The sequence below is a fragment of the Lacticaseibacillus jixianensis genome, assembly GCF_003946485.1.
Taxonomy (GTDB): domain Bacteria; phylum Bacillota; class Bacilli; order Lactobacillales; family Lactobacillaceae; genus Lacticaseibacillus; species Lacticaseibacillus jixianensis.
The window spans coordinates 1-55,568 of record NZ_RHOJ01000015.1 but is presented as its reverse complement, the minus strand read 5'-3'; the positions used below and the strand labels follow the sequence as shown (position 1 = coordinate 55,568).

At 59.7% G+C, this 55,568-nt stretch carries 60 protein-coding genes and 2 tRNA genes (1 of these 62 running past the window's edge); 16 read left to right on the top strand and 46 right to left on the bottom strand.

The window, feature by feature from the left end; genetic code table 11:
* Together EKM85_RS07470 and EKM85_RS07465 are read right to left on the bottom strand one after the other, a co-directional pair.
* A protein-coding gene (locus EKM85_RS07470; RefSeq protein WP_125585648.1) for a hypothetical protein crosses the window boundary here: on the bottom strand, positions 1-756 show its 5' portion. Its footprint begins 744 nt before the window's first position; 756 of the gene's 1,500 nt are visible here — the first part of the coding sequence; it begins with the start codon at positions 754-756; its stop codon lies beyond the left edge, outside the window.
* A 2-nt stretch (positions 757-758) separates the two neighbouring features.
* Positions 759-1,391: a DUF1054 family protein gene (locus EKM85_RS07465; protein WP_125585647.1), complete on the bottom strand. Its 633-nt coding sequence runs from the start codon at positions 1,389-1,391 to the stop codon at positions 759-761.
* Positions 1,392-1,458: 67 nt separating this feature from the next.
* Between EKM85_RS07465 and EKM85_RS07460 the strand changes: the two genes are divergently transcribed.
* From EKM85_RS07460 to EKM85_RS07440, 5 genes are all read left to right on the top strand, one after another.
* The gene (locus tag EKM85_RS07460; protein ID WP_125585646.1) at positions 1,459-1,908 is read left to right on the top strand and encodes a YueI family protein; all 450 of its coding nucleotides are present in this window, start codon (positions 1,459-1,461) and stop codon (positions 1,906-1,908) included.
* 105 nt (positions 1,909-2,013) lie between these two features.
* Positions 2,014-2,961 (top strand): TMEM175 family protein, encoded by a 948-nt coding sequence (locus tag EKM85_RS07455; protein WP_164510707.1) that lies wholly within the window; start codon positions 2,014-2,016, stop codon positions 2,959-2,961.
* 109 nt (positions 2,962-3,070) lie between these two features.
* A complete protein-coding gene (locus EKM85_RS07450; protein ID WP_125585644.1) occupies positions 3,071-4,342 on the top strand; it encodes a replication-associated recombination protein A in 1,272 nt (423 codons plus the stop codon).
* 813 nt (positions 4,343-5,155) lie between these two features.
* Positions 5,156-5,434 (top strand): hypothetical protein, encoded by a 279-nt coding sequence (locus EKM85_RS07445; RefSeq protein ID WP_125585643.1) that lies wholly within the window; start codon positions 5,156-5,158, stop codon positions 5,432-5,434.
* Between the two features lie 78 nt (positions 5,435-5,512).
* Positions 5,513-6,010, top strand: coding sequence for a universal stress protein (locus EKM85_RS07440; RefSeq protein ID WP_125585642.1), 498 nt, complete (start codon positions 5,513-5,515; stop codon positions 6,008-6,010).
* A 48-nt stretch (positions 6,011-6,058) separates the two neighbouring features.
* Here the strand turns inward: EKM85_RS07440 and EKM85_RS07435 are convergent, their stop codons facing one another.
* The 32 genes from EKM85_RS07435 to EKM85_RS07280 all read right to left on the bottom strand — a co-directional run bounded on the left by EKM85_RS07435 (position 6,059) and on the right by EKM85_RS07280 (position 34,989).
* Positions 6,059-6,937 carry a helix-turn-helix domain-containing protein gene (locus EKM85_RS07435; protein ID WP_125585641.1) on the bottom strand — a complete coding sequence of 293 codons (879 nt, stop codon included), beginning with the start codon at positions 6,935-6,937 and terminating at the stop codon, positions 6,059-6,061.
* Positions 6,938-7,205: 268 nt separating this feature from the next.
* On the bottom strand, positions 7,206-8,177 hold the full coding sequence (locus tag EKM85_RS07430; RefSeq protein WP_225418954.1) for a DUF2785 domain-containing protein: 972 nt from the start codon (positions 8,175-8,177) through the stop codon (positions 7,206-7,208).
* Between the two features lie 12 nt (positions 8,178-8,189).
* Positions 8,190-8,570 carry a DUF1694 domain-containing protein gene (locus tag EKM85_RS07425; protein ID WP_125585640.1) on the bottom strand — a complete coding sequence of 127 codons (381 nt, stop codon included), beginning with the start codon at positions 8,568-8,570 and terminating at the stop codon, positions 8,190-8,192.
* A gap of 547 nt (positions 8,571-9,117) precedes the next feature.
* Positions 9,118-10,554 (bottom strand): Fe-S cluster assembly protein SufB, encoded by a 1,437-nt coding sequence (sufB, locus tag EKM85_RS07420; protein ID WP_125585639.1) that lies wholly within the window; start codon positions 10,552-10,554, stop codon positions 9,118-9,120.
* Positions 10,547-10,990, bottom strand: a complete 444-nt coding sequence (gene sufU, locus EKM85_RS07415) for a Fe-S cluster assembly sulfur transfer protein SufU (RefSeq protein WP_125585638.1) — start codon at positions 10,988-10,990, stop codon at positions 10,547-10,549. The genes sufB and sufU overlap by 8 nt, the downstream gene beginning before the upstream one ends.
* Positions 10,977-12,173 (bottom strand): aminotransferase class V-fold PLP-dependent enzyme, encoded by a 1,197-nt coding sequence (locus EKM85_RS07410; protein ID WP_125585637.1) that lies wholly within the window; start codon positions 12,171-12,173, stop codon positions 10,977-10,979. Before EKM85_RS07410 ends, sufU begins: the two co-directional genes overlap by 14 nt.
* Complete coding sequence (locus EKM85_RS07405) at positions 12,163-13,188, bottom strand: SufD family Fe-S cluster assembly protein (RefSeq protein WP_125585636.1); 1,026 nt, start codon at positions 13,186-13,188, stop codon at positions 12,163-12,165. The genes EKM85_RS07410 and EKM85_RS07405 overlap by 11 nt, the downstream gene beginning before the upstream one ends.
* On the bottom strand, positions 13,181-13,948 hold the full coding sequence (sufC, locus tag EKM85_RS07400) for a Fe-S cluster assembly ATPase SufC (protein WP_125585635.1): 768 nt from the start codon (positions 13,946-13,948) through the stop codon (positions 13,181-13,183). The genes EKM85_RS07405 and sufC overlap by 8 nt, the downstream gene beginning before the upstream one ends.
* A 611-nt stretch (positions 13,949-14,559) precedes the next feature.
* Entirely contained in the window at positions 14,560-15,612 is a 1,053-nt protein-coding gene (locus EKM85_RS07395) for a SepM family pheromone-processing serine protease (protein WP_164510706.1), read from the bottom strand.
* A 287-nt stretch (positions 15,613-15,899) separates the two neighbouring features.
* Positions 15,900-16,589, bottom strand: a complete 690-nt coding sequence (locus EKM85_RS07390) for a methionine ABC transporter permease (RefSeq protein ID WP_125585633.1) — start codon at positions 16,587-16,589, stop codon at positions 15,900-15,902.
* Complete coding sequence (locus tag EKM85_RS07385) at positions 16,586-17,692, bottom strand: methionine ABC transporter ATP-binding protein (protein WP_125585632.1); 1,107 nt, start codon at positions 17,690-17,692, stop codon at positions 16,586-16,588. Before EKM85_RS07385 ends, EKM85_RS07390 begins: the two co-directional genes overlap by 4 nt.
* Positions 17,693-17,720: 28 nt before the next feature.
* Positions 17,721-18,545, bottom strand: a complete 825-nt coding sequence (locus EKM85_RS07380) for a MetQ/NlpA family ABC transporter substrate-binding protein (protein WP_125585631.1) — start codon at positions 18,543-18,545, stop codon at positions 17,721-17,723.
* A gap of 379 nt (positions 18,546-18,924) precedes the next feature.
* A complete protein-coding gene (locus tag EKM85_RS07375; protein ID WP_125585630.1) occupies positions 18,925-20,139 on the bottom strand; it encodes an FtsW/RodA/SpoVE family cell cycle protein in 1,215 nt (404 codons plus the stop codon).
* A 168-nt stretch (positions 20,140-20,307) separates the two neighbouring features.
* Positions 20,308-20,535, bottom strand: a complete 228-nt coding sequence (locus EKM85_RS07370) for a DUF2969 family protein (protein ID WP_125585629.1) — start codon at positions 20,533-20,535, stop codon at positions 20,308-20,310.
* A 9-nt stretch (positions 20,536-20,544) separates the two neighbouring features.
* Positions 20,545-20,814, bottom strand: coding sequence for a membrane protein insertion efficiency factor YidD (gene yidD, locus EKM85_RS07365; protein WP_379882671.1), 270 nt, complete (start codon positions 20,812-20,814; stop codon positions 20,545-20,547).
* A gap of 24 nt (positions 20,815-20,838) precedes the next feature.
* A complete protein-coding gene (locus EKM85_RS07360) occupies positions 20,839-21,009 on the bottom strand; it encodes a DNA-directed RNA polymerase subunit beta (protein ID WP_125585627.1) in 171 nt (56 codons plus the stop codon).
* A 16-nt stretch (positions 21,010-21,025) separates the two neighbouring features.
* Complete coding sequence (mreB, locus tag EKM85_RS07355; RefSeq protein WP_125585626.1) at positions 21,026-22,015, bottom strand: rod shape-determining protein; 990 nt, start codon at positions 22,013-22,015, stop codon at positions 21,026-21,028.
* Positions 22,016-22,072: 57 nt separating this feature from the next.
* Complete coding sequence (locus EKM85_RS07350) at positions 22,073-22,303, bottom strand: DUF1146 family protein (protein WP_125585625.1); 231 nt, start codon at positions 22,301-22,303, stop codon at positions 22,073-22,075.
* Positions 22,304-22,449: 146 nt separating this feature from the next.
* Positions 22,450-22,890 carry a F0F1 ATP synthase subunit epsilon gene (locus EKM85_RS07345; protein ID WP_379882673.1) on the bottom strand — a complete coding sequence of 147 codons (441 nt, stop codon included), beginning with the start codon at positions 22,888-22,890 and terminating at the stop codon, positions 22,450-22,452.
* 12 nt (positions 22,891-22,902) lie between these two features.
* Positions 22,903-24,366: a F0F1 ATP synthase subunit beta gene (gene atpD, locus EKM85_RS07340; protein ID WP_125585623.1), complete on the bottom strand. Its 1,464-nt coding sequence runs from the start codon at positions 24,364-24,366 to the stop codon at positions 22,903-22,905.
* Between the two features lie 24 nt (positions 24,367-24,390).
* Complete coding sequence (locus EKM85_RS07335; protein ID WP_125585622.1) at positions 24,391-25,323, bottom strand: F0F1 ATP synthase subunit gamma; 933 nt, start codon at positions 25,321-25,323, stop codon at positions 24,391-24,393.
* Positions 25,324-25,334: 11 nt separating this feature from the next.
* The gene (atpA, locus tag EKM85_RS07330) at positions 25,335-26,849 is read right to left on the bottom strand and encodes a F0F1 ATP synthase subunit alpha (protein WP_125585621.1); all 1,515 of its coding nucleotides are present in this window, start codon (positions 26,847-26,849) and stop codon (positions 25,335-25,337) included.
* A gap of 18 nt (positions 26,850-26,867) precedes the next feature.
* Positions 26,868-27,413: an ATP synthase F1 subunit delta gene (gene atpH / locus EKM85_RS07325; RefSeq protein ID WP_125585620.1), complete on the bottom strand. Its 546-nt coding sequence runs from the start codon at positions 27,411-27,413 to the stop codon at positions 26,868-26,870.
* Positions 27,400-27,891 carry a F0F1 ATP synthase subunit B gene (gene atpF, locus EKM85_RS07320; RefSeq protein WP_125585619.1) on the bottom strand — a complete coding sequence of 164 codons (492 nt, stop codon included), beginning with the start codon at positions 27,889-27,891 and terminating at the stop codon, positions 27,400-27,402. Before atpF ends, atpH begins: the two co-directional genes overlap by 14 nt.
* A 35-nt stretch (positions 27,892-27,926) precedes the next feature.
* A complete protein-coding gene (gene atpE / locus EKM85_RS07315; protein WP_125585618.1) occupies positions 27,927-28,139 on the bottom strand; it encodes a F0F1 ATP synthase subunit C in 213 nt (70 codons plus the stop codon).
* Positions 28,140-28,153: 14 nt separating this feature from the next.
* The gene (gene atpB / locus EKM85_RS07310; protein WP_125585617.1) at positions 28,154-28,876 is read right to left on the bottom strand and encodes a F0F1 ATP synthase subunit A; all 723 of its coding nucleotides are present in this window, start codon (positions 28,874-28,876) and stop codon (positions 28,154-28,156) included.
* A 397-nt stretch (positions 28,877-29,273) separates the two neighbouring features.
* Positions 29,274-29,903: a uracil phosphoribosyltransferase gene (gene upp, locus EKM85_RS07305; protein ID WP_125585616.1), complete on the bottom strand. Its 630-nt coding sequence runs from the start codon at positions 29,901-29,903 to the stop codon at positions 29,274-29,276.
* 117 nt (positions 29,904-30,020) lie between these two features.
* A complete protein-coding gene (gene glyA, locus EKM85_RS07300; protein ID WP_125585615.1) occupies positions 30,021-31,253 on the bottom strand; it encodes a serine hydroxymethyltransferase in 1,233 nt (410 codons plus the stop codon).
* Between the two features lie 169 nt (positions 31,254-31,422).
* Complete coding sequence (locus EKM85_RS07295) at positions 31,423-32,439, bottom strand: L-threonylcarbamoyladenylate synthase (RefSeq protein WP_125585614.1); 1,017 nt, start codon at positions 32,437-32,439, stop codon at positions 31,423-31,425.
* A gap of 29 nt (positions 32,440-32,468) precedes the next feature.
* Positions 32,469-33,299, bottom strand: coding sequence for a peptide chain release factor N(5)-glutamine methyltransferase (gene prmC / locus EKM85_RS07290; protein WP_125585613.1), 831 nt, complete (start codon positions 33,297-33,299; stop codon positions 32,469-32,471).
* Entirely contained in the window at positions 33,292-34,371 is a 1,080-nt protein-coding gene (gene prfA, locus EKM85_RS07285; RefSeq protein ID WP_125585612.1) for a peptide chain release factor 1, read from the bottom strand. The genes prmC and prfA overlap by 8 nt, the downstream gene beginning before the upstream one ends.
* Positions 34,372-34,407: 36 nt before the next feature.
* Positions 34,408-34,989: a thymidine kinase gene (locus tag EKM85_RS07280; protein WP_125585611.1), complete on the bottom strand. Its 582-nt coding sequence runs from the start codon at positions 34,987-34,989 to the stop codon at positions 34,408-34,410.
* Positions 34,990-35,136: 147 nt separating this feature from the next.
* Between EKM85_RS07280 and EKM85_RS07275 the strand changes: the two genes are divergently transcribed.
* Complete coding sequence (locus tag EKM85_RS07275) at positions 35,137-36,495, top strand: Mur ligase family protein (RefSeq protein WP_125585610.1); 1,359 nt, start codon at positions 35,137-35,139, stop codon at positions 36,493-36,495.
* Between the two features lie 266 nt (positions 36,496-36,761).
* On the opposite strand, the gene manA is transcribed toward EKM85_RS07275, so the two are convergent.
* The 7 genes from manA to EKM85_RS07240 all read right to left on the bottom strand — a co-directional run bounded on the left by manA (position 36,762) and on the right by EKM85_RS07240 (position 45,946).
* Positions 36,762-37,733 carry a mannose-6-phosphate isomerase, class I gene (manA, locus tag EKM85_RS07270; protein WP_125585609.1) on the bottom strand — a complete coding sequence of 324 codons (972 nt, stop codon included), beginning with the start codon at positions 37,731-37,733 and terminating at the stop codon, positions 36,762-36,764.
* A gap of 1,007 nt (positions 37,734-38,740) precedes the next feature.
* Complete coding sequence (locus tag EKM85_RS07265; protein WP_125585608.1) at positions 38,741-39,721, bottom strand: serine hydrolase domain-containing protein; 981 nt, start codon at positions 39,719-39,721, stop codon at positions 38,741-38,743.
* A gap of 65 nt (positions 39,722-39,786) precedes the next feature.
* Positions 39,787-40,632 (bottom strand): VOC family protein, encoded by an 846-nt coding sequence (locus tag EKM85_RS07260; protein ID WP_225418955.1) that lies wholly within the window; start codon positions 40,630-40,632, stop codon positions 39,787-39,789.
* Between the two features lie 189 nt (positions 40,633-40,821).
* Entirely contained in the window at positions 40,822-42,702 is a 1,881-nt protein-coding gene (locus EKM85_RS07255; protein WP_164510704.1) for an ABC transporter ATP-binding protein, read from the bottom strand.
* Positions 42,702-44,432: an ABC transporter ATP-binding protein gene (locus EKM85_RS07250; RefSeq protein ID WP_125585605.1), complete on the bottom strand. Its 1,731-nt coding sequence runs from the start codon at positions 44,430-44,432 to the stop codon at positions 42,702-42,704. Before EKM85_RS07250 ends, EKM85_RS07255 begins: the two co-directional genes overlap by 1 nt.
* Positions 44,425-45,084 carry a TetR/AcrR family transcriptional regulator gene (locus tag EKM85_RS07245; RefSeq protein ID WP_125585604.1) on the bottom strand — a complete coding sequence of 220 codons (660 nt, stop codon included), beginning with the start codon at positions 45,082-45,084 and terminating at the stop codon, positions 44,425-44,427. Before EKM85_RS07245 ends, EKM85_RS07250 begins: the two co-directional genes overlap by 8 nt.
* A 154-nt stretch (positions 45,085-45,238) precedes the next feature.
* Positions 45,239-45,946: a histidine phosphatase family protein gene (locus EKM85_RS07240; RefSeq protein WP_125585603.1), complete on the bottom strand. Its 708-nt coding sequence runs from the start codon at positions 45,944-45,946 to the stop codon at positions 45,239-45,241.
* A gap of 89 nt (positions 45,947-46,035) precedes the next feature.
* Between EKM85_RS07240 and EKM85_RS07235 the strand changes: the two genes are divergently transcribed.
* Both EKM85_RS07235 and EKM85_RS07230 read left to right on the top strand, forming a co-directional pair.
* On the top strand, positions 46,036-46,356 hold the full coding sequence (locus EKM85_RS07235) for a hypothetical protein (protein ID WP_125585602.1): 321 nt from the start codon (positions 46,036-46,038) through the stop codon (positions 46,354-46,356).
* A complete protein-coding gene (locus tag EKM85_RS07230; protein WP_125585601.1) occupies positions 46,349-46,531 on the top strand; it encodes a hypothetical protein in 183 nt (60 codons plus the stop codon). Before EKM85_RS07235 ends, EKM85_RS07230 begins: the two co-directional genes overlap by 8 nt.
* 34 nt (positions 46,532-46,565) lie before the next feature.
* On the opposite strand, the gene EKM85_RS07225 is transcribed toward EKM85_RS07230, so the two are convergent.
* The gene (locus EKM85_RS07225) at positions 46,566-46,763 is read right to left on the bottom strand and encodes a hypothetical protein (protein ID WP_125585600.1); all 198 of its coding nucleotides are present in this window, start codon (positions 46,761-46,763) and stop codon (positions 46,566-46,568) included.
* 93 nt (positions 46,764-46,856) lie between these two features.
* Between EKM85_RS07225 and EKM85_RS07220 the strand changes: the two genes are divergently transcribed.
* The gene (locus EKM85_RS07220) at positions 46,857-47,189 is read left to right on the top strand and encodes an ASCH domain-containing protein (RefSeq protein ID WP_125585599.1); all 333 of its coding nucleotides are present in this window, start codon (positions 46,857-46,859) and stop codon (positions 47,187-47,189) included.
* A 181-nt stretch (positions 47,190-47,370) separates the two neighbouring features.
* On the opposite strand, the gene EKM85_RS07215 is transcribed toward EKM85_RS07220, so the two are convergent.
* The 3 genes from EKM85_RS07215 to EKM85_RS07205 form a co-directional block, all read right to left on the bottom strand.
* Positions 47,371-48,450: an FAD:protein FMN transferase gene (locus tag EKM85_RS07215; RefSeq protein WP_125585598.1), complete on the bottom strand. Its 1,080-nt coding sequence runs from the start codon at positions 48,448-48,450 to the stop codon at positions 47,371-47,373.
* Positions 48,451-48,645: 195 nt separating this feature from the next.
* Positions 48,646-48,716, bottom strand: a tRNA-Gln gene (locus EKM85_RS07210).
* 356 nt (positions 48,717-49,072) lie between these two features.
* Positions 49,073-49,143: transfer RNA gene (locus EKM85_RS07205), tRNA-Gln, on the bottom strand.
* Between the two features lie 159 nt (positions 49,144-49,302).
* Between EKM85_RS07205 and EKM85_RS07200 the strand changes: the two genes are divergently transcribed.
* The 4 genes from EKM85_RS07200 to EKM85_RS07185 all read left to right on the top strand — a co-directional run bounded on the left by EKM85_RS07200 (position 49,303) and on the right by EKM85_RS07185 (position 51,955).
* Positions 49,303-50,736: a C69 family dipeptidase gene (locus EKM85_RS07200; protein ID WP_125585597.1), complete on the top strand. Its 1,434-nt coding sequence runs from the start codon at positions 49,303-49,305 to the stop codon at positions 50,734-50,736.
* 85 nt (positions 50,737-50,821) lie between these two features.
* Entirely contained in the window at positions 50,822-50,995 is a 174-nt protein-coding gene (locus tag EKM85_RS07195; RefSeq protein ID WP_125585596.1) for an AAA family ATPase, read from the top strand.
* Between the two features lie 83 nt (positions 50,996-51,078).
* Positions 51,079-51,312: a P-loop NTPase family protein gene (locus tag EKM85_RS07190; protein WP_125585595.1), complete on the top strand. Its 234-nt coding sequence runs from the start codon at positions 51,079-51,081 to the stop codon at positions 51,310-51,312.
* The gene (locus EKM85_RS07185) at positions 51,305-51,955 is read left to right on the top strand and encodes a TMEM175 family protein (RefSeq protein ID WP_125585594.1); all 651 of its coding nucleotides are present in this window, start codon (positions 51,305-51,307) and stop codon (positions 51,953-51,955) included. The genes EKM85_RS07190 and EKM85_RS07185 overlap by 8 nt, the downstream gene beginning before the upstream one ends.
* 337 nt (positions 51,956-52,292) lie before the next feature.
* On the opposite strand, the gene EKM85_RS07180 is transcribed toward EKM85_RS07185, so the two are convergent.
* Positions 52,293-52,598, bottom strand: coding sequence for a hypothetical protein (locus EKM85_RS07180; protein WP_125585593.1), 306 nt, complete (start codon positions 52,596-52,598; stop codon positions 52,293-52,295).
* 630 nt (positions 52,599-53,228) lie between these two features.
* Here EKM85_RS07180 and EKM85_RS07175 point away from each other — a divergent pair.
* From EKM85_RS07175 to EKM85_RS07165, 3 genes are all read left to right on the top strand, one after another.
* Positions 53,229-54,413, top strand: coding sequence for an RNA-guided endonuclease InsQ/TnpB family protein (locus EKM85_RS07175; protein ID WP_125585592.1), 1,185 nt, complete (start codon positions 53,229-53,231; stop codon positions 54,411-54,413).
* Positions 54,414-54,574: 161 nt separating this feature from the next.
* Positions 54,575-55,102, top strand: a complete 528-nt coding sequence (locus EKM85_RS07170; protein WP_225418953.1) for a hypothetical protein — start codon at positions 54,575-54,577, stop codon at positions 55,100-55,102.
* A 39-nt stretch (positions 55,103-55,141) separates the two neighbouring features.
* Entirely contained in the window at positions 55,142-55,492 is a 351-nt protein-coding gene (locus EKM85_RS07165) for a hypothetical protein (RefSeq protein ID WP_125585591.1), read from the top strand.
* Positions 55,493-55,568 lie beyond the last annotated feature (76 nt).

Here is a 55,568-nt window from a genome sequence, read left to right as displayed (position 1 = left end):
CATAAAGGCCTGGAAGCTCGGGGCAACCCAGCGGGCGCTTTGCTCATCCAGGTCGGCCGGCGCCACAAACGCCGCGTCAAGGATGGCCGTGAGCACGGCCTTGGACCAAGTCTTTGGCGTCTTGCGGTAATCATTGTAGGCCTGCTCGGTCAGGGTCAGGGCAAAGCGCGCCATGACCACCTCATCGACGGGCTGGGGCACCTGAGCCCATTCCGGGCTGGCCCGGAATTCGTGCACCCACTCCCGCATGTAGTCGGTGATGTCGTCAAGCGTGCGCTCCTGCCAGTACGCGAGCCCCGGCCGATCGTACGGCGACTCCCCTTCGTAGTAGTAGTCATCGTCGTCTGCATCGACGGGGTCATCCGCCCACTCGCCGTTCGGGTCGTCCTCGGTGCTGGTGATGGCAGCCAGCATGTCAAACATCGCCGCCATCTGATTCACGTTGTCCTTGGTCGCCCCGCGCTTGGCGAGGTCGAGGACCAGCAAACTGCTGACAATGAAGAGGTCCTCAAACGCCTGGGCCTGCGCCTTCGTGTTGGCGTTTTCCCACACGTCTTCAAGGGTCTGCTCCACCGCCTTGGCCGTCCACTGCTGAGGGGTCACCTGCTGGTGCCGGGTGGCCTGCAGCATGCCAAACAGGTCGATCAGCTTCGCAATGGCCCCGGCCGTGAGCACGCGGGTCAGATCGCGATAATCTGCGCTGCGGTAGAACGGCTGCACTTCTGGCCGCTGGGAGGTGGGAACTGTTTGTGCCATGATCAATCACCTCTGGAAAATGAGTTGGCTGACTGCGCCGCCACTAGCCGCTTCAGCACCGGGGCCAGCCGCACCGTCCGCTCCTGAAGGTCGGCCCACAGTTCGTCTGGCGCAGCGAAAAGCGGATCGGAGCGCAGGTAGGTCTTCCCCACCAGAAATTCGCCGGCCTTGGTGGTGCGATAACGCCGACTGACGCGATCAAAATTGCCCAGCGTCAGCGGCAGCACTTCTTTTCTGGTGTGGTCGGCGGCGAGCTCCATGTCGGTGGGCAGCAGCATCATCTGCGGCCGCAGCGAGTCAAACGGCACGCGGACGCTCGCCGCCTTGGCTTCCTGGAGCAGCGCGACCCACAGAAACAGGCGGTCGTCCCACAGCCCCAGCTCGAGGTGCGGCATCATCTTGTAGCCGCGCTGGCTGGTGGAAAGCGCCAGCCAGGTGTCCGGCGGCGGATTTTTGTGGCGGCGCAGGTGCTTAGCCACGTGCAGGTAAAGCTTTGGCACCCCGGCCTCCTCGAGCAGGTCGGCGAGCTCCCCGCCGGCCTGGTCAAACTTGGGATCCAGCACGCGGCGGATCAGCCCCAGGCGGCCGGCCAGCGTCGGGTCGTCGAACACAGTAAAGTCCTGATCGGTGAACATCGCGCACCTCCTTCTGCTATACTTAATTTTGAACACGCGCTGCAAGCGCCACCAAGGAGGAACAGACGTGGCTGACGACGACATGCAACAACACCTTAATAATAGCATTTATGGGCCGCCGCAGACGAACCCAGATGAGCGCCGCCAGTATCTCGGCTCCCTGCGCGAGCGCGTGGCGGTGCGCGTGAAGAACCAGGACGTCGAAGAACCCGCAGCCTTGGCGGCGGTGAAAGCCGCCCTGGCCAAGCACCAGGGCCAAACCGACTACAAGCTGCTGATCAATGGCAAGCTTGACCCGCAGATGACGGCGCCGTTCATGCAGGCGGCAGGCAGTGCCAACGTGGCCTTCACCCTGGTCAACGACGCCACGGCGAACCTCACGCCGCAGGGCTCAGGGATCCTGCTGGTCGCCAAGGCCGCGATCAACGTCAAAGACATCGACGTTCCGCAGGCAAACGCACCAGCCGCTGCGCAGCCGGCAAAAAAGCGCGGCCTGTTCGGGCGGCTTTTTCAATAATGCGTGCTGACCTCACTGCAGTTTGGGTGAGGTTTTTGCATGCGCGGTTGCATTGCCTGGCGATCAATCATAGAATACGGGCAACACTGCAAAGGAGCTAGTCACATGGAAAAACTCAAAAGCCGCCTGGACGCCTTCGCCGACGCGATCATGGCCGTGATCATCACCATCATGGTCTTAGACATTGCGCCGATCATGAAGGACAGTTGGCCGCGCTACCTGGCGATGGGCAAGCACATCGGCATCTACCTGATCACCTTCGTGTTTATTTTTAATATGTGGTACCAGCACAGCACCGCGTTCGCCGAGATCGCCACGATGACGTACCGGATCCTGGTGTGGGAAGTGCTGTTCCTCGCGGTGCTGTCGCTCATGCCGCTGTTCACCAGCATGATGGCCGAAAACACGACGCGGATCACCGTGATGCTGTACGGGCTCATGCAGGCCGTGATCAACTTCATCTTCCGCCTCCTGGCCAAGGCCATCATTCACCAGCAGTACACGGCAAAAGCGGACATGCAGCAGGTCTACCAGAAGATCTACGGCAACGCGAATCATCCCCTGGCCATCCTGTCCGTGATCGCCATTGTCGTGGCCTACTTCCTGCCGCACCTCGCCGTGCTGTTCTACCTCGCCTACCCGATCCTCAACTTCCTGCTCAATGCGGACGCCCGCCAGCAGATGTTCGACGCTGAGGCGCTGCCTGACGACCAGCAAAAAGACCTGGCCGCCCTGCCCGCCTCCGCCTACGTCGACTGGCGCAAGGCCGCCCGCCAGATCCTGGCGAAGGGTGAGGACCCAGTTGCCCCCGCTGCCGGCGAACCGCAGGCCGATGAGCAGCCGGGGCCGGCCGCACCGCAAAACGCCGCACCAATGCTGCCAGAAAAGTGGGCCGACTGGCTCGACCAGAACGTCGACGCGCGGCGCCGCCAGGTCCTTGTCAAGCGCTACGAGCAGGCCAATAGCGCCCAGCAGCAGCGCATGGCGCAGTGGTTTGACCAGCGCCGCAAGGGCCGTCCGCACGGCCACACCTCGCATCACGACCACCACTGATTAATAACTCGGCTGCCCGACTGTGGCGGCCGTTTTTTTCTTCTCCCCATAATTTGGTTTCGCGCTTTGGGACTGCTAAACTTAAAAGTTAAAGAAAGAAGGTGCCCTGATGCAGCAACCACTCGCATACCGCATGCGCCCACGGAACTTGGACGAAGTCGTCGGCCAGCAGCACCTGGTCGGCGAGGGCCAGATCATCCGCCGCATGGTCGTGGCCAAGCGGCTGAGCTCGATGATCCTCTACGGCCCGCCCGGCACCGGCAAGACCAGCATTGCCTCGGCGATCGCCGGTGCGACCAAGTACGCCTTTCGCATGCTGAACGCCGCGACCGACACCAAAAAGGACCTGCAGATCGTCGCCGAGGAAGCCAAGATGAGCGGCACCGTGATCCTGCTGCTGGACGAGATCCACCGCCTCGACAAGACCAAGCAGGATTTTCTCCTGCCGCTGCTCGAATCCGGCCGCATCGTCATGATCGGGGCGACCACCGAGAACCCCTACATGAGCATCCAGCCCGCCATTCGCAGCCGGACGCAGATTTTCCAGGTTCACCCCCTCACCCCTGAGGACATCGGTCAAGCCATCGACCGCGCGCTGAAGGACGAGGAACGGGGCCTGGGCAAGTACCCGGTCAAGTTAGATGAAAAGGCGCGGGCGTACCTGACGACGGCCACCAACGGCGACCTGCGCGCGGCGCTGAACGCGCTGGAGCTCGCCACCCTATCCACCCCGGAAAAGGCCGGCGCGATCCACCTCACCGAAGCGGTCATGCACCAGTCCCTCCAGCAGCGCGCACTGGATGGCGACGCAGACGGCGACGCGCACTACGACCTGATCTCCGCCTTTCAAAAAGCGATCCGCGGCTCTGACGTCGACGCCGCCCTGCACTACCTCGCCCGCCTGATCGTCATCGGTGATCTGCCCAGCATCCTGCGCCGCCTGTTGGTGATTGCTTACGAAGACGTCGGCCTCGCCAACCCGCAAACCGCCTCGCGCACCCTGACTGCGATCCAGTCCGCCGAGCGGCTCGGTCTGCCGGAAGGCCGCATTCCCTTGGCCAACGCCGTGATCGACCTGTGCCTGGCGCCCAAGTCGAACTCCGCCATCAGCGCCATCGACGCCGCCATTGCCGACGTCCAGGCGGGCAAGGCGGGCCCGATCCCTGACGACCTGCGCGACGCTCACTACAAGGGCGCCAAAGCCCTGGGCCACGGGGTCGGCTACAAGCTGCCGCACAACTACCCCGGCGGCTGGGTCCAGCAGACCTACATGCCGGCGAACCTGAAGCACACGCATTACTACACGCCCAAGGCCACCGGCAAGTACGAGCAGGCGCTCGGCCAGCAGCTGACGCGGCTGCGCCACCTGGAGCAGCAGTAGGACGTGAAATCGGTGTCAATGCTTATCTGGCAAGCATTACAGCGGTTTTTGCCGGCCGTTTTCTTGCATGTTTTGGCCGGCAGTGCTAGAGTAAAAGTATGGAAGTACCTAAGGTGTTCGCGGTCCCCATCTATTAGTTGACCGAACAGTCTCAATACCTTGGGACCAGAAGTGGCAGGTGCCGTGCTGTTCTCTCACTGAACAGCTAACGTGCTTGTCGTCCGGGCCCACTTGCTTAAATGCGGGTTTCAACAATTCGGGTACTCGACGGCACCATTAGCCTTTCACAAAAGTCTTCGGACTTTGGCCGACACAAATGTCGGTCTTTTTTTGTTTCAAGGTGCAGAGAGCTCGCGCACTTAGCGGGATGGGTAGCCGCTCCGCATGTCAGCCTGTACGCCATAAATGGCTACAGGCTATGCATAGCCTGAGGCATTGCCGGCGATTTTTGCCGGCGAGGCCTCAGGCGTAGCTGACCACTCCCGCGTTGCGAGCTCGCCGCCCGATTAGGCAAGGTGCGTAGGGTTCGCGCACTTAGCGGGACAGCTAGCCTAGCTCAAGGCATTGTCAGCGAACTTTGCCGACGAGGCCTTGAGGGTAGCTAGATGCTCCCGCGTTGATCAGCCTGTGCGAGCGAAGCGAGTTACAGGGTGACATGCGTTAGCTGCGAACCCGGAGCCCGATTAGGTGCAGAGAGGTCGCGCACTTAGGGGGACACCCGCTGTTATCCACCTGCCTTCCACCCCGGTTTTTCCACCACCAAGCCTTCGGGTATGCTACGATAAACTCAACTCAATCCAAAGGAGACTAGTCATGTTTCGACTCATCTTTATCCTTTTCGCCTTGGTCTTATTCGCACTTGCTGCCTACGTGGCCGCACACCGCCGCGCGAACTTTCTTGGCATCACCCAGCTCACTGAAGCGGCGCAGAAAGAGCTGACCCGCTTTGCGGCGCTGTTCGTGATCGCCGGCGTGCTGGCGCTGCTCGCCGCGTTCTTCCTGACCAGCTGGCTGGAGGCCCTGGCGCTCATCGTCGGCGCGCTTTCAGCCGGGGTCCTCGGGTTGCGGGTACCAGCCTACCTGAATCACTAGCCCTTGGATGATTGGTAAGATTGAAATCGTTTCACTTTGGTCCGCCATTCGGCTACAATGAAAGTAGAGGTGATGGGCATGTTACAACAATACAAGCACATTCTAGTTGCGATCGATGGCTCTTACGAATCGGAACTCGCTTTTCAAAAAGCGGTCGCGGTGGCCAAGCGCAATCAGGCGGAATTATTCCTGATCCACACCGTCGACACCCGCGCGTTCAACAACGTCTCTAGCTTCGACTCCGCGATGGTCCAGCAAGTCGCCGACACCGCCAAGGAAACCATGGACGGCTACCTTGACCAGGCCCACAAAGCGGGACTGGATAAGGTCTCCTACTCCATCGAGTACGGCGCGCCCAAGACGATCATCGCCCGCGACATCCCGAAGCAGAAAAACATCGACTTGATCATGATCGGCGCGACCGGGCTTAATGCGGTCGAGCGGCTCCTCATCGGCAGCGTGACCGAGTACGTCACCCGCAACGCTAAGTGCGACGTGCTCGTCGTGCGGACGGACCTCAACAACCAGCCGGCGTTGTCTTCAACCAAGAAGCCGAACCCGAAACCAGCAAAATAGGCACCACCTAATAACGCCCCGCGGGATCCCGCGGGGCGTTGCTTGTGGTTAGGCTGAAACAGAATCGGCAGTGCCTGGATCCTCAAGCTCGGCGATCAGCTTCGGCCGGTGCGTGACCTGGGCCAACGCCAGCGCGATCGCGCGCTGGGCACCGGCCTGGTCATCCCCCAGCTTGGCCAGCGTCTGCGCCTTGAGCGTGTATAGCTCGGGCAGCCGGAACAGACTGTCGTTGCGGACCGCCAGCTCGATCCCCGTTTGCAGGTGGCCAAGGGCCTGGCGGTACTCGCCGATCTCAAAGTAGATCCGGCCAATGTGCCAGTACATGGTCAGTTCAACGTCTTGGTAGCGGCTTTCGTTCAGCGGCACTTCCTTCAGCAGCTTCACGGTCTCGTCAATGTAGACCCGGGCACGGTCGGTCGTGCCCTTTTCGGCGTACGCCAGACCGAGGCCCAGGGTCGCCATGATGCCGGCGACGTCGCGGTAGCTGATCGGGCTGCCGTTGAGCACGCGGCCGAAATCGTAAATGGCCTCGTCAACGTCTTTGTGCTCAAACAACTCGACCATGCCAGCGTAATAATAGTAGCGCTTCTCGTCTTCTTCACGGGTCAGCTTGCCCTGCTTGATCTTGGCCAGCAGAGGCGCCGCTTCTTGGTAGTCGCCGTGGCGAATCTTGCCCTCGACGGCGCTGAGGGCCTGCTGAATGTGGTCCTGGTTTTCCACCACGACATCGTCGAGCGTCACGCCCAGGCGATTCACGATGCGGATCAGGATGTTCATACTTGGGACTTTGTTGTGCTTCTCGATCAGACTGATGGTGGCCTGTGTGCAGATGCCTTCCGCCAGCTCCGCTTGACTTAACCCGCGCAGTTTGCGAAAATGCCGGACGTTTTCCCCCTTGATGCGTAATGCCGGCTGCAGCTTATTCATGTCTCCACTCCCTTTTGAGTTACCAGTGAGCGGCCCACGCCGCTCCCGCAATGACCCAATTATACTTGATATTATGATTTTTGACTACTTTTCACTGTTTGTGACGATTAACACTTTCAAATGTATCTAATGTAATGATTAAAACAGTCTGAATAAGTTCTAAACATACATATTATAATAATAACGGCGGCCCAGCTAAAAGTGCGCTAGGTCGCCGTTAATCATCAAATATTTACTAATGAGAGAGTACTTATTATCACTAATTTTATTAGTACGCGTCGATGATTTGTTTCAAATAATCGACGACCACTTTCGGTAAATCACCGCGCATGAGCAGCGCTTCCAGCAAACGTGAACGATTGTACCAGCGCGTCCAAAACGCGAGGTCCTCCTTCGGCTTGAGGTGCTGCAGGCGCTTCTGCCAGGCCGTCAGGCACATGACCAGCGCGTCGGCGTAGAACTGGTTCTTCGTGGCCAGGTTCACCAGATACGAGGACACGCGCTGATCCTCGCCAAACACCAGCGAGTCGGTCATCCGCTGCCAACCCTCGATCACGGTCGCCATGAGCAATAGCTTGTCGCCGCGCGTGAGACTCGGCACCTGGCTGAGCTCCTCGGCCAGGTTGCCAATGTGGGTGTAGGCGTGCGCCCAGCCCTTGCCGGCCACGTAGCCGCGCCCGTCGCGTTCCAGCGCGATGTACGCGCACAGGTTGACCAGCAGGCGCTCGAACTGCGTCGCGGTGATGAGGTGATAACGGTTGAGGTCGGCGTACACCAGCCCCGACAGCAGCATCACCGCAAAACTGCGCAGGAAGACGGCGTCGTTCGCCGGCTCGGTGATGTGCGCAAACAAAATGTCTTTGCGCTGCAGCGTCTTGAACAGCCAGCTCACCTGCTTGGCCGTGAACGCGTCGGCCTGAAACAGGTCCGACAGCAGGAAAAAGACCCCCTTGTCGCGCACGGCCGGCGCGGTGGCCGCCAGATGCACGATCAGATACTTCAGCTCCGCATCGCTGACCTGCGGCGCTTTTTCGTCCTTGACGCGCTTTTCAATGGCGGCGATCTTGGCGAGCGCCGCCTCGTCGTCGTCCGGCAGGCCCACCGGGGTCGCCGGCGCCACTTCGACGCCTTCAATCAGCGCGTGCAAATCGTCCGGCAGGCCGTGGAACAGCTTGCCGCGATGCAGTTGCTTGCGCATGTCTTCAATGCTTTTAATCGTTGTTGTAACTTGAGAATCCACTTATCGTCCTCCTCAAAGCAGGATCGGCCGCTCAATTTGATGGTGCGGGTCGGCAAGCACCCAACCAAAATCGTCGGCGCTGGGCGTCTTTTTCACGCGCACCCCGGGCTGGGCCATGATGGTGAACGGCACGTCATGCGCCAGGGCCTGCTTCATGTAAAACGCCACCAGGTCCTGCGGCATCCGGCCGTTAATGTAGACGCGGTACTGCGGGTAGCGGGTCAGTACCTGGTCCAGTAAGGTCTGGATCCGCTCGTCGTGCAGCTGACGGATGGTGACCGCCATGGCGACGCGCTCGCGGAAGTTGCCCAAAAACGCCCGCTTCTCGTCTGGTTTGATCGTCGCCAGGCCCAGTGACTTGGCCTTGATGAAAGCGTTCAGGTCCTCATGCATCACGCCGCCTCCTTGCAGCCATTATACCATTGCCGCCGCGGTCGTTGGCAGAATGGGGCAATCTAACTGGGGGCCGAGTCGACAACGCCCGCTTGATGAGCTACGCCCAAGGCCTTACCGCCAAAAAACAGCGGTAAGGCCTTGGGCGATGAGCAGCCTGTTGCTATTTGTGGCGTACAGGCTGACGTGCGGAGCGGCTAGCTGTCGGGCTAAGTGCGCGAACTCTGCGCACCTTGGCCTAACTGGGCTCCGAGTTCGCAACGGGGGAGCAGCTAGCTACGGCCCAGGCCTCGCTGGCACAGAACGCCGGCAAAGCCTGGGGCTATGCTTAGCCTGTAGCCATTTATGGCGTACAGGCTGACATGCGTAGCGGCTAGCTGTCCCCCTACGTCCGTCGTCCTGCACATCCTGGCCTAACTGGGCTTCGGGTCGACAACGCCCGAGCGATTAGCTACGCTCCGGGCCTCGCCGTCAAAGTTCGACGGCAATGCCCGAAGCTAGGCTAATCGTCGGGCTAAGTGCGTCGACCCTGCGCACCTTGGCCTGCTCACCCAACTGACCCGTCCATTTCCATTGAGATGAGCCGGTTGAGCTCCACGGCGTACTCCATTGGCAGCTCCTTGGTGAACGGCTCAACGAAGCCCATGATGATCATTTCGGTGGCCTTGGCCTCGGGGATGCCGCGGCTTTCCAGGTAGTAAAGCTGCTCTTCGGAAACCTTGGAGACCTTCGCCTCGTGTTCCATCGAGACGCTTGAGTTCTTGATCTCGGTGAACGGAATGGTGTCTGACGTTGACTGCTCGTCCATCAGGATTGTGTCGCACTCCACGTGGCAAAAGGCGTTGTCGGCCTTCTTGGTGAAGCGCACGGTGCCGCGGTAGTCCACGGCCCCACCGTCCTTGGCGATCGACTTGGAGACGATGTTCGAGGAGGTGTTCGGCGCGTTGTGGATCATCCGCGCCCCGTTGTCCTGATCGACGCCGGCGCCGGCCACGGCGATCGACAGCATCGTCCCGCGCGCCCCTTCCCCGTCCAGGTAAACGGACGGGTACTTCATCGTCGTCTTGCTGCCGAGGTTGCCGTCGACCCACTCCATGGTCGCGTTTTTCATCGCCTGGGCGCGCTTGGTCTCCAGCGAAAAGACGTTCTTGGACCAATTCTGGATCGTGGTGTAGCGGCAGTAAGCGTCGTCTTGGACGAACACCTCAACCACCGCGGCGTGCAGCGAGTCGCTGGAGTAGTTCGGCGCTGTGCAGCCCTCCACGTAGTTGATGTGGGCACCAGGGGCGACGATGATCAGCGTGCGCTCAAATTGGCCGGAATTCTCCGCATTGAGGCGGAAGTAGGCCTGGATCGGCACGTCGGTCTGCACGCCCTTAGGCACGTAGATGAACGAGCCGCCCGACCACACCGCCCCGTTCAGCGCGGCGAACTTGTTGTCCGACGGGTGGACCAGGGTGCCGAAGTACTGGTGCACCAGGTCCGGGTACTGCTTGAGGGCGGAGTCCATGTCCATGAAGATGATGCCGAGCTTGTCGAACTCCTTTTTGATGTTGTGGTACACGACCTCGGACTCGTACTGCGCCGACGCTCCGGCCAAGTACTTGCGCTCGGCCTGGGGCACGCCAAGGCGGTCGAAGGTGCGCTTCAAGTCGTCAGGCACGTCATCCCAGTCGCGGTACGTCCGGTCGGTCGCCTTTTGAAAATACAGCATTTGGTCCAGATCCAGGTCCGACAGGTCGGGCCCGTAGTCTGGAAACGGCAGCTTCTGGTACGTCTTGTAGGCGTCCAGGCGGTAGTCCAGCATCCACTGCGGCTCGCCTTTTTCCGCGGAGATCTCCCGCACCTTGGCCTCGGTCAGCCCGCGGCCGGTCGAGTAGACCAGCTTGATGTCGTCCTTGAAGTCGCCGGGATTGTCGTCCTGCAAAAAGTCGACCTGGGAGGCGACGGTTTCGTTATTCTTCGTGTTCTTCGTTTCAGTCATGTTGATCACCTTCCGTAAGTGCCTGCGCTGCGGCCTTCCAAGCGAGCGTGGCGCACTTGATGCGCGCCGGGAACTGGTGGACCCCCTTAAGGATGGCCGCCGATCCCAGAATTTGTTCATCAGGCACGCTGCCGTTGATCACGAGGTCGGAAAAAGCCGTGACCATCGCCGCCACCTGCGCGGGCGTTTTGCCGATGATCTGGTCCGTCATCAAACTGCCGGACGCCTGCGAGATCGTGCAGCCGCTGCCGGCAAAAGCCGCGTCTTGGATCTTGCCATCCTTCACCTGCAGCTGCAGCGTGAGCACGTCCCCGCAGCTGGGGTTGCGCAGCGTCACCGCGTGGGTCGGCGCCTTCAGCACCCCGTGATGCCGGGGGTGGTTCGCTTCGTCCAGGATAACCTGGCGATACAGCTGATCCAGTTTAGTCAAACTCATGGAAAAGCCTCCTTGCCTCGGCCACGCCCGCCACTAGCTTGTCGACGTCCGCGGCCGTGTTGTAGACCCCAAAGCTGGCCCGCACCGTCGCCGGCACGCCCAGGCGCGCCATCAGGGGCTGGGCGCAGTGGTGCCCCGCCCGCACGGCAATGTGCGCCTCGTCCAGCACGGTGGCCACATCATGCGGATGCACGCCCTGCAGGTTGAACGAGACGATGCCGGCGCTGTGGGCGTCGCCGTACACCGTCACGCCGGGAATGGCCAGCAGCCCCGCACGTAGTCGTAAGACCAGCGCGTGGTCCTGCGCGGCGACGGCCTTCATGTCCAGCCCCGCCATGAAGGCAAGGGCGGCACGCAGGCCGAAGACGCCAGCGATGTTCGGCGTGCCGGCCTCGAACTTCAGCGGCACCGGCGCCCAGGTCGACTGGGCGTCCAGCACCTCATCGATCATCTCGCCGCCAAACTGCACCGGCGGCATTTCGGCCAGCAGCGCCTGCCGGCCGTACAGGACCCCGATGCCGGTCGGCCCGTACAGCTTGTGCCCCGAGAAGGCGTAAAAGTCCGCCCCGAGCGCCTGCACGTCCACCTTCATGTGCGCGACCGCCTGCGCGCCGTCGACGACCAGGTAGCCGCCGACCGCGTGCACCTGGTCCGCCAGCGGTGCGAGCGGCACCACCCCCCCGGCCACGTTGGTCACCTGGGCCAGCGCCACAATCTTGGTGCGCTTGGTGATCAGCTGCGCGACGGCGGCCGGATCGGTGTTGCCGGCCTTGGTGACCGGCGCGACGACAAACTTCGCCCCAGTGCGCTTGGCCAGCTGCTGCCAGGGGATGAAATTGCTGTGGTGCTCGGCCCCGGACACCAAGATCTCGTCGCCGGCGTGCACGACCAGCGGGCCAAAGCTGGCCGCCACCAAGTTCAGCCCGTCAGTGGTGCTGCGGGTGAACACGATCTGTGAAGGTGTTTTAGCGTTGATGAACTGTGCGACTTGCCCCCGCACCGCCTCGTAGGCCTCGGTGGTGTTGTAAGCGAGCGTGTACAGCCCGCGGTGAACATTGGCGTTGTCGTTCACGTAGTAGTGGACGAGCGCGTCGATCACCGCCTGCGGCTTTTGCGCGGTCGCCGCCGAGTCCAGGTAGGTCAGCTCGGGATGCGCCGCAAAGAATGGAAACTCATTTGCCATCGGGATTCACCAGGGTTTCATCGATCTGCTTAAACAGGTCTGCTTTCAGGTCCTTATCCGTGATCTCCAGCAGGCCGGCTTCCAGGAAGCCGCGAATGACCAGGCGCTGCGCTAGCGCCTTGGGCAGGCCGCGGCTCATCAGGTAATAAAGCTGAGTCTGGTCCACGCGCGTCACCGAAGCCGCGTGGCCGGCAGTGACGTCATTTTCGTCGATCAAAAGGATCGGGTCGGCGTCGCCGCGCGAGTCTTGGCCCAGCATCAGCACGCGGTTTTCCTGCTGGTTGTCGCTGCCGCGCGCGCCCTTGATGATATGGCCGATACCGTTGAAGATCAGGTGCGCCTTGCCGACGATCACGCCGCGCTGGTTGATGTGGCCCTTGGACTTGCGCCCATAGTTGGTCATCGCGGTGGTGTAGCCGACGTGCTGCGTCCCGGAAGCCAGGACCCCGACGTTCACGGTGGCCTGCGCCCCCGTGCCGCGGAGGTTGACATTGATCAGCGTGGCCCCGGAGTTCTGGGCAAAGCCGGCCAAGGTCCAGTTCAGCGTCGCCCGATCCGCCAGCGCGGCCGTGCGGGACACCAGGACCATTTTGGCCTGAAAACTGTCGTAAGTCAGCCAGTCGACGTGCGCGTCTTCGGCGACGTCGACCTGCACCCCGACGCCCAGCGTCTGGCCGCCGCTCGGCCAACGCTCTTGCAGCGCCACCTGGGCGCCTGCGCCGACGTGGATCAGCAGCAGGCCGCCGCCGTTAGCCGGGCCGGTCACCAGCACCGGCTCAGCACTGTGGTAGCCGGCCGGAATGGTCAGCTCGGTGATCTGCTGCGGCGCTGCCGCCAGCCAGTCGTCCAGGCTGATGCGGCGCGGAAAGCCCGCCGCCGCACTGGGATGGCGCACGCTGATGCCGGCCGCGGCACTCACGGCCATCGGCGGCACCTTAGCGCTGTCCTTGACTTCCTTCATGTACCGGGCCAGCGGGATCTTCGGCGTGTTGGCCATGGGGAGCCGTTTAATCATGCCCGTCACCCGCCTTGAGGTGCTCGTAGCCGGTCTGCTCAAGCGTGTGCGCGAGCTCCGGGCCGCCGGTTTCAATGATGCGGCCGTCCTTCATCACGTGCACCACGTCCGGCGTGATGTAGTCGAGCAGGCGCTCATAGTGCGTGATGATTAGCGAGGCAAAAGCCGCCCCGCGCATCGAATTGACCCCGTCGGCCACGATGCGCAGCGCGTCGATGTCCAGCCCGGAGTCGATCTCATCCAGCAGCGCCCAGTGCGGGCGGATCATCATCAGCTGCAGGATCTCGTTGCGCTTCTTCTCGCCGCCGGAAAAGCCCTGGTTGAGGTAGCGGTCCGCCATGTCCTCGGGCATCTTCAGCTGCGCCATCGTGGCGTCCAGCTGGTTCAGAAAGGTCATGATAGGGATCTGATCGTCGTCCGGCCGCCGCGCGTTGATCGCCGCGCGAATGAACTCCGCGTTGGTCACACCGTTGATCTCGGCGGGATACTGCATCCCCAAAAAGAACCCGAGCCGGGCCCGCTCATCGACGGGCATGCTGACAATGCTTTGACCGTCGACCAAGATGTCGCCCTGGCTGACCACGTAGCGGGGATTGCCCATCAGCGTCTCCGCCAGGGTGGACTTCCCGTTCCCATTTGGCCCCATCAGCGCGTGGATCTCGCCGGAGTTAATGGTCAGGTTGACCCCCTTGAGGATCTCGGGGTGTTCCGGTTCTGCCTTCACTTTGACGTGCAGGTCTTTGATCTCTAATGTACTCAAGATTCTACCTCCCAGCCTATTTAGTCTTATTGTACGGCACGAATCGGTCCCCTGCAAACCGCTTTCATACGAGCTAATTGTGCCGTGGCCTTTACCGGATCAGCCGCGCCAAGCCGGCGCAGCGGCCTGGCCCGATGGCAACGCCGGACTTGCCCACCACAATCCGGCTCCGGGTCGACAACGCCCGAGCGCTCAGCTACGCCTAAGGCCTCGCCGCTAAAAAACAGCGGCAATGCCTTAGGCTATGATCACCCTGTAGCCATTCATGGCGTACAGGGTGACATGCGGCGCGGCTGATCGTCGGGCTAAAACCGTCGACCCTGCGCACTATAAAATCCGGCTCCGGGTCGACAACGCCCGAGCGCTCAGCTACGCCTAAGGCCTCGCCGCTAAAAAGCAGCGGCAATGCCTTAGGCTATGATCACCCTGTAGCCATTCATGGCGTACAGGGTGACATGCGTAGCGGCTGATCGTCGGGCTAAAACCGTCGACCCTGCGCACTATAAAAAAATCACGTCCGCCGTTAAAGTAACCGGCGGGCGTGCGTGATTGCGAAGTGGATCAGCTTTATTCCATTCAGCGCGGAACCCCTCGCCGCAGCGCCAGGCCGATTATCGGCGCTGCAAGTAGGCGATCGCACCGCGCAAGGTCTTCACCGGCACGATTTTCATCGCCGTGTGAATGGCCTTGGCCGTGCGCCGCGCCACCACATAGTTATTCTCAAACCCCGGGGAGCGCTTTAGCAGCTGCTGGGAAGGCGCAATGTCCGGGGCAAAGAACACCTTCATCCCGGCGCGGCTGGCCGCATAGACTTTCTTATCAATGCCGCCGATCAGCCCGACGTTGCCCTGTGGATCAATGGTCCCCGTGCCCGCGATCTTCTGACCCTGGCGCAGGTGCCGACCGGTGATCTGCGTGTAGAGCTGGACGGCGTACATCAAGCCATAACTGGGACCGATCGCCCGCGGCGTGACCGCGGCCGCAGGCACTGTTCCAGTGCTGGTATTGTCCCCGTAGGTCAGGCCAAGCCCGCTGCCAGCGAGCGAGCGCGTGATCTTCACCGCACCGCTAAAGGGCGGGCGAGTGCCCCTTTGCCCGCCAATCGTCATCGTGGTGCCCGGCCGGTGCGCGCGAATCGCCTTCAAATACTGCTGGGCGCTGGCGTAATGCTTACCGTCGACCAAAGTGATGGTGTCGCCCACTTTCAGGAGCGGCGCAAACGGCGAGCCCTTGGCAATGGTCAGGACATACAGCCCCACGTAATCCACGGTATACCGCCGCTTCGCCAGCTTTAATGCAGCCTGAAGCGCACTGTCCGCCGCCATTTTGACCGCAGCGTAATCCCGCTGCTGCTGATCACCAAACCGCGCCGCGGACTGCGCATAAACCGTGGTGTAAGGGCGCAGGCGCGCCGCGAGCACCTGACCCACCGTCAGCGGCCCCTGGACCCGAACACTGGTCAAATAGTAACCGCCAGGCTCGTGATCCGCCTTGCCGGCCACCAGCACGGACCGCTTGGCTGGCGCCACCGGACCAGGCCCTTCCGCGTACTGGTTGGTCTGGTGCGTCACCACCGCGGCCGCCGCCACCCCTGCAAGCAAGAGCCCTGCTAAACCAAAGAGATATTTGCGCCAGCGACCGGGTCGGCGTACTTGTTTTTGCACCAGTTTCACTTCCATCGCTGGATGATTGCCCCATCGGCTTCCCTGCACACGTCAGTGCAGCGTGTCGGCATCTGCCATTATAAAATGATCCTAATCATCGGCTAATCTACAATTCATTCAAAGCATATGCTTTTATAATAAATTGTCAACGGTTTCAAGACCGGGTAATGACTACAAGGTTAACCGCCAGCTGGGTGCACTGGTTTCCCGATTCGTTCTTCTTCCTTCGTTTCCACTGGTTAACCATCAAAAAAGAGCTCGCCGCAGCGAGCTCTTCTGTTTGCCAATCAGTGCTGCAGCCGCCGGGCGATCAGGTCGCCGACGAACTGCACGATGAAGACCAGGATCAGGATGAAGATCATGGCGATCCAGATCACGTCGTTTTCGAAGCGCTGGTACCCAACGGCGATGGCCAAGTTCCCCAGGCCGCCGCCCCCAACGGCGCCGGCCATGGCGGTCAGGCCGATGATGGAGATGATGGTCAAGACGCCGACGCGGACCAGCTCGCCGAGGCCCTCACGCAGGTAAACGCGAAAGACGATGGCCAGCGGCGACAGGCCCATGGCCTCGGCCGCCTCGATCACCCCGGGGTCGACGGTGAGCAGCGCGTTTTGCACCTGGCGCGCGAAGAACGGCGTGGTGCCCAGGATCAGGGGCACCAGCGCGGCCCGCGGCCCGATCCCGGTGCCGACGATGAGCCGCGTCACCGGGCTCAGGACGGCCAGCAGGATGATGAACGGGATCGCCCGGAAGATGTTGACCAGCTTGTCGACGACCCAGTACGTCGGGTGATTCTCCAGCAGGCCGTGCTCGTCGGTCAGGACCAGGACGATGCCGATCAGGATGCCGAAGAAAAAGGCGATCACCGTGGTCCACAGCGTCATGTACAGGGTCTGGCCGATGGCCTCCGTCACCCCGCCGTCGCCGGTCCAGATCGGGCCGACGTGCGGGAAGAATTTATTGAAAAGGTCCATCATTTCGCGTCCTCCTTCGCCATCGCGGCTAAGTGCTGCACGGTCACGTCGCTGCGCTTCAGGTAGTTAAACGCCTGCGCAAGCGCGTCCGCAGTCCCCGAAAGGACCACCAGCAGGTTGCCGAACGGCGTGCCCTGCAGGATCTGGATGTCGCCGAACAGGATGTTGGCCGTCACGTTGTATTCCTTGAACAGCGTGGCCACCAGCGGCTGATCAGTCGAAGCGCCGACGTAGGTCAGCCGCACCAGCTCGTCCGGGGCGGTCAGGTTGCGCACCGCCGGCTGGTCGCGCACGGCCGCAATGGCCTCGTCGATCTGAATGGTGGTGTCGATGAAGTCCTTGGTCAGCTGCTGCTGCGGCTCGGCAAAGATGTGAAGCAGGTCGCCCCGCTCGATGATCCGCCCGTCGTCCATCACGGCGACCTTATTGCAGATCTGCTTGACGGCTTCCATTTCGTGCGTGATCAAGACGATGGTCAGCCCGAGCCGCTGGTTCAAACTCGCCAGCAGCGCCAGGATCGAACTGGTGGTCTTCGGGTCCAGCGCCGAGGTCGCCTCGTCGGAGATCAGGATCTCCGGATCGGACGCCAGCGCGCGGGCGATGCCGACGCGCTGCTTTTGGCCGCCGGACAGCTCAGTGGGGTAAGCCGTGGCCCGCTCACGCAGGCCGACCAGGTCCAGCAGATCGTTGACCTTTTTGGCGATCTCCTGCTTGGTGATCTTACGGGAGAACACCTTGCCGTCCTGGTCGTGATCCTTGACCAACGTCCCCTTCAGCGGAAACGCCACGTTGGCAGCGATGGTCAGTGAATTCATCAGGTTGAAGTGCTGAAAGATCATGCCGATGCGGCGCCGCTCGCCGCGCAGATCAGCGGCGCTCAGCTTGAGCATATCCTGCCCGAGCACCGTCACCTTCCCGCTGGTCGGCCGCTGCAGCAGGTTAATGGTCCGCACCAGCGTGGATTTGCCCGCGCCGGAGTAGCCCACGATCCCGTAGATGTCGCCGCGCTCAACCGTCAAGTCGACGTGATCGACCGCGTGCACGCTCTTATTCTTCTCGCTAAAATTCACATCGACCTTGTCTAAGGTGATCACCGGTTCTGCCATGACCAACCGCCTTTCTCATTTATCAGAATTAGTACTTACCCGTCCAGGCCGGCAGGACCGCACCCTTGTAGACCTTCTTCAGGAGCTTCTCGGTTGCCGCGCTCTGGTAAGCCTTCACGATCTTCTTGTACGTCTTGTTGCTCTTGTCCGCCTTGGACTTCGCGGCGATGATGTTGATCCACGGGTGTGACTTCTTGCCGATCTTCTCCACCGCGATCGCCTTGGCCGGCTTGAGGTTGGCCGCCGCCGCAATGTCGTTGTTCACGACCGCCGCGTCCACGTCGTTCAGCGAGCGTGCGGTTTGGGCCGCGTCGAGCTCGGTGAACTTCAAGTCAAGCTTGTTGGCCGTGATGTCCCGGATGGTCGGGGTGGCCACGTCCTTGACTTTAATAATGCCATTTGCCGCCAGCAGGTCAAGTGCCCGGCCCTCATTTGACGCGTCGTTCGGGAGCGAAACGCTGTCGCCCTTCTTCAGGTCCTTCAGCGACTTGATCTTGTTGGAGTAAGCGCGCATTGGGCCGATATAGGTGTCACCCACGGAGACGATGTGGTTGCCGTGCTTCTTGTTCCAAGTGCCCAGAAATTCGTAGTGCTGGAACGAGTTGAGCTGGATGTCGCCGTCTTCCAAGGCCCGGTTCGGGGTGTTGTAATCCGTGAACTGAACCAGCTTGATGTTGACGTCCTGCTTCTTCAGCCGTTTTTGGATGTCCTTCCAGATGTCAACGTCAGTGCTCATGATGCCGACCTTGACCGGCTTGCTGGCAGAACTGCTGCTACTGTTGCCGCACGCCGCCAACGCCAGAACGGGCAGCGCCAGGGCTGCTGTTAATGCCAATCGCTTAAACCACTTCATTTGAATCCCTCCATTTTTTGTTAGAACAAACAAAAACCGCTCCTAACCAAAGTTAGAAGCGGTCATCCCGCGGTACCATTCTAATTCGCCAGCGTCAGAAACGTTGGCCTCACTAACGGGCAATCACCCGCGTGCAAGATAATGGATGCCAGCCATTGACCCCTTGCCGAAGCTCAGCGTCACCGATCCGTGAGCCATTCTCGATCGTCGCTGCTACCCCGCTCTCATCCACCCGGGTTTTCTGTGCAGTCCGCAACGGTCTCTCTCTCACATCGTTCGTTTGCTCAATTAAATTATCTCGAGTCTACCGAGTTTGGCAGGGCCTGTCAACCCTCTGCGTTAAAAAAGCATGAGAGTTTGCTTTGATTCTGACCGCCTGCTACTTACGGTTGAATTCCTCGCCGTCCTGGCTGAACATGTAGGACTGGTGATGGTACCGCATCGAGAGGATCATCCCCACCGACAGCATGTCCGCCAGCAAGAACGACCCGCCTTGCGAGATGAACGGCAACGGGATCCCGGTCAGCGGCAGCAGGCCGATGTTCATGCCGATGTTTTCGAACACGTGGAACAGGATCATCATGATGACCCCGGTCGCGATGTAAGCGTAGAACTCGTTTTGCGTGTCGAAGATGACCCGGATCATCTGCCAGATCAACAGGAAGTACAGCAGGATCACGACCGCACAGCCGATGAACCCGAACGCCTCGCCGATGGTGGAAAAGGCCATGTCGGACTCCCGCACGGGGACGGTGACCTGCAGGTTATTAAAGCCGCGGCCGCCCATCTCCCCTGAGCCGATCGCCTTCATCGACTGCCAGAGCTGATACGAGTCCGTCGTGGCCGCGCCGCTAGGGTTCAGCCACGAGTCGATGCGCTTGAACTGGTAGGCCGCAAACCCGAACTTGGCCAGAATGTCGCGGCCCCAGGTCTGGGTCACCAGCAGGATCGCGCCGCCGCCCAGGGTGCCGGCCGCCGCGCCGATCGGGACGATGATCTTCCACGTGATCCCGGAAACGAGCACGACGCCCGCAAAAATGGCCAGGAAGACCAGCATGGTCCCGAAGTCGTTTTGCAACTTCAAAAGCACGATGATGGGCAACGTCCACAGCAGCATTTCGAAGATCAGGCGCCAGTCATTGGCGGTCGAGTGCTTGAACTGAATGTTGTGGTTGGTCACCACCCGCCCCAGCATCAGGATGTAGGCCGGCTTCATCACCTCTGACGGCTGGAAGGTAAACGAGCCAAAGCCCAGCCAGCTGCGCGCCCCGGTATGGACGAACACCGCCCGGTCGTACGCGACCAGCACCAGCACCAGCAGGAAGATCCCCAGCCCGTACAGCAGCGGTGCGACGCGCCACAGCTGCTCGGCGTCAAACTGCATCACGAAAAAGATGCCGATCCCGCCGATGACGTACCACACCCCTTGCATGATCAAGGCGCGGGTCGTGCTGCCGATCGACGGGTTGGTGTCGTGGGACACCGCCATATAAATGGCCGCCATGCCGATCAAAGCCAGCAGCATGACGGACAAAATAATGCCGTAGTCGATGCGGTCCTCACTGCGGCGCCGCGTCGAAACGTCTTTTGCCATAACCTTCTCCTCACTGGGGCTGGCCGAAAAAACCGGCTTCCCGCTTCACTTGCCGGCGGCAAATAAAAGTCTGGCTCCGAATGCTTGCCTCAGCGTGACCCTGCCAGAAACGCCCGGCAGGCCCCTAAGCGAGCATCGAAGCCATCAGCGACTTTTCGCCTTGTTTGGTTAACCTTGGTGCAAATGATACTCGGCCAGCAGGAATTCAACGGCCGCGTCCATCGTCTTTTGGCGGTGGGCCTGCGCGTCGCCGGCGAGGTAGGCATTGAAGTGCTTGCCGTCTTCTTCCGGCTCCACGTAGCCGATTTCGTTTTTACCCAAAGTCAACACCGAAACCGTGTGCCCGTTGCGGGTCACGTCTTCTTGGGTGACGTTGATCTTCTGTTCTTTTGGCATATTGTCTCCTTATCGGTGAAAGTCGAAGTGCGCGCTTTCGGCCAGGTTCTTCTGCGGATCGGGATTGCGGCGCACGGTAAAGAAGTCCGGGACCGGATCGAGGCCGCCCTTGATGAACGGATTGCAGCGCAGCACTCGCGCCACGCCCATGATCAGGCCCTTGACGAAGCCGTGCTTGGCCAAGGCCTGGATCATGTACGTCGAGCAGGTCGGGTAGTACCGACAGCTGGCCGGCAAGAGCGGCGAAATGAACCGCTGGTAGCCCTTGACCAGCTGCATGGCTAATTTGCGCAAACACTCACCTTATTTCAAAAAGTCCAGGATGTGGGTCCAGGTCGAGGGCAGAAAAATGCGAAACGGATTGCCGCCTTCAATCGCGTAGCCGACCATCGCACCGATGATCAGCGCCAGCACCACCAGAAGCAGCCCGATGAGAAGCTTGCGGACAACGCGCTGTGCGTACTCAGAGCTCATGGCACCCGCCCCCTAATTAATACTGCTTGTGGTGGGCGATGTTATCCAGCAGGACTCCGGTACCCAGTGCCACAGCGTCCAGCGGCTGCTCGGCCAGCAGGACCGGCACGCGCAGCTCGTGGGCGAACAGCTGACTGATGCCCTTGAGCAGGGCGCCGCCGCCCGTAAGCATCACGCCGCGGTCAATAATGTCCGCGGACAGCTCAGGCGGGGTCTTCTCCAGCACCTCTTTGGCGCCGGCGACGATCTGGATCATCGTGTCGTGCAAGGCCTCTTCGACCTCGACGGACGTGACTTCGACCTCGCGCGGCAGACCGGTCGCGATGTCCCGGCCGCGTACTTCCATGGTGACCTTGGGATCGGCTTCGTAAACCGCGCCGATCTGGATCTTCAGCTGCTCGGCGGTGTGCTCACCAATCAGCAGCTTGTGCTTGTTCTTGACGTAGGCCACGATGGACGCATCCATCTTGTCGCCGGCCAGCCGCAGCGAGCGGCTGGTGACGACTTCGCCCATCGACAGGACAGCGACGTCAGACGTGCCCCCGCCGATGTCGATGACCATGTTGCCCTGCGGCTGGAAAATGTCCAGGCCAGCGCCCACGGCCGCCACCTTGGGCTCGAACTCGAGGTAGACCTTGCCGCCGCCGGACTTTTCCGCGGCCTCAATGATCGCTTTTTGCTCGATCGAGGTAATGTTGGTCGGCGCGCAGATCAGGATGTTCGGCTTGGACATGAAGCCCTTGACGTTCAGCTTATTGATGAAGTACTCCAGCATCGCTTCGGTGATGTCAAAGTCGGCGATCACACCATCCTTCAGCGGCCGGATCGACTTGATGTTGCCAGGCGTGCGCCCGACCATCTTGTACGCTTCGGTCCCGACGGCCAAGACCTTGCCGGTGGTGGTATCGATCGCCACGACGGACGGCTCGTTTAGAACGATGCCCTTTCCTTTCACGTTGATCAGGACGTTGGCGGTCCCGAGGTCGATCCCAATATCTTTAGCCATGTATTTCTCTCCTCAATTGATTACTAACGATTGATTATACCACAGGGCACGCCCCGCTTACAGAAGGTAGGTCAGGCTGTGCGCCGCGGTGAGCAGCGACAGGAAGAATTCGCTGACGTTGTAGCCGATCGCGATCGCCAAGAAGATCATGAGCAGCTGGCTGTCGCGCACGTGGTTCGGCTTCAAAAGCTTGTCGAACCGCAGCGCAAACAGCAGCCGAAACGTGATCATGATAAACACAAAATGCGACACCAGCGTCACTGCGCCGGTGATTCCTAAGTCTGTCATCGCTGCCTCCTTATGCCCTTCAAATTATACCGGCTTTTGCAGAAAGCGGCGAGGGCCTTAACCGCAAATTAACAGTTTTATGGTCAGTGGCCAAAGCCGCCCGCGCAAGCATCAAAAAAGCACCGTCGAAACGGTGCTTAAATGCCCTACTTACCGAAGCGCCCTTGGCGGACGTTGATTCGGTTGATCGCACGCTGCAAGGCGACCTGCGCGCGCTGGAGTTCGTCTTGGTCACGTTTGGCCTTGGCTTCCTCGATGCGCCGCTCGGCCCGCTTGCGGGCGGCTTCGGCCCGGGTGAGGTCGATGTCGCGGGCGCGTTCAGCGGAATCGGCGACGATCGAACACGTATTGTCCGACATCTCCATGAACCCGCCGTTGACCGCGATCATGTTCTCGTGACCGGGGTTATCGGCGCGGCGAACGCGCACTTCCCCGATCACCAAAGGTGCGACCACTGGTTCGTGGTTGGCCATGAGGCCCATGTCACCCGTCGTGGTTTTGACCACGACCAGCGTGGCGTGGTGATCATACACCAGCCCGTCGGGGGTCACGATGTTGACCGTCAGAACGTTGTCTGCCACGGTAATCGCTCCCTTCTGTTAGTTCGCAGCGGCTTGTGCCGGCGCAGCGTCGTCTTCGGCGTCATCTGCCGGAGCAAAGCCCATCTTCTTGGCTTTTGCCGCCACTTCTTCGATCCGGCCAACAGAACGGAACGCATCTTCTGGATACTGATCCATCTTGCCGTCCAAGATCATCTTGAAGCCCTTGACCGTTTCGGCCACAGGGACGTAGGACCCAGGCTGGCCAGTGAAGCGTTCCGCCACACTGAAGTTCTGGGACAAGAAGAACTGGATGCGGCGAGCACGCGCAACGGTGATCTTTTCGTCGTCGGACAGTTCGTCCATCCCCAAAATGGAGATGATGTCCTGGAGTTCACGGTACCGCTGCAGCACTTGCTGCACGTGGGTGGCCACTTCGTAGTGCTCTTCGCCAACGATCTCGGGCGTCAGAGCACTGGAGGAAGACTCCAGCGGGTCAACGGCCGGGTAGATCCCTTGCTCAGTCAGGCTGCGTTCCAGGTTAGTGGTGGCATCAAGGTGAGCGAAGGTCGTGGCCGGCGCCGGGTCGGTGTAGTCATCGGCAGGCACGTAAACGGCCTGGATCGAGGTGACAGAACCCTTCTTCGTGGACGTGATCCGCTCCTGCAGCTGGCCCATTTCGGTCGCCAGCGTTGGCTGATAACCAACGGCTGACGGGATCCGGCCAAGCAGCGCGGACACTTCTGAGCCCGCCTGCGTGAAGCGGAAAATATTATCGATAAACAGCAGCACGTCCTGGCCTTCGACGTCGCGGAAGTACTCCGCGATCGTCAGTCCGGTCAGCGCAACGCGCATCCGGGCACCAGGCGGCTCGTTCATCTGACCAAACACCATGGCGGTATTCTTCAGAACGCCGCTTTCCTTCATTTCGAAGTAAAGATCGTTCCCTTCACGGGTGCGTTCGCCGACCCCGGTGAAGACGGAAATACCACCGTGCTCTTCGGCGATGTTGTGGATCAGTTCCTGGATCAGCACTGTTTTGCCGACCCCGGCACCACCGAACAACCCAACTTTCCCCCCACGCAGGTAGGGTTCGAGCAGGTCGATGACTTTGATCCCAGTTTCGAGGATCTCTGAGCTGGTGCTCAGGTCCTCGAACTTAGGCGCATCGCGGTGGATGCTGTCGCGCCGATGATCGGGTCCAAAGGCTGGACCGTCGTCGATCGGATCGCCTAAAACGTTAAACACGCGTCCCAATGTGTCTTTTCCGACAGGCACGGAGATGGAGCCGCCAGTATCCTTGGCTTCCATTCCCCGCGTGAGCCCATCAGTGGAGTCCATCGCGATGGTGCGCAGCACGCCGTCGCCAAGTTCAAGGGTGACTTCGAGCACCAGTGCCCGTTGCCCCTCGCCCTTGTCAACTGTTAGCGCGTTGTTGATTTCAGGTAGATCCTCGTCGAGTGGAAACTCGACATCGACAACAGGGCCGATCACTTGCACGATTTTACCAGTAGAATTACTCAATGAAATCGTCCTCCCTGTTGATTACTACTCAAGTGCGTTGGCCCCGCCGACGATTTCGGTAATTTCCGTCGTGATCGCCGACTGCCGCGCCCGGTTATAGGTCGTGGACAGCCGACTGATCAAATCGTTGGCGTTGTCGGTCGCACTCTTCATCGCCGTTGTGGAAGCGGCGTGTTCCGCGGTTTTCGCGTCCATGATCGCCCCGAAGATCAGACTTTCGGCGTACTGGGGCAAGATGGCCTCCAGCACGGCGTCTGGATCTGGCTCGGTCAAGTACTCGATCGGGTGATCCTCGACTTCGCTTGCGTCAAGGTCTGAGATCGGCAGCATTTTCTCTGCGCGGAACGCAGACGTCAGTGAGTTGACGTGGTGGTTGTAGCATACGTACAGCTCATCGAAAACGTTGTTGTCGAACATTGTGACCGCCGTCCGGACGATCTCCCGCACCTCGTTAAAGGTCGGGATGTCCGAGACGCCGCGGTACTCGTAGGCCAGGTTGATGCCGCGATTCTTGAAGAAGTCGGCACCGACCCCGCCCACGGCCATGATCACGTAGTCAGAAGCGGTCTTGTGGTCCTGCTGGATCATTTGCATCATGGCTTTTAACACCGTGCTGTTGTATGCCCCAACGAGTCCGCGGTCCCCAGTGATCACCAGGTACCCGGTCTTCTTGACCGGCCGCTGCTGCAGCAAGGTCGCCACTTGGAGCTGCTTCTTATCTGCATTCGCCGCGTTGGTGATCTGCTCCATCTGCTGCCGCTCAAGTTCCAGCAGCTGGGCCGCCGCCAGGTGAGTGACGATCTGGCGCACCCGGTCCGCGTAGATCTGATAGGCGGTTGCCCGCTTTTCGATCTGCGTGAGCTTCGCGCCGGAGACCATTTGCATGGCCTGCGTGATCTGCCCGGTCTTTTTGGTCGAGCTGATCTGGCGCTTGATATCCATCAATGATTCAGCCATGCGGCACCTCCTTATTTCTTGGCGCTGCTGGTGAACCCATCGGCAAAGCCTTTGATGAGTGCATCAAGCTTATCAGTATCTGGCAGGTTCCCAGTGTCCTTGATAGTCTTCAGCAGGTCGGCGCCGTTGGAGTCCGCGTAGTCGAACAGCTCTTGCTGGAACTGCGCGATGTCGTCAATGGCGATCGCGTCCAGGAAGCCGTGGGTCAGCGCGTACAGGATCAGCACTTGGTACTGAACCGCAAGCGGCTTGTGAACCGGCTGCTTCAGGACTTCAACGGTCCGGCGGCCCCGGTTCAACTTCGCCTGCGTGGCGGCATCCAAGTCGGAGCCGAACTGCGTGAAGGCTTCCAGCTCACGGAAGGACGCCAGGTCCAAACGCAAGGTGCCGGCAACCTTCTTCATGGCCTTGATCTGCGCATCGCCGCCGACTCGGGACACGGAAGCGCCGGCGTCGATCGCCGGGCGCGTGCCGGAGTAGAACAGGTCGCTTTGCAGGAAGATCTGGCCGTCGGTGATGGAGATCACGTTGGTCGGAATGTAGGCGGAGATGTCCCCGGCCTGCGTTTCGATGATCGGCAGCGCCGTCATGGAGCCACCGCCAAGCTTATCAGAAAGCTTAGCCGCCCGTTCGAGCAGGCGTGAGTGGGTGTAGAAAATATCCCCAGGGTAGGCTTCACGGCCAGGCGCACGCCGCAGCAGCAGGGAAAGTTCACGGTAAGCCGTCGCCTGCTTGGACAGGTCATCGTAAATGATGAGGACGTGCTTGCCGTTGTACATGAACTCTTCACCCATGGCCGCCCCGGCATAAGGCGCGATGTACAGCATTGGCGCAGGCTCCGACGGGCCGGCGGTCAAGACGATGGTGTAAGCCATCGCGCCGTACTGCTTGAGGGTCTCGACCTGGGCACGCACCGTCGACTCTTTTTGGCCGATGGCAACGTACACACAGATCATGTCCTGATCCTTCTGGTTAATGATCGTGTCGATCGCGATCGAGGTCTTCCCGGTCTTCCGGTCGCCAATAATCAACTCACGCTGACCACGCCCGATCGGGACCAAGGCGTCGACCGCCTTGAGCCCGGTCTGGAGCGGCTGGGTAACCGACTGACGCTGCATGACGCCAGGGGCCTTCACTTCAATGGGACGGGTGTGGTCGGTCTTGATGGGACCATTACCGTCCACGGGCTGCCCTAAGGCATTGACCACGCGGCCGATCATGTCCTCACCGACTGGCACTTCCATGATGCGACCGGTCCGCTTGACCGTGTCGCCTTCACGAATACCATCAAAATCCCCTAAAATAATGATACCAACATCATTACTTTCGAGGTTTTGCGCCATCCCGTATGAGCCGTTGCTGAACTGGAGCAATTCGCTCGCCATCGCATTTTTCAGTCCGGTAGCGCGGGCGATCCCGTCACCGACGTAAGTCACGGTGCCGACCTCATCCACGTTCAAATCATCTTTGTAATTCTCAAGTTGCTTCTTGATCAGAGTACTAATTTCCTCTGTCTTGGTGCTCATCCGGTTCACCTCTATTCGCTAATTGGTGAGCAGTTGCTGCCGCAATTGCGCCAGGCGCGTCTTGACGGTCCCGTCAATGATCAGATCATTGGACTGGACCTTGACGCCGCCGATGACCGCCGGGTCCACCACTGCGGTGACCCCCACGGTCTTCACGTTGAATTGCTTAGCAAGTGCTTGATTCATTGCCTGAACTTGGGCCTCGGTCAGCGGCACGGCGGTCGTGACCGTCGCCTCCACGTGTTGCGTTGCCGCATTAAAGCGGGCGTCGAAGTCGTCAATAACTGCTGACAGGCCGAGGATCCGGCCATTGGCAAGCAAAATGTTGACCAGGTGGGCCACCAGCTCGGAGGCATCCTGCGTGAGCAGGGCCACCAGCTGGTCCTTGGCCGCCTTGGTCAGATTTTTGCTTGCCAAAGCCGGCATTAGTTCTGGCGTTGCGTTGATCACAGCGTTCACCTGCGCCAGTTCGTCGCGCACTGCCGGCAAGTGGCCTTGTTCTTGGGCGACCTCGAACAAAGCCTTGCCGTAGCGCGGTGCTGCATCACGATCAGTGACTGCCATTGGCGTCACCCAATTCGTTAATGTACTGGTCGATCAAGTGCTGCTGAGCGTTGGGATCGAGTTCTTTGGCGATCAGCTTCTCAGCGATCGCAAGGGACAAGTCAGCGACGTCATTCTTGGCGGCAGCCAAGGCATCGGCGCGTTGCTGTTCGATGTCTTTGGCCGCGTTCGCCTTCAGGGTCGCGACTTCGCCTTGGGCCTGCTCAACGAGCGTGGCCCGCTGCTTTTCGCCGTTTTCCTTGGCGGAGGTCACGATCTTGACCGCGTCTTCCTTAGAACTCTTCAGCTCGGCTTCGCGCTGGTCCGCCATCTTTTGCGCCTCTTGGCGTTTGCTATCGGCGTAATCCAGGTCGGAGTCGATCTTGTCTTGGCGGTCGGCCATGATCTTCGTGACCGGCTTCCAGGCAAAAATCCCAACGAGCACCAATAAAACAGCGAAGGCGGCGAGAAGAAAGAGCGTATCACCAAAAGTAGCCATTCAAGCCACTCCCTTCTTTAATTAATTGGTGCTGATTACTTCAGGACAAGCATGAAGGCAACAACGATCGACATGATCGGGACCGCTTCAATTAAGCCGACACCGATAAACATGGTGGAACGCAGGGTGCCTGAAGCTTCAGGCTGGCGCGCCATCCCTTCGAGGGCCTTGGAGATAACTTGACCGTTACCGTATGAGGCAGCCAGTGCGGCCAGCCCTGCGGCGATAGATGCAGCGATGTATTGCATGATATTTCCTCCTATTAATCAGATATGACCTTTTCCGACATGTAAACTGTGGACAAGGTAACAAAAATGTACGCTTGGATCGCACCAATGAAGACTGAGAACCCTTGCCAAACGACTTCAACCACGAAGCCCCCAACGAAGGAGACTCCGCCGAGCAGTCCGTGGCCGGAGAACGCGAGCTGCCTGATCAAAAGCAGCAGCACCTCACCGGCGTATATGTTCCCGTAAAGCCGCAGTGCCAGCGTGACGAAGTTCGTGATGTTCTCGATCAGGTTGATCGGGAGCAAGAACGAGACTGGTGACACATATTCCTTCATGTAACCTTTGAAGCCGTTGAACACGACCCCGAAGAAGTGTGAAAGGACCAGCACGATCATCGCCAGGCTCATCGTGATGATCGGATCGGCAGTCGCCGACCGGAACCACGTCTTGCCGCCAACGTCGAGCTGAAAGAACAAGCCGAGCTGGTTGTTGACGAAAACGAACAGGAACAAGGTGAAGGCGAACAACCCGAACCGTTTACCTTCCTTGCCAGGCATCGCAGATTTAACGATACCGTTCGTGAAATCGATCAGGTACTCCAGTGCATTTTGCCGACCGTTGGGCCGAATTGACGGCTTACGGGCTAACCAAAACACTAAGCAAAAGATGATCACGCAGGAAGCTAAAATGGCCAAGTCATTCGCCAGATTAAAGCGTAGCCCCATGAAACTCACAATGGGATAGCTTTCGTTCACAGAATTCACCTCCTTACAACTCGCAAAAAGACGTATGTCTCAAGGCATGCGGATTAGGCGGGTCTAATATGTGGAATTGCCGGATACTCATCCTTCAAAACACACCCATTACTCTATCACCTTTACACCCAAAAAACAAAACGTCAGGCGCGCTTTTCATGATTTTTCACACCCGTTTTTCATAATTTTTTTCAAACGGTAAGCGCCGTCATGTCCCATGTTTGACAGTGTTCGCGATGTGTCAACGGTCAGCGCCAGCGGCGGCAAGGAAAGTTTTCAAAGCGGCCTAGACCGTCTTGACAGGCGACGCCTAGGCTGGCTGTCCCCCTAAGCCCGCGACCTCTACGCATCTTAATATAAAAAAGTGACCCCCTAATTGGGAGCCACCTAATTGCGATTATTTAGTGCCGAACAAGCGGTCGCCGGCGTCGCCCAAGCCGGGCACGATGTAGCCGTCCTCGTTGAGGTGGTCGTCCAGCGCTGCCGCGTAGATGTCAACGTCTGGGTTCGCTTCCTGGACCGCCTTGACGCCCTCGGGAGCCGCCACGAGGACCACCAGGCGAATGCTCTGGGCCCCGCGACGCTTGAGTGCGTCGATCGCCATGTTGGCAGAGCCACCCGTCGCCAGCATGGGATCCACGATGATCATGTCGCGCTGATCGATCCCGTCTGGCATTTTAACAAAGTATTCGTGGGGCTTCAGGGTCTTTTCATCGCGGTACATGCCCACGTGACCGACCTTGGCCGCCGGGATCAGGCGCAAGACGCCGTCGACCATGCCCAGTCCCGCACGCAGGATCGGCACCACGACCAGCTTCTTGCCGGCGAGTTCCTTTTGTGTCGTCTTGCCCATCGGCGTCTCGATTTCAACGTCCTTAAGTGGCAAGTCGCGGGTGATCTCGTAAACCATCAACTCAGCGATTTCGTTTGCGATTTCCCGGAACTCCTTGGTCCCCGCGTTCTTGTCGCGGATCAAGGTCAGCTTGTGTTGAATCAACGGGTGATTCAAAACGGTAAATTTGCCCATGCAGAAAGGCCCTCCTTTAGATGTGGCGCATACGGCGCACTGCCTAAAAAAATCACGACTCACAGAGTCGTGATTACAGCGTGTCCGCTTGCTTTCCGGCTTTCGCCGTAACCTTTCCTATGATAAAGGATGACGCCCGGTCAGCGCAAGGGTAGATTGACGAATCTCATCAAGTTTTTCCTGATTATCGCGATTGGCGATCGCCGCGGAGATGAGGTGCGCGACTTCGCGGCAGTCGTCTTCGTTGAAGCCGCGGGTCGTGATCGCCGCCGTGCCCACGCGCAGGCCCGACGTCTTGAACGGCCCGTTTTGCTCGCCCGGCACCTGGTTCTTGTTCGCGGTGATCATGACGGTGTCCAGCAGGTCCTGGACTTTCCGGCCGGTGAGCCCATAACCCGTGACATCAAGCAGCACCATGTGGTTATCCGAACCGCCCGAGATCATTTTCAGGCGCGGATCTTCGGCGAAGCCCTCGCACATCGCCTGCATGTTCTTGACGATCTGCGCGGCGTAGTGCTTGAAGTCCGGCTGCAGCGCCTCCCCCAGCGCGACGGCCTTGGCCGCGATCACGTGGTCCAGCGGGCCGCCTTGGATCCCTGGGAAGACGGCGGAGTTGATGGCCTTGCCGTACTGCTCGCGGGCCAGGATCATGCCGCCGCGCGGCCCGCGCAGCGTTTTGTGTGTCGTGGTGGTGACCACATCCGCGTACGGGACGGGATTCATGTGCGCCCCGCCGGCGACGAGCCCGGCGATGTGCGCCATGTCGACCATCAGGAAGGCCCCGACGTGATCGGCAATGTCGCGGAACTTCGCGAAGTCGATCGCCCGGCTGTACGCGCTGGCGCCGGCCACGATCAGGCGCGGCTGCACGGCCTCGGCCTGCGCGAGGATCTGATCGTAGTTGAGGCGGCCGGTTTCCGGATCAAGCCCATAGTGGAAGAAGTGGTAGGTCTGGCCGGAGAAGCTGACCGGGCTGCCGTGCGTCAGGTGCCCGCCGTCGGTCAGGTCCATCGCCAGCACCTTGTCCCCGTCCTTCAAAAAGGCGCGGTAAGCGGCCATGTTGGCCCCGGAGCCTGAGTGCGGCTGCACGTTGGCGTACTCGGCGCCGAACAGCTTCTTCGCCCGGTCGATCGCCAGCTGCTCGATGACGTCGATGTACTGGTTGCCGCCGTAATAGCGGTGCTTCGGGTAGCCTTCTGAGTACTTGTTGGTCAGGACACTGCCCTGGGCGGCGCGCACCGCAGGGCTGACGATGTTTTCCGAGGCGATCAGTTCAATGTTCTGCTGCTGACGGCGTTCCTCGTTTTCAATGGCGGTGAAAACGGCCGGGTCGTATTGCTTAAAATCCATACGGGACTCCTCCTTATGACGGGTGCGGTAGCGTTGAGTTCAGTATATCAGCCGCAAACCTAGGCGTAAACATTCGGAACCCAAGTCCTCATGGAGCTTTCTGAAAATTTTCAGCCAATTCTCTTATTAAAAGACGAACGATCCCGTGCTTCCGGTCATTGATCGGCAGCTAGTCCTGGTCCGGGGTGAAGTGGTCGTTGCCCGCCGACTTGTTCAGCCGGTTCATGTAGGCGGCCCCCAGCCCCTCGGCCCCGAAGGCCTCCGCCAGGATCGTGGTGACCGTCGGGTGCAGGTCGAACCACCGCAGGCCGGCAAACAGGTTGTGCGTCGCCGACGTCACATCACGGCCCAGGCTGTAAGTCGGGACCGCCGATGGCACCGCCGTCAGCAGGTCATCGGTCGCCAGCACGCCAAAGGGCTGGCCTGCGCGCTCCGCCCACGCAAGGGCCGCCGGAAAGTCCGCCGGGTGGTCGATAATGACTACTTGGGCCTTGGGCGCGTAATGCTTGTACTTCATGCCCGGCGCTTTGGGCGTCTCCTTGGCGCCGACCTTGTGATGATCAGACTGGACCTCCCCGATGACCGGCGCCAGCAGGGCCGGGGTGACCTTGCCTGGCCGCAGGATCGCCGGCGGGGTCACGGTCATGTCGATGACGGTCGACTCGACCCCCACCTTCGTCGGCCCATCGGCCAAGATCCCGGCGATGGTGCCGTCAAAGTCGTGCAGCACGTGCTCCGGCCGGGTGCCGCTCGGCTTGCCCGAGAGGTTGGCGGACGGGCCGACGATCGGCCGGCCGGCCAGTTCGATCATCCGACGGGTCAAGGGGTTTGCCGGCATCCGAAAGGCCGCCGTCTGCAGCCCGCCGGTCACGACCATGGACAACTTGCCTGGCAGAATGTTCAAGATAATGGTCAACGGCCCCGGCCAGAAGGCGTCCATCAGCTTCTGGGCCGCCGGCGTGATAGTGGCAAACTGTGCGACCATTGCCGGCCCCGTGACCGTCACGATCAGCGGGTTGTCGGCCGGCCGGTGCTTGGCCTGAAAAACCTTCTCCGCCGCCTTGGGATCGGTCGCGTCCGCGCCGAGCCCGTATACGGTCTCGGTGGGAAACGCGACGACCTCCCCGGCCTTGATCAGCGCCGCGGCGTCGGCGACTTCATCTTTATTGAATACTTTGGTTTCCATTTCAGAACCGCTCCTTTGCGTCCATGTTCTCAAAACTGCAGTTTCACCATCCGCGGGTGATCCGCCATGTCGCGGCGAAACGTCACCTGCGCCTGGGGCAAGGCGGCCGCAAACAGCTGCGCAAGGGCCGGCTGCTGGCGGTAACCAAACTCCAGATAGGCCGCCCCGCCTGGCGTCAGGTGCGCGGCCACGCCGGCGGCGAACCGCTTGAACAGCGCCAGCCCGTCGTCTTCGGCAAACAGCGCCAACGCCGGCTCATAGGTCAGCGTGCTTTGATCCATCACCGGCGTTTCCGCGCGGCTGATGTACGGCAAATTGGTGATGATGAAGTCAAACCGGCCAGGCAGCGCCGCAAACAGATCGCTAGCGGTCAGCTGCACGCGGCGCTTCAGGCGCGCCGCGTTGGCCTGCGCCACCGCCAAAGCGGCCGGCGACACGTCGCTGAGCGTCATGGCGACGTTCGGCAGCAGCTTGGCCAGCGTGAGCCCGATCGCCCCCGACCCCGTGCCCAGGTCCAGCCCGGTTCGGGCGGCCGCCTGCTCGCCGGCCGCCCACGCGACCAGCTCCTCGGTTTCAAACCGCGGGATCAGGACCGCCGGGGTCACCGCGAACAAGTCACCGTAAAACGGCGCGACGCCCACGATGTACTGGGCCGGTTCACTGTTGGCCAAGCGCGCAACGTCCTGTTCGAACTGCGCCAGCGCAGCGGCCGGCACTGCATCCCGGTCGTGCAGCCGCAGCTGGCTGGGCGTGAAGCCCGCCCGCATCTCCAGCACGTAGCGTGCGCCGTCGGGATCAACGCCTTTTGGTGAAAGCACAGAAGACGCCCACCTGAGCGCCTCCTCGTAAGTCTTAGCCATCGATTTGTTCCATCTTGTTGGTCTGGTCCTGGACGATCAGCGCGTCGATGATCTCATCGAGCTCCCCGTTCATGATCCGATCCAGCTTGTTGAGCGTGAGGCCGATGCGGTGATCCGTCACCCGGTTTTGCGGGTAATTGTACGTCCGAATGCGCTCGGAGCGGTCCCCTGAACCAATGGCGGTCTTGCGCTTTTCGGCGTACTCGCTTTCGTTTTGGCTTTCGTAGTAGTCGTACACCCGGCTGCGCAGGATCTGCATCGCCTTGGCGCGGTTCTGCTGCTGACTGCGCTGATCCTGCATGGTGACCACGATGCCCGTCGGCAAGTGGGTCATGCGCACGGCCGAGCTGGTCTTGTTGATGTGCTGGCCGCCGGCACCGCTAGAGCGGTACACGTCGGTGCGAATGTCCTTGGGATCGATCTCCAGGTCCACCTCGTCGTACTCGGGCATGACGCCCACGGTGGCCGTCGAGGTGTGCACCCGGCCGGCGCTTTCGGTGACCGGCACACGCTGCACGCGGTGCGCACCGTTTTCGTACTTCAACTTGGAGTACACGCTTTGGCCCTGGATCAGCACGGAGACTTCCTTGTAGCCGCCGACTTCGGTGGGGTTCTCATCGATGATCTCGGTGGTCCAGCCCTGCTTTTCGGCGTACTTCATGTACATAGAGAGCAGGTCGCCGGCAAACAGGCTCGCCTCGTCGCCGCCGGCCGCGCCGCGGATCTCCATGATGATGTTCTTGTCATCGTTGGGGTCCTTCGGCAACATTAGCCGCTTGATCTCGTCTTCCAGCGCGGTCACTTGCGGCTCCAAGTCGTTCAGGTCTTCCTTGGCCAGCGCGGTCAGGTCGTCGTCCTTGCTGTCGCGAAGTACTTCCTGGCTTTCGGCCACGTCCTTTTTCAGCTGCTTGTACTTCTTGTAGGCCGCGACCACGTCCCGCATGCCGCCCTCTTCTTTGGACAACTCGAGGTAGCGCTTGGTATCGTTGATCACCGCGGGGTCGGAGAGCAGTTCCTCCAGTTCCTCGTAGCGGCCGATCAGCCCGTCTAATTGGGCAAAAATCTTATCCATATAGTCCTCCATTAATTCTTGAACGAACCCGCTCGCTTAGGCCTTCAGCCGCTTCGGGGGAAAGTAGTAGTGGTGCCGGCACACGGGGAAGTACGCCTCGTTGCCGCCGATCAGGATCTGCTCACCCTCGTACACCGGCTTGCCGTCGTGCACGCGCAGGTTCATCGTGGCCTTCTTGGCGCAGAACCAGCAGATCGTCTTCATCTCTTCGATCTTGTCCGCGTAGGTCAGCAGGTACTTCGACCCCTCGAACAGTTCGTTGCGAAAATCATTTTTGAGCCCGAACGCCATCACCGGGATGCGCAGCTCATCGACCACCCGGGCGCACTCGAAGACGTGGTGCTTTTTCAGAAACTGAGCCTCGTCGATCAGCACGCAGTAGGCATGCGGGTCGGTCTGTTTCACCAGGTCGAAAATGTTCGTGTCGTCATCGATGGCCGTGGCCGGTCGCTCCAGGCCGATGCGGCTGGCGATCATGCCGACGCCGGAGCGGTCGTCTACGGCGCTGGTCAGGATGATCACGTTCTTGTGCTGCTCCTCGTAGTTATGGGCGACTTTCAGGATCTCGATACTCTTGCCTGAATTCATCGCGCCGTAACGGAAAAACAATTGTGCCATAAGGCCCTCCCTCGGCAAGGGTCCCTTGCCTTAAATTCACCTATCCAGTATAACGGAATCTTAACGAGATTAACATGGTCCAGGTCAGAATCGCGCCGCGGCTATGCTATGATAGTAGCTGCAAATCAAACAGAAAGAGGCCTCAACATGCCATCTTTAAAAAGTCAACTCGCCATCACGGCCGGTCGCCTCAGCTACTGGTACCTGCATAAGTTCCGCCACGGCGGCTCCGCGTACCCCGGTCAGCTGGCGGCCAAGATCGACCCGGACGTCCTCGGGGCGCTGGGCCAAGACCGCGACACCATCATTGTGACCGGCACGAACGGCAAGACGCTGACCACCGCCTTAATCGTCAAGGTCCTGGCGCAGCAGTACGATGACATCCTGACCAACCCCACCGGCTCCAACATGCTGCAGGGCATCATCGGCGCGTACTTCGCCCACAAACCCAAGTCAAACGCCAAGCGCAAGATCGCCGTGCTCGAAGTCGACGAGGCCAACGTCGCACCGGTCGCGCACTACCTGCATCCCAAGGCCTTTGTCATGACCAACATTTTCCGCGACCAGATGGACCGCTACGGGGAGTTCTACACGACCTACAACAAGATCCTGCGCGGCGTCAAGGCGAACCCCGAAGCGGTGGTCATCGCTAACGGGGACGCGCCGATCTTCTCGTCGCGCGAGCTGGCCAATCCGCTGCGCTACTACGGCTTTGCCCTCAAGGAGGACGAAGACCAGGACGTGAAGGCCCCGGCAAACACCGATGGCGTCCTGTGCCCCGTCTGCGAGCACATCCTGCACTACCACGGCATCACCTACTCGAACCTCGGCAGCTTTTTCTGCCCAAACTGCGGCTTCAAGCGGCCGGCGCTGAAGAATCAAGTCACCGCGGTCACCGCCCAGACCCCCACCAGCTCGCAGTTTGAAATCGACGGCCACCCCTTCAGCATTTCCGTCGGCGGCACCTACAACATCTATAACGCTCTGGCTGCCTACGCGGTCGGCGAGCAGTTCGGCATCACGCCGGCGCAGACCGCCCAGGCCTTCAGCCAGGACGAGAAGGTCTTCGGCCGCCAGGAGCAGATCAGCATCGCCGGCAAGAACGTCACGCTGATCTTGGTCAAAAACCCGGTGGGGCTCAACGAAGTCCTCGCCATGCTCCAGCGCCAGCAGCAGCCCTTCGCCTTTGCGATGCTGCTGAACGCCAACTACGCCGACGGCACCGACACGTCCTGGATCTGGGATGGCAACCTGGAGCAGCTGGTCGAAAGCAAGCTGGCCACCTCTTACATGGTCGGCGGCGAGCGCTACAAGGACATCGCCTTTCGGATGCAGGTGGCCGGGGTGCCGGCGCAGGCCTTGGCCACCAAGCCGGACCTCAATACCGTCATTCCGTACCTCAAGCAGGTCAAGGAAGACCAGATCTACCTGCTGGCGACCTACACCGCAGTCCTGCAGATGCGGGAGAAATTCAGCCAGGCCGGCTTCATCAAGGCCGGGTTTTAGCCAAGAGCGAGTGCCGGCCTACTGGCTGCCATGCGCAGCAGCTGCCCATCCCGCTAAGTACGCGAACCTTGCGCACCATGTATTTAGGCTCCAGGTTCGCAACGCGGGAGTGGCTAGCTACGCCCAGCGCCTCGAAGCCAAAGAGCGGCTTCAATGCGCTGGACTAGGCTACCCATCCCGCTAAGTGCGCGAACCTTGCGCACCATGTAAAAAAGCCATCACCGGCGACCCTCTTAGGGCCTGCGGTGATGGTTTTTTCAGTGACGTTATTCTTCTTGACCTGGGGTCGAGGTGATCATCATCATCTTGCCCGTGAAGGTCCAGGACTTGATCTGGTTGGGGATGATGAAGTGCGTGCCCTTCTTGAGCGGGTAGGACGCGCCGTCCGCCTCGATCGTCCCTTCGCCGGCCAGCACTGAGACCAAGGTGTACGGTGCGGTCGGCGTCTGGGTCAGCTTGCCGTCCAGGTCGATCTTGTAGACGGAGAAGAACTTGGAGATCGGCGCGGTGACGAAGGTCGTGATCGTCGCGTCGTCCTTCTTTTCGCTGGTGATGTTGAGCTTAGGATCCTGGCTCGGCACGGTCGTGGTGTCAATGCTTTGCTGCAGGTGCAGCTCACGCTTCTTGCCGTCCTTGCCCACCCGGTCGTAATCGTACAGCCGGTAGGTGGTGTCGGAGCTTTGCTGCGTCTCAAGGACCATGATGCCCTTGTTCAGCGCGTGAATGGTGCCGCTTGGTACGTAAACGAAGTCGCCCGTCTTAACGGGCACCTTCCGCAGCAGCTTATCCCACTCACCCTTATGGATCATGTCGGCGAGCTCTTCGCGCGTCTTGGCGTGGTGGCCGTAGATCAGGTAGGAACCAGGCTCCGCGGAGATGACGTACCAGCACTCGGTCTTGCCGAGCTCGCCGGGACGCTCATGGGCCGCGGCGTACGCGTCATCGGGGTGCACCTGCACGGACAGGCTGTCATTGGCATCCAAGATCTTGGTCAGCAGAGGGAAAACCTTCGCCTGCTGGTGGCCGAAGTACTCCTGGTCTTCCTTCCAGGCCACATCCAGGGTCTTCCCCTTCAGCGGACCGTTAGCGATCACGTCCGGGCCGTTCGGATGCGCCGAAATGGCCCACAGTTCGCCGATCTTGCCATCAGGGATCTTGTAGCCAAACTCGGTTTCAAGCTTGCGGCCACCCCAGATTTTTTCGTGAAAAACGGGTTCAAGAAAAATTGGTTCCGTCAATGAAATTGCCTCCCTAATATTTGTCTACACATTCATTTCTCCCATCCAGTTTACCACAGCGACCCGCACCGTGAATGCCCGCCAATATTTATCTGACCGCGGCGCATAATCACACCAAAGGGGGGGAGGGCGGCCTCCGCAGGGAGGGGGCTGGCGACGCGAAGCTAGAGTGGTGGCCGTCGCTTCGAGCCTCGCTTTGCGAGTCTCTCAGTCGGGGCTTGTTCTAAGCCGACAAGTCGGCTAAGAACAATTTCACCACTTGCTCAGCCAGTAGGCGGGACGCCGTACTGGCTGACATGCGAAGCGAGCCCCCTCCCTGCTCCGGCCACCCTGCCCCGAAGCCAGATGACCCTTGCGGCAGTTCAGTTTTGCGACTGAGCTGCCGTTTTTTGGTGGATGAGACTTCCCTCTTTCGCGACACAAGAGGGCTTTAGCCTAGTCGCTGATGCCTTAGAAGATTGGTGCGACCAAACACGCTTCTGTCACACGAGGACCGAAGCCTCAGTCCGTAGTCAGACGGATAACACCAGCCCTGCGGAATGCTGGCGAGCTAAAGCGCTCATACTGAGTTTCTAGATATTGAACTTTCCCTATTCTAGTCATTCCGTTTGCAGCACAGCGGCCAGGGGATATGTGTTCTTCTTCGATACCAATGAAGCTCAGGTCGCTACTGGTATTAAGATCACCAGCTCACATTTTAGATTGTAGTACCGTGCCCAGTCTATCTTCATCCGATAGGCCGGGCTCTTTGCTCTTGCCGTCAGCCAATTTTAGCTCAGGGTTAGCCTGTCCAAGCCACCTCAGCCCGCCCGCCAAGGAGCGCGTTCATGGTGTTGCCAAGGGCCGGGCGGCCGGAGCAGGGAGGGGGCTCAGTGGTGAAATTGTTCTTAGCCGACTTGTCGGCTTAGAACAAGCCCCGACTGAGAGACTCGCTTGCGAGGCTCGAAGCGGCGGCCACCACTCTAGCTTCGCGTCGCCAGCCCCCTCCCTGCGGAGGCCGCCCTGCCCTATCCCTGGGCCAGAAAGGCCGCGATCAGTTTGTCGCGGGCCGTGAGGAAAGCCATGTTCGGGGTCGGGTGGACGCGGTTGGTCAGCACGATCAGCGCCTGCTTGAGGGCCGGCTGGATCAGCCAGAAGGTGCCGGTGTAGCCGGTGTGGTACAGCCACAGCCGGCCGGCGGCATCGCGCCGCAGGTCCCAGCCGAGGCTGCGGCCCAGCCCCCCGGTGGTCTCATCCCTGAGGATCCCGGCAAACGCACTTGGCCACGCCGGACTGCGGCGCCGGCCAAAGGCGTACTCGCTGAATACGATCAGGTCGGCCAGGCTGGCAAACAGGCCGGCCGAGCCGCTGTGCACGCCGAGGATCGCCGCTTTGGGGTCGTGGACCACCCCGCGCCGGAGGCCGGCCGCTTTTGAATAGCTGGTCGGTACGCACCGCGCTGGGTCCGGGGCGAACGTCGCCGCCGGCAGGCCCAGCGGGGCCAAGACGCGGCGCTGGATCAGCGCCTGGATCGGGGCGCCGTAGACTGCTTCCAGCGCCCAGCCGGTGAGCAGGAGGTTGACGTCGCGGTAGACGACCTCGTGATCACACTCGGCGGTCACCTTCAGCTGGGTGATCAGCGCCTGCCGCAGGGCCGCGGGCGCCAAGTCGTCGCGGTGCGGGATGTAGCCCTCCAGCCCGGAGGTGTGCGTCAGGGCCTGGCGAAAGGTCGTGGCGTGCGGGAAGTCCGGCAGGAACGTTTGGATGCGATCGTCAATGCGCACAAGCCCTTCGCTGACCGCCTGCAAGAAGACCGTGGTGGTCCCGATCACCTTGGTCAAGGAGGCCACGTCGTACAGCATCCCCGCGTGCAGCGGCGTGACTGTCGGCTGCCAAGTGGCATCCCCGTAAACTTCCACTTCGAACGCCCCATCGTGCAGCCACGCCGCCGTCACCCCTGGGGCCAGCCTGTCTTTCACCATCTGCTTTGCTGCCGCCATGACGTCCATCTGCCTCGCCTCCTAGGCTTTAGTATACCGCAAGCAAAAAGCCGACCCGCAGCAGGTCGGCATTTTTAGGCCAGGGAGAACCAAACGGTCAGCCCGTTTGGCCCCTCGATCATCAGGTAGTCGTTTTGCGCGTCGAACTCGAACTGCTTCCAGGCGTGCGTGGTCAGGTTCATCCGCAGCAGGTTGAGCATGCTGAGGTTAGGGACCACCATGCTGAGGTAGTGGGCACCAGCGGCGTTGTCCGGACGCGGGCCCAGCTTTTGGGCCTGCACCTCGATGCCGATGTGCCGGGTGTTGTCGCCCACCGTTAAATACGCCCAGTCCTTCGTCTTCTGCTGGCGAATGAAGCCCAGCAGCTGCTGGATGTGAGTCACCGTCTGATCCAGGCGCGGGGTGGCCACCACCAGCCGGCCAATGAACGTCGGTGGCGGCAAAACCGGCAGGCGCGCCGCGGGCTTGGGCAAGCGCGGCGCAGTCAGCGGCTGGGCCACGGCGTTCGTAAAGTTGTAGCCGCGCCCGGCCACCAGCCGCGGGCCCTCATCGTACTCCAGGATCACCTCGGTGCCCTCGGGGTCCTTCAGGCGCACGCCGCGGCTGAAGCCGGTTTTGAACCAGGGGCTGAGGGTGGCGTCATGGGCCTTGAGCCAGGCCACGTGCTGCAGCACCTCCGACCAGGTCGGCACCGCCAGGGCAAAGGCGCTCAGCCCGGCGGTGGGGGTTTTGGTCACGACGCCCCCGGCCTCCAGCACGACCAGCACCCGGTGGTTGGCCTTGAGCCCCAGCAGGACCCGCCCGGGCTCCTCCTGCAGGATCTCCAGCCCCAGCATCGTCGTGTACCAGTCCCGCATCTGCGGCAAGTCCTGCACCAGCAGCGCGACAAAGCCGATGCGCGACGCGGGATTCAACATCATCTGAACCACATGCTCACCTCCTGCCTTTTTGCCCTCAAGCATAGCCGGTGAAGCAAAAAAGCGCACGTATTTTGCCTCCGGCTGACCAGCGGCTTGAAAACGCAAGCGAGGGCTGACCGCCGCTGGACGCAAAAAAAGGACCACCAGCCAACGGCAAAATGCCGCCAGCGAGTGGTCCTCAGGGTGCGCTTAAATCGTGGTACTACCGCTGAACTGACTGTTGTACAGGTCAGCGTAAAAGCCATTTTTCGCCATCAAATTATCGTGATTCCCGGTTTCAACGATCGCGCCGTGATTCATCACAATGATGTTGTCGGCGTCGCGGATCGTGGACAGCCGGTGGGCCACCACGAAGCTCGTGCGGCCTTCCAGCAGGCGCGCCATCGCGTGCTGAATATGGACCTCAGTGCGCGTATCAACCGAGCTGGTCGCCTCATCCAGGATCAGGATCTCAGGATCGGCCACAAAGGCGCGGGCGATCGTGATCAGCTGCCGCTGGCCCTGGGAAATGTTGGAGGCCGATTCGTTCAGCACGGTGTCGTAGCCCTTCGGCAGCTGGCGGACAAAATTATCCACGTGGGCCGCCTTGGCCGCGTTCAGGATCTGCTCGTCGGTCGCGTCTTCGCGGCCGTACTTCAGGTTATCCCAAATCGTGCCGGTGAACAGCCAGGTGTCCTGCAGCACCATCGCGTAGTGGCTGCGCACGTCCTCGCGGCTCATGTCGCGAATGTCTTTGCCCCACATGCGGATCGAGCCGCCGGAAACGTCGTAGAAGCGCTCCAGCATGTTGATGACCGTGGTCTTCCCGGCCCCGGTCGGCCCGACGATGGCGATCATCTGCCCCGGCTCAACGGTCAGGTTGTAGTCCTTCATGAGCAGCGGACTGCCCTGGTAGCCGAACTGAACGTGATCCATGACCAGCGGGTGCTTGTCGCCTTCGATCGGGGTGACGCCGGATTCAATGTCTTCCATCTCGGGCTCGTCAAGCACCTCGAAGACCCGCTCGGCGGACGCGATGGTGTTTTGAATCGTGTTGGCCAAGTTGGCCAGCTGCGAGATCGGCTGGGAGAACTGCTGGGTGTACTGCAGAAAGGCCTGCACGTTCCCCAGGGTGACCGTCCCGTTTGAGACAGCGATCCCCCCGAAGATGGCGACGAACACGTACCCCAAGTTATTCAGGAAGGTCATCAGCGGCATGATGATGCCGGAGACGAACTGCGCCTTCCACGCGGAGTCATAAAACGCCTGGTTCTCGACTTCAAACGCCGTCATCGCGTCTTCTTCGCGGTTAAAGGACTTGACGATGACCTGCCCGGCGTAATTCTCTTCAACATAGTTGTTGAGCAGCCCCAGGGCCTTCTGCTGGCCTGCAAAGTACTTCTGCGAGCGCGGCGCCACGATGCCGACGATCACCAGGCTCAGCGGAATGGTGACCAGTGCGATCAGCGTCAGCTTCCAGGAGATCGTCAGCATCATCCACAGCGTGCCAATGAAGGTGAAGGTACTGGTGACCAGCTGCGTCAGACTCTGCTGCAGGGTCGAGGCGATGTTGTCCATGTCGTTGATCGCTCGGGACATGATATCGCCGTTGCTGTGGGTGTCGTAGTAGTTGATCGGCAGCCGCTGCATCTTGGCCTTGAGCTCCTTGCGCAGGTCGTACACGGTGCGCTGGGAGATCCGGGTCATGATGAACTGCTGCATGAACGAGAACGCCGCCGAAGCCAGGTACATGAAGATGACGAGGATCATGATGTCCTTGATCTTGTCAAAATTGATCGGGAACTGGCTCATCGGGATGCCGGCTTTTTGCTGCGCGACGCCCTTCATGTAGCCCTTAAAGATTTCCGTGGTCGCTTCCCCTAAGATCTTCGGGGTGCGGATCTGAAAAATCGTGGAGGCGATGGCAAAGGCGACGACGATGGCAATGCCCACCAGGCGCGACTTCATGTAGCCAAATAGGCGGAAGGTCGTGCCCCAGAAGTTCTTGGGCTTTTCGACGAGGCCGCCGCGGGCGCCTGGCCCGTGGCCACCGGCTGGCCGCGGCGTCGTAGTGCTTTTCGATTCAGCCATTATTTTTCATCCCCTTCGCGAATTTGTGAATTGACGATTTCCCGGTACGTCTCGTTGTTGGCCTTCAGCTCGGCGTGCTTGCCGCGGCCGACCATCACGCCATTATCCAGCACGATGATGGTATCCGCGTCCGCAACCGTCGACACACGCTGGCCGACAATGACGACCACACGCTGCGAGATCTTCTCGTCGTCCTTCAGGGCCTGGCGCAGTTCGGCGTCGGTCTTAAAGTCCAGCGCGGAGAACGAATCATCGAACACGTAAACCGCGGCGTCCTTGATCAGCGCGCGGGCGATGGCCAGCCGCTGCTTTTGGCCGCCGGAGAAGTTGTCCCCGCCTTGCTCGACCCGGTAGTCCAGCCCTTCCGGATTGGCCGCGATGAAGTCCTTGGCCTGGGCGATCTCCAGCGCGTGCCAGATCTCGTCGTCCGTGGCGTCATCGTTGCCGTACTGCATGTTCGAGCGCACCGTCCCAGCAAACAGGTTCGCCTTCTGCGGCACAAACGCGATCTGGCGGTGCAGTTCATCGAGGTCAACGTCCTTCACGTTCAGGCCGTTGACCTTGACCGCTCCTTCCTCCACGTCGTAGAACCGCGGGATCAGGTTGACCAGCGTACTTTTACCGGACCCGGTGCCGCCGATGATGGCCAGGGTCTGCCCGGCCGTCATGTCAAAATCGACCCCTTGCAATGCGGGCTCTTCGGCGCCGTGGTAACGGAACTGCACGTGGTCAAACTGCAGCTGCGGCGTGGTGCCGGCGATCGGCCGCGGCTTAGCGGGCGTCTTGATGGTCGTGGTCTGATCCAGCACTTCGTTGATCCGGACGGCCGAAGCCTGCGCCCGGGGAATGAAGACGAAGATCATCGACAGCATCATGAAGCTCATGAGGATCTGCATGGCGTAAGTGATGAACGCGATCAAGTTCCCGGTTTCCATCGCTTGGGCGGCGATCAAATGACCGCCCCACCAGTCGATCGCGATGTTGGTCCCAGACATGATCAGCGTCATGACTGGCATCATCATCGCCATGATGGAGAAAACCTTGACCGCATTGTTGGTGTAGTCCTGGTTGACCCCTTCGAAGCGCTCCTGCTCAAATTTATCCTGCCGGAACGCCCGGATGACCCGGACCCCGGTCAGGCCTTCACGAAAGACCAGGTTGATGTTATCGGTTTTTTGCTGCATGCCGCGAAACAGCGGCACCGCAAACTTCATGACGATCCCAATGAAGATCGCCATGATGGGCAGCACGACCAGAAAGATCAGCGTCAGCGTGTGGTTCTTCTGGTAAGCCAGAAAGCTTGCCCCGATCAGCATGATCGGCGCCATGATCATCATACGCAGGATCATGACCCAGACGTTTTGGATCTGCGTGACGTCGTTGGTGGTCCGGGTGATCAAACTGCTGGTGCCGATCTGGTCCATTTCATCGTGCGAGTAATTGATGACCTTCCGGTACACGTCGCTGCGGATGCGCTGGCCCAGCTTTTGGGACACGCGCGCCGCCAAGAAGACGTTGCCGACCGCAGCAACGGCACTGATGACCGCAAACGCGATCATCTTGAAGCCCTCCTGCCAGATGTAGTTGATGTTCCCGGTGGCGACCCCGTTGTTCACGATGTCGGCGGTCAGGTTGGGTAAATAAAGGCTGGTGATGACCTGGACGATCATGAACAGCACGGCCCCCAGGATCTGGGGCAGCGAGACCCGCCCTTTGGCTAATTTAATCATGGCTTTCCTCCTTCGCGTCCACAGCCCCGTACTCAAGCCAGTTGAGCATTTTGGCCATGCGCGCTTTCAAACTTGCCGGCGAGACGTTCTCCCCGGCCTTGAGCCGGCTGTAATAATAGCCGATCGACTGCATGAATACCCACATCACCTGCCGAAACAGCATGCTGACTTCCTCGTCAGACTGGGCCCGCAGCCGCGAGCGGTCGACGTGCTCCAGCGTGTATGACAGAAAGGCCTTCTTATGGTGCGGCTCCTGGCTTTTAGCGGCTTTGCTTGAGAAATGCGCCGCGTGGTGGAAGTCCATGTACAAAAAGACGTTGGCATAGAATTCCCGGTGTGTGCCCACTAGCAGCTTATCGATCGCCGCGTCAAAAAAGTCGCCCATCATGCCGAAGAGGTCCCCGTCATGCGCGGTCATGGCCTGCTCAAACAGTGCTTCGGTCTGCGAGCGGGTGCGGTCTAGTAAATAGAAGAAGATGTCGCTTTTATCGTCGAAGTACTGATAAAAACTACCGCGCGGGATCCCAGCATCCTTAATGATGTTCGAAATGCTGGCATCCGGAAACGGTGCGCGCGAGAACTCATCATAAGCGGCCTTGATCAGGCGGGCCCGCTTGGCTTCCGCCAGGCGGAAGAAGGTTGGTTTTGGCATACGTGCTCCTTTCGTGCAAGATGACATATCGTCATGTGACAAGATGTCATTATACGCGCATTGACCTGAAAAACAACCCGTTTTCCACCCCGTTTCAGAAAATTTTTGCGTAAAAAAAGGGCTGGGCCATCGCCGCTCGATGACCCAGACCGCTTTACTTCTGATCGTGCACCGGCGCTTTTGGCGCCTTGCCGGCCAAGGCCAGAATGTCCTTGGTGGCAGTCAGATCCACCCCGCGTACCTGCCAGTCGCTGCCGGTCACATCGACCCGGGTGACGCTCGTGTTTTTCAGCATCGTCACCGGCAGGGTTTGCGGTGCCAGCTGGTAGATCAAGGCGCTCAGGCTGATGCCGTGCGCCACGACCAGCACGTCGGCGTCCGGCTGGTTGGCCGCCACAATGGTGGTGAACACCCGCCGCACCCGGCCAGTCAGCTCTTCAAGGGTCTCGGCCTGGCCCGTGTCGTCCATGGCGTGGAAGTTGCGGACCAGGGTGCGAAACTGCGGTGCGTCCAGCCACATCTTGGCAAAGGCGCGCAGCCCGAAGCGCTGGGTGGTTTTGCGCATCAAGGCGGTATTCTTCATCCCTTCATTGCCGCCAAAATAATACTCGCGCAGCCCGGCCTTCTCCTGCAGGCGCGGGGCGTCCGGATGCACGGCCAGGATCGCCTGGGCCGTGGTGATGGCCCGCTTTCGATCCGAGCTGTAGGCGGCATCGAAGTGGATCGGGGCCAGCAGCGCGCCGAGTTTCTCGGCCGCCTCTTGGCCCTTGGCCGTCAGCGGAGCGTCCGTGACCCCCTGGAGCTTCTGGGCCCGGTTCATTTCGGTTTCGCCGTGGCGAACTAAGTACAACCGCACTGTCATCGCAAGGCCTCCAATCTATACTTTCCCTTGGTTCCATGGTATCATATTCCGCAGTAATTCTACTCGGACCCAAGACGGAGGTGGCTGATTTGGACCTGGCAACGCAAGTGCTCACATACATTAAGGACCATCCGCAGCAGACCACTGTGATCCGCCGCGGCTACCAAAATACGATCAGCTTTCGCCTCAAGGACACGTTGATTTTTCCCGGCCTGCACGAGTGGTTTCCTGAAAATCGGCTGAACGCGTTCAAGCTGGCCGATTCCTTCATCTCCCATCACCGGCGCCTCGTGCGCTGGCTGGGCGAGGTGATCGACCCGGACGACCCCCCGGAGCCGACCGAGCTGTGGCTGACCTTCAGCCACGTCACCGACGCCAACTTCCTGTACGTCGAGGTGTCCTTTGAATAAGCAGCTCGCCGAACTGGAAATGCGCGCGGTGCAGGCCGCGATCCTCGCCGCCCTGCTCTGGGCGATGCGGGCGGCCTTCAACTGGCCTTGGCTGCTGTTTGCGGCCCTCGCGACCATCATCTACGGCCTGGGGTGCCTCGGCTACGCGCTGTTCATCTGGCACCTGCGCAAATAATCGTCATGACTGCCCAATTTGGCAGTCATGACGATTATTTTTTACGCCGGGCCTTGCGCCCCAGGATCGCGTAATCGGCCAGCGAGATCACCAGCGCCACGATGATCAGCGTCTTCGTCCAGGTCGGCCCCAAGGCGGCGCGGTTCAGCCACACGACGATCAGCAGGACCAAGGCAATGACTTGATCGATCATCTGCTGGAATAAGTGCTTTGATTGCTGTGGATCGGACATGACGATTCCCCCTCGTTGATGCTCATAGTTTAGCACGTCTGGCTGGCGTTTGTCTGCGGCCGGCGTATACTGCAAGTAAACGGAGGTGGCCTCATGGACATGGCAATTACTCATGACCAGTTTAAGCTGATCCAAGCCGGGACGAAGACGATCGAAGTGCGCCTCAACGACGCCAAACGCCGCGCCCTTCGCCCGGGCAATCACATCACGTTTAACGACCTGGAAGACGGCAGCCGGCTGCGGGTGGCGGTCGCGGCCATCGACCATTTTCCGAGCTTCGCGGCGCTGTACACCGCCTACCCCGGCCTGCAGGTCGGCGCCGCGGCGCATGACTCGGTCGCCAAAATGACCAAAGACACGTACCAGCACTACACCCCGGCCCAGGAACAGGCGAACGGCGTGTTGGCCATTCACCTCGCCCTATAGCAGGAGGCTGAGCCACAAAGCGGTTTTTGCCCAAAACGCAAGCGTCCCTGCATCACGATTCGCGCATTTCGAATCGCGGTGCAGGGGCGTTTGCGTGTCTGGGCGTTGCTTTGTGAAACGCGACTAGGGCAATGATGGCTCATCCTGTTTTTTGTGGTCACACTGCCAAGGTTGCGCCGCCCTACGCCTTGAAGTTGCCGGCGCGGTACTTGGTGCCACCGAGCAGCTTAAAGTCAGCCTTCAGACCGTTGGTGATGTAGACCTTGTTGTCGTTGGTGACGAAAATCGCCTCGATGTTCTGGCTGCGCTTGTGGTTCATGTAGGCGAGCCCGCCCTGCAGGCCCTTATCAAAGGCCGCGTTGGACAGCGCATCCCCGTCGACGCTTTCCTTGGACACGATGGTCACCGAGGCCAAGTTGTTCTCGTACGGGTAACCCGTCTTGGCGTCGAACAGGTAGATGTACTTGTGACCGTGCGACATCAGGTACTGCTCATAGGTCCCGGCCGTGACGACCGACATGTTCGCCGCGTGGATGGTGCCCAGCGGCGTGCCGCGACTGGCCTTGGGATCCTGAATGCCCACCGTCCACTTGCGGCCCGGGGCCTTGGGCGAGTGGCCCATGACGATGACATTGCCGCCCAGGTCGATGATAGCCGTGGTCACGCCGTCATGCTTGAGCGTGTTGCGCACCTGATCGGCGACCCAGCCCTTGGCGATGCCGCCAAAATCTAGCCGCATCCCCTTTTTGGTCAGGTAGACGGTGCGCTTTTGGGCGTTGAACTGCACGTCGCGCCAGTTCACCAGTGGCAGGGCCTTGGTGATCTCGGCGGGCTTGGGGACGCGGGCACCGGGCAAGCCGATCTTCCACAGGTTCGTCACCGCCCCGATGGCCATGTCGAAGCTGCCGTTAGAGTTTTCCGAGAAGTACTGCGCCTTTTTGAGCAGCGGCCAGAAGTCCTTCGGCACGCGGACCGGCTTGATCCCGGCGTTGGCGTTGATCGCGTCGAGCACCGACCCGCCGCGGGTCAAGGTCGCCTCGCTGTCGATGTGGCGGATCGTCTTGAGCCCGTCGGCCACGGCACGCTTCTTGCCGCTGTCGTAAACCGTGACCTTGCAGATGGTGCCCAGCGAAAACTCGCTGTCGGTGTATGGATTGTTGGGCCGCAGCTTGGGTGCCGCCTGCTTGTGGCCGCAGCCGGCCAGGGCGAGGGCCACCACGCCGACGCTCAGCACTTGGAGAATCCGTTTGCCTTTCAACATGTTCGATCCCTTCCAGAAAAAATACATTTTCCAGTATAGGCTTTCTCGATCGGCTTGCCACCCCTAATAGCGCCGCGGCGCTCACGGCAAGGCGGATCTCGGGGCTGGCCCGGGGGCAAAGCGCCGGCCGGGCCAAAGTCCCGAAAAAAAGCCGGTCTTCACAAGGCGCTTGTGAAGGCCGGCTTTTATATCTGATTGGGTAGATAGGGATCGAACCTATGATTATGGATTCAGAGTCCACTGCGTTACCACTTCGCTACTACCCAATAATCTCAGGCACGAGTACTAGTTTAGAAAACGCAGCGGGGCTTGTCAACTGTTCACGCCAAAAACCCGCAAAGAAGATGGTCCGGCGGCCATTTGCGCCTTAACTGGGCGCTAGTTCACTGCTCACACCCGTCACTTTGTCACTCGCGCCAAGCAAACAGGCTGACCTGCGGCGTACCCGTCCCCTAGGTACGCCAGCCCTGCACAGCTCAATTTTAGGGCGTGGTAATTAGTTCGACCCCGTTTGGCAGGCCATTCCGCGAGTTGCCGACTGCCCACAGTTATCCAAAAAACTAGAAAAGCCGCGCCTCACAAGGGCTGAACGCGCTTGTGAAGTACGGCCTTTATTATCTGATTGGGTAGATAGGGATCGAACCTATGATTATGGATTCAGAGTCCACTGCGTTACCACTTCGCTACTACCCAATAACTTAACAACGAGTAATATCTTACGAAAAATTGCCCCGCCTGTCAATTGATTCCGGTAAATATTTTTGCCGGGCGCAGTTTGCCGCCGCGCCTTACTGCAAAGCCCGGCAGAATGGCGTACACTGATTGTACAGTCTTTGGAAATGAGGGGTAAGAATGAAAATCGAATCTGCCTGCACGTCCATTCTGGTGGGGAAAAAAGCCAGCATCGACGGCAGCACCATGATCTCCCGCAACGACGACACGTTCCACGTGCTTGCGCCGCACCGCTTCTACATGCACCCGGCCTGGTCTGGGCAAAAGGGGCTGCACGTCAAGTCCCCGCTCAACGGCTTTGAAGCCGATCTGCCGGAAAACGGCTACCGGTACAACGCGGTGCCAAACGTCGACACCGAACACGGCGGCGACTACGAGGAATCGGGCATCAACGAGAAGAACGTCGCGATGTCCGCCACCGAATCGACGTACGGCAACGAGCGCGCCTTGGCCTTCGATCCGCTGGTCAAGGACGGCCTGGATGAGGACCTCATCGTTAACATGACCCTGCCGTTTGTCGAAAGCGCCCGCCACGCCGTTGAGTACCTCGGTCAGCTGATCAAGCAGTACGGCTCACCGGCCGGCAACTCCGTCCTGTTTTCCGATAAGGACAACGTCTGGTACATGGAGATCGTCACCGGACACCACTGGGTCGCTCAGCGCATCCCCGACGACGCGTACGCCGTGGCCGCCAACGAGGTCGCCATTCAGCAGGTCGACTTCACGGACAGCGACAACTTCATCTGGAGCCCCGGCATCCAGGAATTCGTCGCGCAGCACCACCTGAACCCGGACAAGGAAGGCTGGAACTTCCGCCACATCTTCGGGACGTTCAACGAAAAAGACCGCCACTACAACACGCCGCGCGTCTGGTACGCCCACCACATCCTGAACCCGGAAGTCAGCGAGACGCCGGAATCCGGCGAGCTGCCGTTCATCATGCGGACCAGCCACAAGATCACCCGCGAGGACATCGCGCAGATCCTGGGCTCTCACTACAACGAGACGCCGTTTGACCCGTTCGCGAAGGATTCGACCGACGCCGACCGCCTGCGTTACCGCCCAATCGGCCTCAACCGCACTCAGAACTCCCACATTTTGCAGCTGAGAAACGACGTCGACTTCGGCCACGCGGCGATCATGTGGCTGAACATCGGCATGCCGACATACAGCCCGTATGTCCCGTTCTACTGCAACGCCGACGACACCGACCCGTCGTACTCACAGACGCCGATGACGCTGGACCTGGATCAGGACTCTGCCTACTGGCTCCACCGCAGCTTGGGGATGCTGGTGGAAAGCCACTACAGCAAGTTCATCCAGCAAAACCGCGACTACCTGACCGAGCAGTACCGCCTGTACCGGATCCACATTGCGGAAACCGACGCCGCCACCAAGGATTTGGCCGGCCAGGCGCTGACCGACGCGCTGACCCAGGCCAACTACAAGCTGGTCGCCGCGGTCAAGGCCGAGGCCAAGCGTCAGATCGCCAGCATGCTGATGCAAGGCATGGAGCTTTCCAAGCTGACCTTCAACATGGACAAGAATCTGTAAAATTGACTTGATTCGCACCCGCCAACGACTGGCGGGTGTTTTTTTGGCCAGATTGCGGCATACTAGCACCAAAGGAGGTGGCAAGATGACCGCGACCCTCATTCTGCTGCGCGGCAATTCCGCCAGCGGCAAAACCACCCTAGCAAACAAGCTGGCCGCCCGGCTGCCCCAGGCCCAGACGCTAGTCCTGCATCAGGACATGCTCCGGCGCGACCTGCTGCACGCCAGGACCACGAAGACACGCCTGCGGTCCCCCTGATCGCGACGCTGGCCGCGTTCGGCAAGGCCCACTACCACTACACAATCGTTGAGGGCATCCTGCGCCGGGACGTGTACGGCGCCATGCTGGCCCGCGTGCAGGCGACGTTCGCCCCGCGCGCGTTCAGCTACTACCTGGACCTGGCGTTTGAAGAGACGGTGGCCAGGGACGCCGCAAAGCCCCAGCCGTTCGGCCCTGACCGGCTGCGCCGCTGGTGGCGACACCAGGACTGGCTGCCGCAAGACCAGGTGCTCACGGCCCCTTCGACCACCGCGTTGGCCGAGCAAATTTTTCTCGAGGTGACCCGCAATGAGTAAATCACGGATCGACGCGCTCAGCGATGGCGTGTTTGCCATCCTGCTGACCATCCTGATCTTGGAGTTTCAACCGGAAACCATTAAGCCGGGGTCGCTTTCCCAGCTGGTCAGCCACCAGGCGCCGTTATTTTTGATGTACGTGCTCTCCTACTTCTACGTGGGCACCAACTGGCTGTTTCACCACGACTACTTCCAGTACGTCAAGCGCACCAACCGCACCTTGAACGTGCTCAACTTGTTCGTGCTGTTCACCGTCACGCTGGTCAACTACGCGATGGTGCTGCTGATCGAAGCCCTGCTGGACGGCAACAAGGGTGACATTCGCCTGGCCTTCATCGTGTACGACGGCGTGGCGCTCTTGATCTCCTTCTCCTTCCTGCTGCTGTACCGCTACCTGGAGCATCATCCGGAGCTGCAGACCATCGAGCGCAGCGGCATCACCAGCCACTACGAGCGGATTCGCCTGGATCCGGCCCGCAGCGTCAGCATCTACCTGCTGTCCATGATCGCGACCAGCTTCTCGAACCTGGTCGCAGGGGTCCTGCTGGTCGCCGGCGTGGTCTTCCACTTCATCGCGTATCTGCGGTTCTCGCGGGTCGTTCACATCGCGACCAAAGAAAAATCAGAGAATCTTACCAAATAACGGCTACAAATCAATCACGCCAGAGATTCTAGATTTCTCTGGCGCGGGGCAGTGCGTGAGCCAATAGTTTAAGGCGTTATACTCCGACCACTAAGCACGACGGCAACATAGGCGCTTACGATCGATCGACGCATGCTTACAAAACAAGGGATAATTCACCAGCCACAAAATAGTAAAAGACCCTCTCAAAAACGAGGGCCCTCCAGCAAGATGATTAATCAGCACTAATTGACACAGCCCCCGACTTTAACAGTACGGACCCACGAGCGATCTCTAAAACCAAGGCTGTCGCTCCGCCGTGGAATCAGGCAGACAACTTGGACTCAGCAACAGCTATCTATTGCTGACGATTGTCAACTAATCGATACGCGGCGATGAAGTCACGGTGGCGAACGATCACGCAAAGCGAGCGGCTTGGATTAGGAAAGGTCGCGCTACCGTCAGGTCCAGAGTAACGCAACGTTTTGGCGCGCGTGGGGCCAACTACTACAATCCCTTCGCTCGGAATTTTAGTGCTCTGTGGCCAAAAATGTACGGCCAAAACACCAATGGCGATGCCGAGAAGCAGGGTAATTCCAAACTGAATGACGCTCTTGATGATTTTCTTTCTCTTCATTATCCGATGCCGAAAACCCTGATCCATTTCAGGGCCTTCCCGCCCTCCTTATTTTTACGAGTCACCGTAAGTAAAAACTTCTTCAAAAAGAATACTCACCCCAACTAGACAAATCCGGTAGTTTAACGCCGGACTTGTAATCGTTTACATGTTAAACGTACGATTATTTGGGCAAATGTCAATCGGACAAAGCCACTGTTTGTCATTGGGATTTAGAACATGGCGATGGTGCTGGCTAAGCCCTTTAGCCAAATCACCACAAAAATATCACACTTTTGGTCCATGCTTGCTATTGTTAGTGAGTACCTAATAGCGCCCATTCAAAATGCCGAACCTACTAACTTTGTACTAAATGCAATCGTAATGACCAATAGCGCGGCGTGAACGCTCTATAATGGTAAACACATTCTATAATGGTAAACACATAAGGAGGCACTTAACAGTAACCAATAATGTCCTACAATGTGTTCATTTGTCGTACTTTGTCAACCTGCAGTAATCAAGTGGAAGGCAGAATGACTAGTGCGACAAGATGATAAACTCGTGAAAAATTACTGACTGATGCATGGAGACGGGATGACGTCTTTCATCTTGTCTTGACAATGCGCTTTCATCTTCATTTGCTATGATTTTCATCGGTGAAATGGAGGTGAAAGCATGTTGAGAACGCACAAGATTCGTTGTTACCCGAATGCGACCATGCGCCGGGCACTAGCGCAGGCATGCGATTACCGCCGCTATTGTTACAATCAAGCCCTTGCCACGTGGAATGAGATGTATGACGCGTCAGTGGTGCTGGCGGATAAGACGGCACGGCCCAACGAACGAAAGGTCCGTGACGAATTGGTCGCCAACAAGGCGGACTGGCAATATGCCCGTTCAGCACGGATCTTGCAACTGGCCGTGCATGACCTAGCCCAGGCGTGGGAGAATTTCTTTAACCCCACGATGCCGGACCATCGCAAGCCGCGGTTCAAGTCGAAGAAGCGCAATCGCCAAGCCTTCAAAACGGACAGGGCGACCATCGTGAATGGTAAGCTGCGGCTGGATAAGCCGCAGAACTATCATGATCGGTGGTATGACATTCGCTTGGCCGAGGCGCCGCGCTGGCAAGGCGTGATTAAACTGACTGCGATCGTTAAAGAGGCGGATGGTTACTACGCTTGTCTAAGCATGGAGGAGACCAAACCAGAACCGTTGCCTGAAAATGAACGGATTTGTGGCGTTGATGCCAACATTGGTAAATTCGTTTATAACAACGGTGCGGCCATGTCAGCCATTCGCGTCTTGACCGAGCAACTCACCAGTTTGTATCATCGGGTATCGCTGTATCAGCGCCGGCTTGCCCGCAAGCGTCAGACAAATCCAAATCACTTCCGTTCTAACAATTACCGCGCAACGAAAACCAAGTTGCAGCGGACCTACCAGAAAGTGACGAGGATTCAAAGTGACTTCATGCAGAAGCTGACGACCATGCTGGTGAAGGCCAACGGCACGATTGCCATTGAAGACTTGGATGCCTTGCATATGAAGATGAATAAACGACTAGCGAAGAACTTACACCGCTCGTTGTTCGGTCGCTTCAAAGTGCTGATGAATTACAAGACGCAATGGTACGGACGTCAGTTAGTGATGGTCGATCGGTTCTATCCGAGCACACAGCGATGCAGTCGGTGCGGATTGGTGAAGGCCGGCGATGACAAGCTGACCTTAGCTGGTAACGCCCTTCACGGCACCAAACATCACGAGTTTCATTGTTACGGCTGTGGCGCTCAACTTGAGCGCGACGAGAATGCCGTCCAGAATTTGATTCAATACGCTCAGGGGCAGGCTATGTCCTGAAGGTTCAAGAGCCAGTCAATGTTGCGAGGTGCATACCGACGTAAGAATACTGGTGTTGACGGGACCAAATAAAATAATGAATGTAAAATTAGGAAAGGAAAAATATAATCCTTTACTAGTGTCATTAGACATTCTTCCACATTTTATATAGCAGTGATCGAATGCGTAAAGCAAACCGGCGTCATCAGAGAACAATGAAAAAGGCCCGCAAACGCCGCTGGCCGCGGGTGCTGGCCCTCCTGCTGGGGCTGATCGTCCTGCTGGGCGTTCTGCTGGTGGTATTCTTCACCCCGCTGAACAACACCTACCGCAGCACCACCGGCAACGACACGCCGGCCGACACCGCGGTCAAGTCCGCGGTGGTCAAGCAGATCCAGGCCCGCAAGACCGGCAATCCGACCGTGGATGCCGCCATCGACCAAGCGGCAACCACGTTGCAAAACACCCCGATGAAAAGCATCATCCAGGCCGCCGGGGACCAAAGCAAGCTGGCCGGCCTCCTGCAGACCAAGGCCGGCGTGCCAGCTGCTCAGGCCAACGTGGCCGCCTCGGCAGTGTTCGCCAGCCCTGAGCTGACACCGCTGCGCCAGGCGATCGCGGCCGGCGATTACGTCAAGGCGTACCAGGAGTACCAATCCTTAAGCGCCACCGCCAAAACCCAGGCGGCGAGCTTGCTGGGGTCTTATTAGCCAAGTGGCAAAGTGAGTGTCGAGTGAATGGAGGAATGCATGGTGGCAGCACATTTTCATAGCGCAGACGGCCGGCTGTTTCGCGAGCCGCGCTTGAACGCCCTCATGGCTGAGCACGGCGGGCGCCCCACGATCGAACGCAAGCAGGGCAAGTACCTCGCCCTGCTCATTGCGGCCACCGTCGCCTTGATTGCGATGCACCTGTACTACCCGACGCTGGACATGGTGCCGCTGCTGTTCGTCTTCACGTTCGGCGGGCTCTACCTGCTGCGCGATGAGTACATCGTCCACCCTGGCGGGGAGACCATGACGCTTTCCTACCATGACGTCGCCATCATCCTGGGTAAGCAGCATCAACGCCCGATTGTCTTCGTGCCAGACGAGGACTAGCAAGTGGCTGAGACATAAATCGAAGCTGCAAAAAAAGGCCGACCGTTCTACCAGAATATTTCTGGATAGTTCGGTC

Bases quoted from the DNA above. Each gene is read 5' to 3' on its own strand.
- EKM85_RS07465 (WP_125585647.1), bottom strand. From the start codon at position 1,391: ATGTTCACCGATCAGGACTTTACTGTGTTCGACGACCCGACGCTGGCC.
- EKM85_RS07455 (WP_164510707.1), top strand. From the start codon at position 2,014: ATGGAAAAACTCAAAAGCCGCCTGGACGCCTTCGCCGACGCGATCATG.
- EKM85_RS07450 (WP_125585644.1), top strand. From the start codon at position 3,071: ATGCAGCAACCACTCGCATACCGCATGCGCCCACGGAACTTGGACGAA.
- EKM85_RS07445 (WP_125585643.1), top strand. From the start codon at position 5,156: ATGTTTCGACTCATCTTTATCCTTTTCGCCTTGGTCTTATTCGCACTT.
- EKM85_RS07440 (WP_125585642.1), top strand. From the start codon at position 5,513: ATGTTACAACAATACAAGCACATTCTAGTTGCGATCGATGGCTCTTAC.
- EKM85_RS07435 (WP_125585641.1), bottom strand. From the start codon at position 6,937: ATGAATAAGCTGCAGCCGGCATTACGCATCAAGGGGGAAAACGTCCGG.
- EKM85_RS07425 (WP_125585640.1), bottom strand. From the start codon at position 8,570: ATGCATGAGGACCTGAACGCTTTCATCAAGGCCAAGTCACTGGGCCTG.
- sufB (WP_125585639.1), bottom strand. From the start codon at position 10,554: ATGACTGAAACGAAGAACACGAAGAATAACGAAACCGTCGCCTCCCAG.
- sufU (WP_125585638.1), bottom strand. From the start codon at position 10,990: ATGAGTTTGACTAAACTGGATCAGCTGTATCGCCAGGTTATCCTGGAC.
- EKM85_RS07410 (WP_125585637.1), bottom strand. From the start codon at position 12,173: ATGGCAAATGAGTTTCCATTCTTTGCGGCGCATCCCGAGCTGACCTAC.
- EKM85_RS07405 (WP_125585636.1), bottom strand. From the start codon at position 13,188: ATGATTAAACGGCTCCCCATGGCCAACACGCCGAAGATCCCGCTGGCC.
- EKM85_RS07390 (WP_125585633.1), bottom strand. From the start codon at position 16,589: ATGATGGACCTTTTCAATAAATTCTTCCCGCACGTCGGCCCGATCTGG.
- EKM85_RS07385 (WP_125585632.1), bottom strand. From the start codon at position 17,692: ATGGCAGAACCGGTGATCACCTTAGACAAGGTCGATGTGAATTTTAGC.
- EKM85_RS07380 (WP_125585631.1), bottom strand. From the start codon at position 18,545: ATGAAGTGGTTTAAGCGATTGGCATTAACAGCAGCCCTGGCGCTGCCC.
- EKM85_RS07375 (WP_125585630.1), bottom strand. From the start codon at position 20,139: ATGGCAAAAGACGTTTCGACGCGGCGCCGCAGTGAGGACCGCATCGAC.
- EKM85_RS07370 (WP_125585629.1), bottom strand. From the start codon at position 20,535: ATGCCAAAAGAACAGAAGATCAACGTCACCCAAGAAGACGTGACCCGC.
- yidD (WP_379882671.1), bottom strand. From the start codon at position 20,814: ATGCAGCTGGTCAAGGGCTACCAGCGGTTCATTTCGCCGCTCTTGCCG.
- EKM85_RS07360 (WP_125585627.1), bottom strand. From the start codon at position 21,009: ATGAGCTCTGAGTACGCACAGCGCGTTGTCCGCAAGCTTCTCATCGGG.
- mreB (WP_125585626.1), bottom strand. From the start codon at position 22,015: ATGGCTAAAGATATTGGGATCGACCTCGGGACCGCCAACGTCCTGATC.
- EKM85_RS07350 (WP_125585625.1), bottom strand. From the start codon at position 22,303: ATGACAGACTTAGGAATCACCGGCGCAGTGACGCTGGTGTCGCATTTT.
- EKM85_RS07335 (WP_125585622.1), bottom strand. From the start codon at position 25,323: ATGGCTGAATCATTGATGGATATCAAGCGCCAGATCAGCTCGACCAAA.
- atpA (WP_125585621.1), bottom strand. From the start codon at position 26,849: ATGAGCACCAAGACAGAGGAAATTAGTACTCTGATCAAGAAGCAACTT.
- atpH (WP_125585620.1), bottom strand. From the start codon at position 27,413: ATGGCAGTCACTGATCGTGATGCAGCACCGCGCTACGGCAAGGCTTTG.
- atpF (WP_125585619.1), bottom strand. From the start codon at position 27,891: ATGGCTACTTTTGGTGATACGCTCTTTCTTCTCGCCGCCTTCGCTGTT.
- atpE (WP_125585618.1), bottom strand. From the start codon at position 28,139: ATGCAATACATCGCTGCATCTATCGCCGCAGGGCTGGCCGCACTGGCT.
- upp (WP_125585616.1), bottom strand. From the start codon at position 29,903: ATGGGCAAATTTACCGTTTTGAATCACCCGTTGATTCAACACAAGCTG.
- glyA (WP_125585615.1), bottom strand. From the start codon at position 31,253: ATGGATTTTAAGCAATACGACCCGGCCGTTTTCACCGCCATTGAAAAC.
- EKM85_RS07295 (WP_125585614.1), bottom strand. From the start codon at position 32,439: ATGGAAACCAAAGTATTCAATAAAGATGAAGTCGCCGACGCCGCGGCG.
- prmC (WP_125585613.1), bottom strand. From the start codon at position 33,299: ATGGCTAAGACTTACGAGGAGGCGCTCAGGTGGGCGTCTTCTGTGCTT.
- prfA (WP_125585612.1), bottom strand. From the start codon at position 34,371: ATGGATAAGATTTTTGCCCAATTAGACGGGCTGATCGGCCGCTACGAG.
- EKM85_RS07280 (WP_125585611.1), bottom strand. From the start codon at position 34,989: ATGGCACAATTGTTTTTCCGTTACGGCGCGATGAATTCAGGCAAGAGT.
- EKM85_RS07275 (WP_125585610.1), top strand. From the start codon at position 35,137: ATGCCATCTTTAAAAAGTCAACTCGCCATCACGGCCGGTCGCCTCAGC.
- EKM85_RS07265 (WP_125585608.1), bottom strand. From the start codon at position 39,721: ATGGACGTCATGGCGGCAGCAAAGCAGATGGTGAAAGACAGGCTGGCC.
- EKM85_RS07260 (WP_225418955.1), bottom strand. From the start codon at position 40,632: ATGATGTTGAATCCCGCGTCGCGCATCGGCTTTGTCGCGCTGCTGGTG.
- EKM85_RS07255 (WP_164510704.1), bottom strand. From the start codon at position 42,702: ATGGCTGAATCGAAAAGCACTACGACGCCGCGGCCAGCCGGTGGCCAC.
- EKM85_RS07250 (WP_125585605.1), bottom strand. From the start codon at position 44,432: ATGATTAAATTAGCCAAAGGGCGGGTCTCGCTGCCCCAGATCCTGGGG.
- EKM85_RS07245 (WP_125585604.1), bottom strand. From the start codon at position 45,084: ATGCCAAAACCAACCTTCTTCCGCCTGGCGGAAGCCAAGCGGGCCCGC.
- EKM85_RS07240 (WP_125585603.1), bottom strand. From the start codon at position 45,946: ATGACAGTGCGGTTGTACTTAGTTCGCCACGGCGAAACCGAAATGAAC.
- EKM85_RS07225 (WP_125585600.1), bottom strand. From the start codon at position 46,763: ATGTCCGATCCACAGCAATCAAAGCACTTATTCCAGCAGATGATCGAT.
- EKM85_RS07220 (WP_125585599.1), top strand. From the start codon at position 46,857: ATGGACATGGCAATTACTCATGACCAGTTTAAGCTGATCCAAGCCGGG.
- EKM85_RS07215 (WP_125585598.1), bottom strand. From the start codon at position 48,450: ATGTTGAAAGGCAAACGGATTCTCCAAGTGCTGAGCGTCGGCGTGGTG.
- EKM85_RS07200 (WP_125585597.1), top strand. From the start codon at position 49,303: ATGAAAATCGAATCTGCCTGCACGTCCATTCTGGTGGGGAAAAAAGCC.
- EKM85_RS07195 (WP_125585596.1), top strand. From the start codon at position 50,822: ATGACCGCGACCCTCATTCTGCTGCGCGGCAATTCCGCCAGCGGCAAA.
- EKM85_RS07190 (WP_125585595.1), top strand. From the start codon at position 51,079: ATGCTGGCCCGCGTGCAGGCGACGTTCGCCCCGCGCGCGTTCAGCTAC.
- EKM85_RS07185 (WP_125585594.1), top strand. From the start codon at position 51,305: ATGAGTAAATCACGGATCGACGCGCTCAGCGATGGCGTGTTTGCCATC.
- EKM85_RS07180 (WP_125585593.1), bottom strand. From the start codon at position 52,598: ATGGATCAGGGTTTTCGGCATCGGATAATGAAGAGAAAGAAAATCATC.
- EKM85_RS07175 (WP_125585592.1), top strand. From the start codon at position 53,229: ATGTTGAGAACGCACAAGATTCGTTGTTACCCGAATGCGACCATGCGC.
- EKM85_RS07170 (WP_225418953.1), top strand. From the start codon at position 54,575: ATGCGTAAAGCAAACCGGCGTCATCAGAGAACAATGAAAAAGGCCCGC.
- EKM85_RS07165 (WP_125585591.1), top strand. From the start codon at position 55,142: ATGGTGGCAGCACATTTTCATAGCGCAGACGGCCGGCTGTTTCGCGAG.